We start from the raw sequence: 49,724 nt of genomic DNA on the forward strand, positions 1-49,724 counted from the left end.
GAAGACGAACGCCGCCAGCAGCACGACCGAGCCGAGCGCCATCCCGATGATGGTCGGCGAGCCCCACGCGTATTGCGTGCCGCCCCAGCTCGTCACCAGGGTCAGGCCGGTCGCGGCGAGGCCGATGAGCAGGATGCCGAGGTAGTCGATGACCGGTTTGACCGCCGCGCGCGCGTTCGGCATCGCCGAGGACGCCACCACCAGCACCACGACGACCAGCGGGATGTTGACGTAGAACGCCCACCGCCACGAGAGGTGGTCGACGAAGAAGCCGCCGAGCATCGGGCCGGCCACGGTCACCACGCCGAACACCGAGCCGAGCACGCCCTGGTACTTGCCGCGCTCGCGCAGCGGGACGACGTCGGCGATCAGCGCGGTCGAGGTGACCATCAGCCCGCCGCCGCCCAGGCCCTGCACCGCGCGCCAGACGATCAGCCAGACCATGCTGTCGGCGAACCCGGCGCAGAAGGAGCCGATGCCGAACACGATCACCGACAGCTGGAACATCAGCTTGCGGCCGAACAGGTCGCCGAGCTTGCCGACGACCACCGTCATGATCGTCTCGGCCAGCAGGTAGGACGTCACCACCCAGGACAGGTGCCCGGCGCCGCCGAGGTCGCCGACGATGGTCGGCAGCGCCGTGCCGACGATGGTCTGGTCCAGCGCCGCCAGCAGCATGCCGAGCAGCACCGCGCCGAACACGGCGTTGACCCGGCCGCGGCTGAGCGCCGGCGGCGCCGCGGCGCCCGGGGTGACCTCGGCGGTGGCCGTCATCCCCCCAAGTTAGTGGCCGTTGTCCACTGTGGATAGCCACCCGTTCCGGTGGTCCGGGCCGCTCACAGGGTCCAGCGCTCCCGCGGCGATTCGAGCACGAGCTCGCTTTCGACGGCCGCGGCGATCTCCTCCACCGTCCAGGTTTCCCGGTGCAGGACCGGCCGGATGATCGCGGGCTGGCGGACGGCGTGCAGGTGCCCGTCGGCGAGCCGCAGCACCTGCCCGGTGACACCGGCCGAGAGGTCGCTGAGCAGGTAGGTCACCAGCGGCGCCACCCGTTCGGGCGGCGCGGCGTCGCGGTTGCCGTTCGGGTCGGCGGCCATCAGCCGCGCCCAGGCGATCGGGCTGATGGCGTTGACGCGCACGCCGTGCTGCGCCAGGTCCGAGGCCCAGGAATAGGTCATCGACGCCACCGCGCCCTTCGACGCCGAGTACGCGGCGGCGCCGCGCTGGCCGACCATCGACCCCGACGTCACGTTCACGATGACACCGCGGCCCTGGGCGCACATGACTTTCGCGGCCGCGGTGCCACAGTGGAACGGACCGAGCACGTTGGTCTCGACCAATGCCCGGGTCCGCTCGGCGTCGTCGTCGTCCCACGGCGGCGCGTGGTAGCCGACGGCGGCGTTGTTGACGAGCCCGTCGAGCGCCCCGAACCGGCTGCGGCACAGGCTGATCAGCGACCGGGCGTAGGCCGGATCGGCCACCGAGCCGACGCTCGCTTCCGCGGTCCCGCCGTCGGCGACGATCGCGGCCACGGTCTCGCAGGCCGGTGCGCCGTCCACGTCGTTGACGACGACCGCGGCGCCGCTCGCGGCCGCGTGCCGCGCGAACGCCCGCCCCAGCCCGCGTCCGGCACCGGTGATCACCACGGCCCGCCCGTCCAGGAAGCCCATGGCCTCCAGTGTGCCGCGGGACCGGCTCAGCTGCGCGTCAAGGACACCAGAAACGGGCGGAACCCGTGCGTGCGGTGGAATTCGAGTGCACCGGCGTTCTGCGCGTACGCCTGCACGGTCATTTCGTTCGCGCCCGCGCTCCCGTGCCCAGGCCAACGGCCCGGTTTTCCGGGGTATCACGGCTTCAGCGGGAAAGGTGCGCCAGGCTCTCCAACGCCAGCTGCTCCAGGTGCCCGGCCGCCGTCGCGCTGCCGCCGGCCGCGTGGAACGAGGCCGCCACGACCTCGGCCGCGCGGCGGTACGACGGTTCCGTCAGGACTTCCTCGACCGCCGCTGCGATGCGGGGTGCGTCCGCGCGGCCGAACCGCAGGCGGACGCCCGCACCCGCCGCGACCACCTGGGCCGCCACGACCGGCTGGTCGTCGCGGATCGGCGCGACCACCAGCGGCAGGCCGTGCCACAGCGTTTCGCAGACCGTGTTGTGGCCCGCGTGGCACAGCACGGCGTCGACCCGGGACAGCAGCGGCAGCTGCGGGACGCTCGGGCGCACCAGGACGTTCGGCGGGACGTCGCCGAGCACGCCGCCCGGGTCGGTGATCACCGCGCGCACGCTCGTCCCGGCGAACGCCTCCGCCGTCGCCGCCAGGAACCCGGCGCCCGCGGACGTGTTCGCCGTCCCCAGGGAGACCAGCACGGTCGGCCGCAGCGGGTCGAGCCACTCCCACGGGAAGTCCGTTGTGGACGGCCGGGCGCCGAGGGCGGGCCCGACGAGCCGGACCGCCGCGGGCAGGGTGGCCGCGCCGAGCAGTTCGCGGGTGGTGAAGGCGAGGACGCCGTGCGGGGAGAACCGCGGGTCCGCCCCGCCCCGGCCGCCGGCGATCCGCGCGCGCAGCCCGTCGAGCAGCTCGCCGACCCACGCCCCGACCTTCGGCATCCCGGCCAGCGGGTCGACGAGCTCGGCCGACGTCGTCGCCGACGTGACCCACGGCAGGCCGGCGGCTTCGGCGAGCAGGCCCCCGGCGAGGGCCTGCTGGTCGGCGACCACGACGTGCGGCTCGAAGGCGTCGAGCGCCGCGGCCACGCCGGGGGCCATCGCGTCGGCCAGGGGGACGAGGAAGTCCTGCCACAGGAACCGCAGCGCCGCCGGGCCCTTCAGGCCGGCCGGGCGCACGGGCGGGTCCCCTGCGGCGCAGGAGAACACCAGCGCCTCCGGGCCGGCCAGCTGCCACAGCAGTTCGCCGTGGCCCGCCCAGGCGACCTCGTGGCCGCGCGCGGTGAGCTCGGCCGCCACGCCGACGGCCGGGTTGACGTGCCCCACCAGGGGCGGGACGACGAAGAGGAACCGCGCCACTACCGCACCCGCGCCTGCGTGCGCGCGGTGTCGCGGACCCAGTCCGCGATCAGCTCGATGACCTCCGCGGTCCGCTCGACCAGCACCGAATGCCCCTGCTCGGGCAGCACGACGCAGCGGCCTTCGAGGTGCGTCTCGAAGTGCGGCACCTGCGCCGCCAGTCCCGAGTCGCCGCCGAAGATGGCGAACACCGGGCAGCGGACCGCCGAGAGGTCCGCTGCGATCGTGGCGCTGCGCGGGATGTCCTCGGCGATCGTGGTGGTCTGCAGGATCTTGTTCGCGGCTCTGGACAGCCGGGCGGTGTGCGCTCCGTGGTGGTCGGCGATCCAGCCGATCACCTCGTCGATCGCCAGCCGGGTCTTGGCGTCGGCGAGCCCGTCGGCCATGTGCCGGGTCCACTCCTCGGTCGGCGGTTCGCCTTCGAGCACGACCACGCTGGCCACCCGGTGGGGCCGGGCGGCGGCCAGCCCGAGCGCCACCGAGGCGCCGAAGGAGTTGCCGACGACGTGGACGGGCCGGGTGACGTCGCAGGCGTCGAGGACCGCGACGAGGTCGTCGACGAACCGCTCCAGCCGGTACCCGGACGCCGGGCGGGTTGTCCGGCCGTGCCCGCGCAGGTCGTACATCAGCACGTCGAGGCCGCGCTCGGCGAAGGCCGGGCCGAGCGTGAAGTAGTAGCTGGCCAGGCTGTCGGTCAGCAGGCCGTGGACGCACACCACGATCGGCGCGTCGCCGCCCGCGGGCAGGTCCGGGGTGAGCCGCTGGACGTGCACGTCCAGCTCGCCCGCGCGGATCCGGCTCACGCCGTCGCCCGCAGGGAGGCGACGATGTACCGGACGAGCTCGCCGACGGTCAGCGCGATGATCTCGTCCAGGTCGCGCTCGGCGATGAAGGTGGCGAAGTTGATGCGGTCGCCGTAGTGCTCGCGCAGCTGCCCGGACAGCGCCACCAGGTCGACGCTCTCCAGCTCGAGATCGTCGTGGAACGTCGTCTCCATGGTGATTTCCGCGTCGTCCAGCCCGTACTCCTCGAGCAGCTCGCGCAGCATCCCGCTGAGCTGGGCGAGCACGGTCACCTCGTTCGCGGCCGTGGTCTCGATGCTCATCCGGCAGTCTCCTTCGTCTCTTCGGTCCAGGCGACGACGTAGCGGCGCGGCGGCGCACCGGGCGGGTTCTCGACGTCGGCACAGCACACGCGGTACGCGCGGCCCACGACGCGGACGGTCAGCTCTTCCGGGGTCGCCGCGACGACCTCGAAGTCCCGGGGTTCCCCGCGCAGGCCGGTGCCGCGCAGCTTCGCGACGGCCTCCTTCGCCGTCCAGAACCGGGCGAACCACTGCTCCGGGTCGCCCGGCAGGCTCGCGAACAGCGCCAGCTCGCCCGGGCCGAGCGCGGCCTCCACAGTGGACTCCGCGCGCGGGGCCACCTCTTCGATGTCGATGCCGCACGGCCCGAACCGCGCGATCGACACCCCGGCTTCGGCGCGGTGCGCCACGGAAATCGTCACCGGGGGCAGTTCCCGGCCATAGGCGCCGGTCGCGAACGGCCGGCCGCTCTCGTCGTTGCCGATCCGCAGTTCGGCGGGGAACATCTCGGGTTCGCCGCGGGCCCAGAGGAACTGGCGGACCGCGTCCTTGGCCGCGATCCGGCCGAGCAGCCACTGGCGCCGCCCGCGCGGCGGACGGCGGTCGTAGGCGTCGCGTTCGGGGCCGGCGAGGTAGTTGCGCATGATCAGCTCGCGGGTGGCCAGGTCGGGCCACTGCTCGCGCACCAGGGCCCAGCCGCCCGGCTGCTCGTGCGACAGCGTCGACCGCTCCGGCGTCCGGTCGGCCTGCCGGATGTGCGCCGTGCTGTCGAACCGCCGGTCGCGCCAGCCGGTGAATTCGGCCCAGACCCGGCCGTCGTGGACGAGCTGCATGTCCGCGTCGAGAAACTCGTCGGTCAGCCCGGTGATCCGGACCAGGCACTCCAGGCGCTCGCCCGGGGCCGGGTGCGGGCCGTGGAACCGGATTTCGCGCATGGCGACCGGGAAGACGGTGGTCCGTTCGGGCAGCCGGGACATGATCCAGTAGCCGAGCACCTGGCCGACGTTGTCGAGCAGCGCGCCGGGCGCGGCCGGGGTGGTCAGCACGGCCCGCACGTGCCGGTCGCCGACGGCGGTCAGTTCGGTGACGCCCTGGAAGCGCGGGCCGTGGAACAGCCAGCGCTCGTCGTACAGCTGCGCTGCCGTGGTCTCGGGCACGTGCTCGGCCGACACCGGGAACCGCCACGGCGCCGGTGCGGCGGCCGGGTACTGCGGGGCGAGCTCGACGACGGCCTGGGAGTAGCCGGTGATGGCCGCGTGCACCCGGTCCGGGCCCTGGGGCCGGACGCGCACCGGCACGGTGACCGCCGGGACCGCGGTGATCCACTGGCTGAGCCGCACGTCGTGCACGGCGACCGCCTGCCGTCCGGGGGCGGCCTGCTCGGCGAACCGCATGAGGTGGTCGATCACCGTGGTCGCCGGGACGACCGGCCAGCGATCGCCGGGGTCGGCTCGGGGTGGCTGCTTGAAGAAGCAGTGGTCGAGCAGGTACGGCATCGTTGCGAGTGACACGGTGAGGGTGGTGTCGAGCGCCCGCGGTGCCGGGAGCCGGCGCGCCGGGCCGGCGAGCACGGTCGACGCCAGCTCGGCCGTGTCGGCCAGCAGGGCAGCGAACTCCGCGGCGAGCGGGCCCTTCGCGGCCAGATCGTCCACAGTAGACGACCGGGCGGCCGGCAGCGCGATCCGCGCGCGGACCCGGTCGTCCAGGGAGATCAGGCGGCCGCCGAGATCGAGCTTGACCGCCTTGGGCGCGGCCGGGCGTTCGCCGGGCAGGCGCGAGAAGTCGACGTCCAGACCGTCGGCCCACAGCGCGGTCGCGACCCGCCGCAGCTGCGCGAGCCCGGGTCGGTGCGCCGAGTGCGCGGCCACGACCAGGTGTTCCTCGCCGTGCAGGGTGTCGCCGACCAGCGAGCCGAGCTGCCCGGCGCCCACCTGGACGAACGCGCGGAACCCGGCGCCGTGCAGGGCCCGCACGAGCGGGCGGAACCGGACCGGCTGCAGCAGGTGGCGCACGAACAGCTCGCGGACCTCGGCCTCGCCCGCCGGGTATTCCGACACCGTGGTCGCCGACCAGAGCGGCAGAGCGGGCGGGTGCAGCGTGAAGCGCTCGGCCGCCGCCCGGATCGGGTCCAGGTACGGCCGCAGCATCGGGGTGTGGAAGCCGGAGCGGAACGGCAGCACCTGCGCCACGATCCCGGCGTCGCGGAACCGCCGCACGAGCGCGCCGACGGCCGCTTCCGGCCCGCAGATCATCGCCTGGTTCGGGGAGTTGTCGTGGGAGAGCACGACATCCGCCCGCCCGGCCAGCTCGTCGGTCACCCGCGGCGCGGGCGCGCCGATCGCGGCGAAGGCGAGGCCGGGGACGACGAGCGCGTCCGGGTCGAAGCCGGCGAGGAAGGTGTCGACCTCTTCTTCGGCGTAGACGCCGGCGACGGCCATCGCCGTCCATTCGCCCAGGCTGTGCCCGGCGACGGCGTCCGGCGTGACGCCGAGCCGGCCGAGGGCGCCGTGCAGCAGCCGGCCCAGCTCGAACACCGCCGCCCCCTGCCGCCCGACGTCGCCGACCTCGACGTCCGCGTGTTTCCAGGGCAGGCCGAAGTGGCGGGCGACGTCGCCGCAGTTCAGCGTGAGTTCCGACTCCAAACCGGGGAAGAGGAACGCGATCTTGCCGCCGCCCGGCCCGAGCAGGGGGCGGTCGGCGAACCAGACGTCGTTGCGGCCGCGCCAGGCCCGGCCGCGCGTCAGGACCTTCCGGGCCAGGGCCAGCCGTTTCTCCGTCGGGTCGACGATGCCGAGCCGGACCGGACCTTCGCCGGGTTCCCGGGTACCGGGCCGGTCGAACGCCTCGCGCAGCGCGTCGAGGGTCGGCGCGGCGAGCCGCAGCACGCGTTCGGGCTCGCGCACCACGACCGGCTTCGCGCGACCCGGGGCCTGTTCGAGGACGACGTGGGCGTTGATCCCGCCGAAGCCGAACGCGTTGACCCCGGCGCGGCGCACCGGCGCGTCCCACGGCGCGGCGGCGGCCAGCGTGGAAAAGCGGGTCCTGGCCAGTTCCGGGTGCGGGTCGTCGCAGTGCAGCGTGGGCAGCAGGACGCCGTAGTGCACGGCCAGGGCCGCCTTGACCAGCCCGGCGATCCCGGCCGCGGGCATCGTGTGGCCGATCATCGACTTGACCGAGCCCAGAACGGCAGCGCCCGCGCTTCCGAAGACCTCTCTCAGCGTGGTGAGTTCCGCGGCGTCGCCGGCCGGGGTCGCGGTGCCGTGCGCCTCCAGCAGGCCGATGGAGTCCGGGGCGGCCGGATCGAGGCCGGCCGCGGCCCACGCCTGGCGGACGGCCCGGACCTGGCCGCCGGAGTCGGGGCTGGCCAGGCTCGCGGTCCGGCCGTCGGAGGCGACCCCGGTCCCGGTGATCACGGCGTAGACGCGGTCGCCGTCGCGCTGGGCGTCTTCGAGGCGCTTGAGGACGACGACGCCGGTGCCTTCGCCGATCAGCACCCCGTCGGCGTCGCGGTGGAACGGCCGGATCCGCTCCGACGGCGACAGCGCGCCGAGCTGGGTGAACACGCTCCAGAAGGTGATGTCGTGGCAGTGGTGCACCCCGCCGGCGAGGACGACGTCGCACCGGCCGGTGGCGAGCTCCCGCACGGCGTGGTCGACGGCGATCAGCGAGGACGCGCACGCGGCGTCCACCGTGTAGGCCGGGCCGCGCAGGTCGAGGCGGTTGGCCAGCCGGGACGCGGCCAGGTTCGGCACCAGCCCGATCGCGGACTCGGGTGCCTCTGGGCCGAGCTGGTCGGTGAAGGCCTGGCGGACGGCGTCGAGCCGGTCGGCGTCCAGGTCGGGCAGGAGCTCGCCGAGGGTGCGGACGAGCTGGCTCGCGGTGCGGACCCGCTGGTCGAGCCGGACCAGCCCCGGCGTCAGGTACCCGCCGCGGCCGAGCACGACCCCGACCTTGGCGCGGTCGGCGGGCAGCCGGTCCGGGCCACCGGCGTCGGCGACGGCCTGCGCCGCCACCCGCAGCGCGATCAGCTGGTCGGGCTCGGTGGCGGGCACGGAGTTCGGCATGATCCCGAAGCCGGTGACGTCCACTTCGGCCAGTTCGTCGACGAAGCCTCCGCGCCGGCAGTAGACCCGGTCGGCCCGGCGCTGCTCGTCCGGCGCGTAGTGCGCGTGGTCCCACTTGCCGGGCGGCACCTCGGTGATCGCGTCGACGCCGCCCGCGAGGTTGCGCCAGTAGCTCGCCAGGTCGGGGGCGCCGGGGAGCAGGACCGACATCCCGACGATGGCCACGCGCACGCCGGTCACCAGCCCGAGGCGGTGTGGACGACGGCGCCGGTGTCCGGACGGCCCCAGGCCAGCTCGCGCAGCAGCCCGAGGGTGCCCTCCTCCGGGTCGATCAGCGCGATGCCGCGGCGGGCGTAGTCGCGCATGAGTGCGGGCGTCACCATGCCGTCGTGCTCACCGGTCGGGGCCCACGGTCCCCAGTGGACGGTCACCGCCCGCCCGGCCGGCCACTGGCGGCCGAGCGCCTCGAGGGCGTCGTTCGCGGCGGCGTAGTCGGACTGGCCGCGGTTGCCGAGGGCGGCGGCGATGCTGCCGAACAGGACGACGAAAGCGGGCTCTTCGGGCAGGTCGGCGGTCGCTTCGAGGAGGGTGCGGGCGCCGTCGGCCTTGGTGCTGTAGACGCGCTCGAACGACTCGGGCGTCTTCTCGGCGACGAGCTTGTCCTCGATGACGCCGGCCGCGTAGACGATGCCGTCGAGCCGGCCGTGCTCGGCGTGGATCTCCTTGACCGCGCGGTGCACGGCTTCGGCGTCGAGCATGTCGACCGACTGGTAGCGCGCCGGGCTGCCGAGGGCTTCGAGCTTGGCCAGGGTCTGCCGGACCTCGCGTTCGCCCTGGATCCGGCGGACGGCCCGTTCGATCTCGGCGGGGCTCTTCAGGCCGGTGCCGATGAGCGCGGCGCGGAGGTCTTGGGCCGTCGTGGCCTGCGGGTGTTCGTCGTGGTGGGCGGGCACGGGGGTCCGGCCGAGCAGTTCGATCCGGCACCCGGCGGCCGCGGCGAGGGTGGTGGCGAACCGGGCGGTGATGCCCTTGGCGCCCCCGACGAGCAGGACGACCGAGTCCCGCGTCAGGCCGATGGCGGCGGCTTCGGCGGCGCCGTCGCCGGCCGGACCCGCGCCATTGGTGGCGAGCGGGCCGAGGTCCCGCTCGGTCATCCGGAAGCCCTTGCGAGCGTTGTCTTCCCGGACGACGACCGGTTCACGGTCTGCTGTGGACAGTTCCTGGACCAGTGCGGTGGCTTGGTTGCCGGGGGTTTCGTCCGGGGACAGCTCGACCACGCGGGTGAGAGTGCCCGGGTATTCGCGGGCGAGGCTGCGGTGGAAGCCGCGCAGGCCTTCGCCCGGCCCGGCGGTGAGCAGCCAGGCCGGGTTCGTCGCGAGGGCGGCCTGGTACTGCGGGAAGGCGGCGGGCAGCGCGGTGCCGGGGAGGAAGAGGACCCCGTCGAACCCGGCGCGGACCTCGTCGGCGACCTCGGCGGTCGCGCCGAGCCCGGTGAGGTGGGTCCGGACGGCTTCGGCGAGCGGCCCCCGCCCGAGGAGCAGGAATTTCCGCCCGGTGACGTCGGGCGTCTCGGCGGGTGGCAGGGCGGCTTCGGCCATGACCAGGCGTTTCGGTGCCACGATGAGCGGCGCGGGTTCGCCCGGCTCCCAGCGTCCCGAGGTGGCGTCCGATGCCGCTGGGGGACGTTCGCCGTCGATGAGGTCGGCGATCGCCGCGGCGGTGCGGGCCTTGGCCAGTTCCTCGACGTCGCCACCCAGGTCGAGCCCCAGGCGCGTCGCCAGTTCCCCGGCGATTTCGGCGCGTTTGATGGAGTCGACGCTCAGGTCGGCTTCCAGATCGAGGTCCGGCTCGATCATCTCCACCGGGTAGCCCGTCCGCTCGCCGATCACCGCCACCACGGTCGCCAGCGCCGGCACCGCAGCCGCCGGGGCCGGCGCGGGGCCGATCAGCGACGCGATCGCCGCCGCTGTGCGGGCCTTCGCGAACTCCTCCACGTCGCCGCCGGCCAGCCCCAGCCGGGACGCCAGCTCGCCCGCGATCTCCGCCCGCTTGATCGAATCCACGCTCAGGTCGGCTTCCAGATCGAGGTCCGGCTCGATCATCTCCACCGGGTAGCCCGTCCGCTCCCCGATCACCTCGACGACGGTCTGCAGCACCGAGGCGGGCTTCGGCAGCGCGACCGGCACCACCACCGCGGGCTGCTCGACGACCGGGACCGGGACCGGGGTAGGCAACGGAGCGTCCGAGCCGAGGAAGCCCAACAGGACGTCGCGCTGGGCGGCGATCATCTCGCGGCTCGTGCGCAGGAAGTCCGCGACCATCGCCTCCGACGTCGCCGCCGGTGCCGCGGCCGCCACCCCGAACGAGACCCGCTCCGCCGGGCGGAGGGCGCCCGCCGGGATCGTGCCGTCCGCCGTGCGGAGGAGGTGGCCGTCGACCGTCCACCCGGGACGCTTCGGCCGCGGCACCACGAACGCGTCGACGGCGTCACGCCCGCGGAACAGCCAGCCCGTCTCGAGCGGCACCCCGGACACCGCGAGCTGCGCCAGCGCGCCGAGGAAGCCCGGCAGGCCACGACGGCCCGGCTGCTCGAACCCGACCGTCCGGTGCGGCCGGTCGCCGAGGATGGCGGCGACCTGCCTGGCCAGCACGACCCCGGGCCCGGCCTCGACGAACACCCGCGCCCCGGCCGCGTACATCGCCTCGACCTGCTCCACGAACCGGACCGGTGAGCCCAGCTGCGCGGCCAGCTCGCCGCGGATCGCGTCCGGCGCCTCCGGGTAGGGCCCGGCCGTCCGGTTGCCGTACACCGCAACCGCGGGCCGCACGACGCCGATCGCCTCCAGGGCCCGGCCGAACGTCTCCCCCGCCGGCGCCACCAGCGAGCTGTGGAACGCGCACGCCACCTGGATCCGCTTGGCGCCCAGCCCGGCGGCCCGCAGCTGCCCGACCGCCGCCTCGACGTCGGCCGTCGGCCCGGAAATCACCGTCTGCTCGGGCGAGTTGTGGTTCGCCAGGACGACCGGCGATTCCCCCAGGACAGCGAGGACTTCGCTGGCGGACGCCGACACCGCGGCCATCGCGCCCGGGTCGTCGGCGGGAACCGCGTCGAGGATCGCCGCCGCCCGGACGTGGCTCGCGTGCACCAGCCCTTCCGGCGTGAAGGCGCCCGCCGCGGCCAGAGCCGTCAGCTCGCCGTAGCTGTGCCCGCCGAGCATCGCGGGCCGCACACCGGCGCGAGTCAGCAGCCGGAACGCGGCCAGGCCGGCCATCCCGAGCGCGGGCTGGGCGACGCGCGTGTCGGTGACCCGCTCGACGGAGTCCCGCCGCGCCGGCTCCCCGAACACCGCCGGGCCGAAGACGACCTCGGCCGTCGCCGGGTCGAGCCGCAGGTACCGCTGCAGCTCGGGGAAGGTGACGAACAGCTCGGCGAACATGCCCGGCCGCTGGCTGCCCTGCCCGGGGAACAGCACCGCGACTTCGCCCGCCACGGTGTCGTCCGCGCGGAACACCCCGGGGGCGTCGTGCCCGTCCAGTGCCTGCCGCAGCAGTCCGGCCAGTTCGTCCACAGTGGACGCCACGACGGCGAGGCGGGCGGGACGTCCCTGTGCCCGCTGGGCCGCCGCCAGGGCGAGGTCCCGCAACCGCCACGGAGAAGGGACTTCCGAAGCCAGGTCGAGCAGATCCCGCGCCGCCGGCTCCGTCGCGAAGGTGAACAGCTCGGCCGGCCACTCGTCGGCGGCCTGCGCGGGCGGGACGCCGTCGTGGGCGGCGAGCACGACGTGGAAGTTGGTGCCGCCGAAGCCGAACGCGCTGACCCCGGCCAGCCGCTCCGCCGGTGGCGCGGTCCACGGCTGCGCGGCCGACTGGAAGACGAACGGGCTCGTCGCCGGGTCCCAGGCCGGGTTCGGCGCCGTGAGGTGCAGCGTCGGCGGTTTGACGCCGGTGTGCACGGAGAGGGCGGCCTTGATCAGCCCGGCCAGGCCCGCGGCGCACTTGGTGTGCCCGATCTGGGACTTCACCGAGCCGATCGTGCACGCGCCCGGAGCGGCGCCGGCCTCGGTGAACACCTGGGTCAGCGTGCCCAGCTCGGTCCGGTCGCCGACGACGGTGCCGGTCCCGTGCGCCTCGACCAGCCCGACGCGCGCGGGCGAGACACCGGCGTTGCGGTAGGCGCGGGTCAGCGCGGTGTGCTGCCCCTCGGGCCGCGGCGCCGTCAACCCCAGCGCGCGGCCGTCCGAAGCCGCGCCGACGCCCTTGATCACGGCGTACACGCGGTCGCCGTCGCGTTCGGCGTCGGCGAGGCGCTTCAGGGCGAGGCAGGCGACGCCTTCGCCGAGCGCGATGCCGTCGGCCGCGCTGTCGAACGTCGCCGACCGGCCGGTCGGCGAGAGCGCGTGCGCCGAGGCGAACAGGAGGTAGTCGTTGATGCCGTTGTGCAGGTCCGCGCCGCCGCACAGGACGAGGTCGCTGGTGCCGGCGGTCAGTTCCTTGCAGGCGACGTCGACCGCGGTCAGCGAGGACGCGCACGCGGCGTCGACGGTGTAGTTGGCGCCGCCCAGGTCGAGCCGGTTGGCGATGCGCCCGGCGATGACGTTGGCGAGCACGCCCGGGAAGGAGTCCTCGGTGATCTTCGGCAGCCGTTCGTCCAGTTCGGACGGGAGTTCGCCGAGGTAGGACGGCAGCACGGACCGCAGGGTCATCGCGTTCGACAGGTCGCTGCCCGCTTCGGCGCCGAACACGACCGACGTCCGGGCCCGGTCGAACGCGCGGTCGGCGTAGCCCGCGTCGGCCAGCGCGCGATGTGCGGCCTCCAGGGCGAGCAGCTGCACCGGTTCGATGCTGGCCAGCGACGACGGCGGAATGCCGTACTTCAGCGGGTCGAAGCCGATCTCGGGCAGGAACCCGCCCCAGCGCGACGGCGTCCGTTCCCCCTGGCCCTCGGGGTCGTAGTACAGGGAGGTGTCCCAGCGCTGCGGGGGCACCTCGGTGACCGCGTCGGTGCCGGCCAGCACGTTCGCCCAGAACGCGGCCAGGTCCGGGGCCTGCGGGAACATGCACGCCATGCCGACGATCGCGATGTCCAGCGGCGCCGGCGCGCTCGGTTCGGCCTCGGTGGCGCCGAATTGGGCTGCCCGTGCCCGGAGGAACGCGTTGGCGCCTTCGCCGACCGAGTGGTGCAGGTCGGCGATCGTGGTGACGGCCGAGCGCAGCACGGCGACTTCGCCGGCCATGAACATGCCTTCGGCGTGCTGACGATCTTCGCCGACGTCCCGCAGTTCGGCGCCGACGCGCTCGATGCCCTTGCTCGCCAGGCGGAGCCGCCCGACGTTCAGCGTTTCCAGCTTTTCCCAGGCGTCGCGGCTCGGGACGCCGCGCTCGGCGAGGTCCGCCTTGATCGCCGCGTACTCCTCGGTGAACGGGCTGCGCACGCAGCGGGTGGCGTGGCCCGGCGCGGTCTCGAGGAGGTCGGTGTGCCCGGCTTCGAGGAGGCTGCGCTGGAACAACGGGAGCACGGCACCCGCGTCGACGGCCTCGCGCGTGAAGAGGTAGGCGGTGCCCATCAGCACGCCGATCGCCGCGCCGCGCGCGGCCACCGGGGCGGCGAGGGCGGCCACCATCGCGGCCGAGCGTTCGTCGTGGATGCCGCCGGCGAACAGCAGCTGCAGGTCCGCGGCCGCGTCCGGGCCGGCCGCGAGGAAGTCGGCGAGCACGCCGAGCTGGGCCTCCCACAACGGGAAGCTGGTGCGCGGGCCGACGTGACCGCCGCACTCGGAGCCTTCGAAGACGAACTTGCGGGCGCCCGCTTCGAGGAACTGCTTCAGCAGGCCCGGCGAGGGCACGTGCAGGAAGGTGGCGATGCCGGCCTCTTCCAGCGCCACGGCCTGCGCGGGCCGGCCGCCGGCGATGATCGCGTGCGTCGGCCGGAGTTCGCGGATCACCGCCAGCTGCGCGGCCTTGACGTCGTCGGCGGCGAACCCGAGGACGCCGACGCCCCAGGGGGCGCCGCCCACCGCCGCGCGGGTCCGTTCCAGCACGTCGCGGGTCTGTTCCGGGCCGGACAGGGCTAGCGCGATGAACGGCAGCGCGCCGCCCGCGGCGACCTCGGCCGCGAAGGCGGGCTGGTCGCTGACCCGGGTCATCGGCCCCTGGGCGACCGGGAGGGCCGTGCCGAGCGCGTGGCTGCCCGCGCTGCCGGGGCCCAGCACCGCGTCCGGCAGGCGGAGGGCCTGGCCGACGGCGTCGGCCAGGCCGCGCACCGCCGCGGTCACCGTGCCCCAGCGGTCGCGGAACCGGGTGGCGAGGAAGACGTCCTGGCCGGCTTCCAGGGGTGCGATGCCGCGGCGGGCCAGCACGCGGACGCCGTCGGTGACGGTCGTTTCCGAGCCGTCGAGCCCGGTGACGGCGGTGGTCAGGGCCGACGGCAGTTCGGCTTCCGGGAGCAGGGCGAGCTGGGTGTCGACGACGACGCCGGCCGCGCCACCGGCGATGGCGGCCGCGGCGGTGTGCGGCCCGATGCCGCCCGCGGCCCACACCGGGACGTCCAGGGTGCCGTCGGCGAGCAGGGCCTGCAGCAGCACGAAGGTGCTCAGTTCCCCGACCCGGCCGCCGCTTTCGTGGCCGCGGGCGATCAGGCCGTGGGCGCCGGCGGCGACGGCCCGGCCGGCCGCGGCGCGGGAGGTGACCTCGGCCAGCACTCGCCGTCCGGGGAAGTCCCGCGGCGTGCCCTCGGCGTCTTCGGTCAGCAGCACGGTGGTCACGGCGTCGGGCAGGTCCGCCGGGCCGGCCAGCCGGACCCCGAACGCCGGGACGCCCCATTCGCCGAGCAGCGCGAGCTCGTCCGCGGCCGCGGTGCCTCCGGCCGTGAGGTCGAGCACGCCGAGCCCGCCCCCGCGTGCGGCGGCGGCGACCCCGCGCGCCGACGGCCACCGCAGCGGCGACACGGCGACGACCAGCCCGGCCGGCACGGAGTCGTCTTTCGAGAGACGCATGGGAACTCCCGCTACGCACGAAAGGGTGAAGGGTAACGGGGAGTACTTAAGCGGGTTCCTTCCGCGCCGTCAACAAGCCGCAGCGATTTCATCGCCGGGGTTCAGAAAATTCCGGAGCGACCAGGCCGGCGGCGCAAGAATTTAACGTCGCCGTCACGTTCCCGCCCCGGCACAGGCCACGACCATTGCCCGGTCCGGCCGGGAGTGGACCGGTTCGGGACGTGGTCCACCCGCCACGCACCGCCGGACGGCGCAAGCCATCCCGCCTGGTGGACCTGCGTGCACTGGCCGATCCGGACCACGCCGTCCGTCGGGTCCGACGTTTCCCGGGGACCCCCGGCGCTTATCCCGCCGGTAAAGCAGAGGGCCCGAGACGGTCGCTTCGCCGATCCGAACAAGCCGCAGCCGAATGCCTGCCGCCGACGATTTACCCGGAATTCTCACAGGCCGCGGAAGAATCGGCATAGGAATTGACGACACAGCTCCCCGCAACGCGGTGAGTCCACAGTGGATTCGCCGCCCTCCGGGATTTTCGGTGCTCACGAGACCACGAACAGGGACGTCGGAGGCCACATCCATCCCAGCCGGGGCGACCGCCGGTATTCGGGCGACCACCGGCGGTGCGCCGGGCAGGCGCGCGTGATCGAGATTTCCCGCCGCCGCGTTACAGGCTTTTCCTGAGAAGAAGCTGAAGACATTTCGCGTACTCCGGAGTAGTACTAGACAGTACGTCTAAGCTTGGACTGTTCGTCCAGACCTGGAGGTGGCGGTGGAGTACTGGTACACCGACGAGCGATCGGGGACGCGCTACCCCGGCGACCCGTTGCGCTGGCGCGGCGACGACGGTGCCCCGCTGACCGTGGCACCCCGGCCCGGCCTGCGCCCGGAGGACGTCGACACCGGCGTGCGCTCGCTCTGGCGCTACCGGGCCGCGCTGCCCGGCGACCTGCGCCCGGTGTCGCTCGGGGAAGGCTGCACCCCGCTCGTCCCCCGGGACTGGGCCGGTGCCGACGTCCGGTTCAAGCTCGAGTGGTTCAGCCCGACCGGCAGCTTCAAGGACCGCGGCTCCAGCGTCATAGTCTCCGCGCTGGCCGGCGCCGGGGTCCGGGCGCTCCTGGAGGACAGCTCCGGCAACGGCGGCTCGTCGGTGGCGGCCTACAGCGCCGCCGCCGGGATCGCGGCGACCGTGCTGGCCCCGGAGGGGACGTCACCGGCGAAGGTGCTCCAGGCTCGCGCGTACGGCGCGGCCGTCGAGCTGGTGCCGGGCACCCGCGACGACACCGCCGCCGAAGCCGTCCGCCGGTCGGGCCGCACGACCTACGCGAGCCACAACTGGCACCCGTTCTTCCTGCAGGGCACCAAGACCCTGGCCTACGAGCTGTGGGAAGACCTCGGCTTCCGCGCCCCGGACGCCGTCGTCACCGTGGCCGGCGCGGGCAGCATCGTGCTGGGCTGCGACCTCGGGTTCGGGGAGCTCCTCGAAGCCGGGTCGATCACGCGGCGCCCGCGGCTGCTGGTCGCGCAGCCGCGCAATTGCTCCCCCCTCGACGCGGCCTTCCACGACCGCCAGCCGCCGGAGTTCGCCCCGACCGTCGCCGAAGGCACGGCGATCCGCCGTCCGGTGCGGCTGCCGGAGGTCCTCGCGGCGATCCGGCGCTCGGGCGGGGACACCGCGGCGATCGGCGAGGACGCCATCGCGGCGGCCGCCCGGCGCCTGGCGGCCGTCGGCCTGTACGCGGAACCGACCAGCGCCACGGCCGCGGCGGCGATCGACGTCTTCCGCGCGCGGGGCGCCATCCGGGACGGCGAAACCACGGTCGTCGTGCTCACCGGCTCCGGCCTCAAGGCGGCCGACAAGCTGCGGGAGCTGATCGGATGACCGAGGACGAGCTGCTGCTGCGCGAGGCGGAGAAGATCGCCCACGCCGTCGGCCGGATGTTCCCGGGCCTGTGCGAGGTGGTGCTGCACGACCTGCGCGACCCGGCTCACGCGGTGCGCGCGATCGAAGGCGGCCTCTCCGGCCGCGCGGCCGGCGACCCGGCGACCGAGCTGGGCCTGGCCCGGATCGCCGACCCCGGGTTCCCGGACGTGCTGCAGAACTACCCGAACCGCTTCCCGGACGGCCGGCCCGCGAAGAGCACGTCGATCGGCCTCCGCAACTCGGACGGCGAGTACGTCGCGGCGCTGTGCCTCAACCTCGACGTCTCGCTGCTCGGCTCGGCGGCCCACGCCCTGACCCGGCTGGCCGCCACCGACGGACCGGCCCCGGTCACCGAGTCCCTGCGGGCCCGGACGAGCGAGGAGCTGCGCGCCCTGGTCGAGGACTACGCGACCGAGCGCGGCCACACGCCGCGCAGTCTCCCGGCGGCCGCCAAGAAGGACCTGGTGCGGTCACTGAAGGAGCGAGGGTTCCTGGAGCTGAAGAACGCGGTGCCGTCGCTGACCGACCTGTTGGGGATCTCGCGCGCCAGCGTCTACAACTACTTGCGCTGACGTCAGAAAATCGACCAGCCGGTCAGCGTCGTGAAGCGGTCGAGGGCGGCGACGCCGGCGACGGAGTTGCCGCGCGTGTCCAGGCCCGGGCTCCAGACGCAGACCGCGCAGCGGCCCGGCACGATCGCGACGATGCCGCCGCCCACGCCGCTCTTGCCCGGCAGGCCGACGCGGTAGGCGAATTCGCCCGCCGCGTCGTACGTGCCGCAGGTCAGCATCACCGCGTTGATCCGCTTCGCCGCGCTGAGCCCGAGCAGGCGGGAGCCGTCGTTGCGGAGGCCGTGGCGGGCCAGGAACAACGCCGAGCGGGCGACGTCCGCGCAGCTCATCGCGATCGAGCACTGGCGGACGTACTGGTCCAGCACCGACGGCACCGGGTGGCGCATGTTGCCGTAGGAGGCCATGAAGTAGGCGAGCGCACGGTTGCGGTCGGCGTGCCCCGCCTCCGAGGCCGCCACTTCGGGGTCCACGGCGATCCCGGGACGGCCGCTCTCCTGCCGGAGGAAGGCCAGCAAGGCGTCCGCCGCGTCGCCGTGGCGGGCGAGTTCGTCGGTCACCACCAGCGCGCCCGCGTTGATGAACGGATTGCGCGGAATGCCGTCCTCGTGTTCCAGCTGCACCAGCGAATTGAACGGGTCGCCGGACGGTTCCCGGCCGACGCGCGCCCACACGCCGTCGCCGTGCGAAAGCGTCAGCGCGAGGGTGAACACTTTGGACATGCTCTGCACGGAGAACGGGTGCTCCCAGTCGCCGACGCCGTGCACCGCACCGTCCACTTCGGCCACCGCCATGCCGAACCGCCCCGGCTCCACCCTGGCCAGCGCGGGAATGTAGGCCGCGACGGCGCCGCGGCCGACGTCGGTCGCGACGTCGTCGGCTATCCGGTCCAGCAGCGCCGCGAGATCCACGGGCCCGAGCGTAGAAGGCGCTCCGGAACCGGCCGCGGGCACCCCGGGTGGAACCGGGTCCGCGATCCGCGGACCGATCTTCGCGTGATGTCCGGCACACCTTAAGTCTTCCTTAGCCTGCTTGGTGAGCTGCCGCACACGGCTCTAGCGTCCGGTAACCATGGATTCCTCGCTGCTCACCGAAAAAGGTGAAAGCTACTCGAAAGCACTGGGCAACCGCCAAGTGCAGATGATCGCCATCGGCGGCGCGATCGGCGTCGGGCTCTTCCTCGGCGCCGGTGGCAAGCTCCACCAGGTCGGCCCGTCGCTGGTCTTCTCCTACGCGATCTGCGGGATCGCCGCGTACTTCGTGATGCGCGCGCTCGGCGAACTCGTCCTGCATGAGCCCAGCTCCGGCAGTTTCGTCACCTACGCGCGCAAGTTCATCGGGCCGTGGGCCGGCTTCGCCTCCGGCTGGATGTACTGGGTGAACTGGGCGATGACCGGGATCGCCGAGATCACCGCGGTCGCGATCTACGTGCACAAGTGGCTGCCGGGCGTGCCGCAGTGGATCACCGCGCTGATCGCGCTGGGCGTTCTGCTCATGGTGAACCTGCTGTCGGTCAAGGTGTTCGGCGAGCTGGAGTTCTGGTTCTCGGTGGTCAAGGTGCTGGCCATCGTCGTCTTCCTGGTCGTCGGCGCGGGCCTGGTGGTGACGAGCGCGGACATCGGCGGCACCCCGGCCGGCGCGCACAACCTGACCGGCCACAGTGGACTCTTCCCGGCCGGCATCGGCATCGCGCTGATGACGCTGCAGGCGGTCATCTTCGCCTACTCGGCGATCGAGGTCGTCGGCATCGCGGCCGGCGAGACGAAGGACGCCCGCAAGGTCCTGCCGAAGGCGATCAACGGCGTGGTCTGGCGGATCGGCGTGTTCTACGTCGGCTCGGTGCTGCTGCTGGCGATGCTGCTGCCGTGGCCGTTCTACAGCGGCGACGAGAGCCCGTTCGTGACGGTGTTCAGCCGCCTCGGCATCCCGGGCATCGGCGACGTGATGAACGCGGTGGTCCTGACCGCGGCCCTGTCCAGCGTCAACTCGGGCCTGTATTCGACGGGCCGGATCCTGCGCTCGCTGGCCGAGAAGGGCGAGGCGCCGTCGTTCGTCAGCCGGATGAGCCGCCGCCAGGTGCCCTACGGCGGGATCCTGTTCACGTCGGTCGCGTACGTGCTGGGCGTGGTGCTGAACTACCTGGTCCCGAAGGAGGCGTTCGACATCGCCATCGCGATCGCGTCCTTGGGTGTGATCAGCACCTGGGCGACGTTGATCTTCTGCCAGTTGCGCCTGCGCCAGGCCGCCCTGCGCGGCGAGCTGGAGCGCCCGGCGTACCGGATGCCGTGGGCCCCGTACAGCGGCTGGGCGACGCTGGGGTTCCTGGCCCTGGTGGTGGCCTTGATGGGCTTCTCGGACGGCGCCGAGAAGATCGCGTTTTACTCGATCCCGGTGCTCGCGGTGGTCTTGGCGGTGGGCTGGCGGTTCGTCAAGCGCCGCGAACGGACCCCGGCCGAGTGACGGAAGGGGCCGGCACGCGTGTCGACGTCCCAGACCCGCGTGCCGGCCCTTCCGAACGCGAACGCGGTGGCCGCACCTGGGCGGTCAGCCCACCGATCCGGACCTGCCGGCCGAGGCCACCCCGCGCTCGATCGCTCCCGCGAGAGCACGGAGCTGCCCCGCTCCGGCCGATGCGTCGCCGAGGACGTAGGTGGCGAATTTCGGGTCGTCGGCCACATCCACCAGCCGCAGCGCTCCGATCTGCGCCTGCAGCAGTGCGTCGATGGCCACCACCACCTCGTCGACGCTGGGAGCCAGGTCGGTCCGACGACCATCCCGGGAAATGTCGCGCGCCGAAATCGCTTCTCCGGATTCGCTCGCCTCTTCCGCCAGCTTGGCCAGCAGGAACGAAGCCACATCCAGCTCCCTCTGGCGATCGGCGATCAAGTCCTCCAAGTCCGAGAGCCCGTTCGGAACCTGGAACATCCGGCCCACCTCGCACGGCCGAAGCCCCAGCTCGACGGACACCTCGGCAAGGGTCCCCAGCCGCTCGGCATCCAGCAGGGCCCAGCTCTTCTGCGCCGCCATGTTCTTGATCGTGTCCCCGTTGAAACCCGGGCCGACGATCGCGACCAGGCTCGCACGGTGCCGGTTCTTGTGCGTCTCGATCGCCACGTCGCTGACATCGGTGTGCGTGACACTGCCGCTCGCCCGGGATTTCGCCTCGATGATCGCCGTGGACGGCGCGCCGTCCTCGTCGCGCCATCGGACGAGCACGTCGGTGTCGCCGGCGCCGCTCACCGCGCGGGCCTCGAATCCCAGCGCGAGGAAGGTGTCCCGGACCGCCTTCTCGAAGGCCCGGCCCGAACCCTCACCCCCGGCGTGCGGTTCGCGGGACAACCTGACCAAGGTTTCCCGCAGATTCGGCGACGTCCCCTCTTCGACGACCCGGCTGACTGCGACTTCCCCACCGGGTGCACCCTGCGTTGCCGGTACCTCCGCGAGAGGCAGCTCGGCAGCCAGGGCCGACCCGCGCGGCGTGGCCCGGAGACTGCCGTACCGAGATTCTTCGACGAGCCCGGTATTGAGCAGAAAGCCGGCGATCCATCTGCTCTTGTCGACGTTCAGTCCGAACAGTGCGGCTTCGGCGTACACCGCATTGCGTGTGGCGTCGTTTTCGACCGCACGGATCATCTCGCCGACGAACCGCATGTTCGCGTGGAGGATGCGGATGAAGTTCAGGTCGTCGCCGGAATCGACCCATGCCTTCGCCGCAGGCGTGGCCTCGAACACCCCACGACCGACCTCGACGAGAATTCCCGACGCGCGCATGAACGGCAACATCGATGCCACACTGCTGCGCTTCAGCTCGAACGTCTGGCAGATGAACGTGAAGAGCTCATCGCGCTCGATCCTTTCGAACGCGGCGTTGATGATGATCCTGAGGTTCTCGACCTTGTTGGGCTTCGACGGCGGACTCGGCACCCAGATGTTGTAGGTGCTCCGGGACTCGTGCGGGCGGTTCGATGCGGCGAGGTCGGCGAGCAGGGCAGCAACCTCCGCGGGAGGATCCGCGACCTCCACGACGCGTTCGGGTTCGTCGCCGAAGGCTTCCGGCGTGACGATCGTCCGTCCCTCGAGCAGAGTGCGCCCGGCCGGAGTCAGCTGCCAGCGCCGGTTGCCGCCGGCTTCGATCAAGCCGAGAACCTCTTGCCAGTCCATCCGGCTGCGCGTGTTCCCCCTGCTGCGCCAGGACTGCCCGTAGCGCGCTTGGAGCAGGTCATCGACCTCGTCCACGGTCAGCGCCCCCTCCGCGATGATGGCCAGCACCTCGGCGAAGAACCTCGTGCGGTCGGCCAGGATCACCGAAAGACGTTCCGGCGTCGGATTCGACTGCAATTCCAATCCGGTGGCGGTGAGATGGATTTTGCCCGCCGTGCTCTCCGCCAGCCGAAGGCCTCGCAAAAAGGAGTAGTACTCGCGCCAGGTGGCCGGCGTCAGTTTCGGTGCGGCACCACCTTGACGGGGCTCGATCCGACCGATGTCGAACGACAACTCCGCGTTCGTGTCGAGCTCCACCACGCGCCCGTCGCCCACTTGTTTGACGAGCTCGAGGGCAAGCGGAAGCCAAACCGCCTTGCCACCGGGAAGGGTGGGTATCGAGCTGGCCTGACCACGATAAAGGGCTCTCTGCGCCGCGAGTTGCGGAACCGCGGTGTGCGAATCGACGGACGTCATGGAAGTACTTTAGAGGTGACCGGATTCTGCCGGACGACAACGGACTTGCCGGGGACGAAGGCGTCCAACACGGGGGTCGGCCCGTCCTTCACCGCCGGGTCGGAGCGGGCATACTCGACCCCGTGTCCTCGAGCAGCACGGAACCGCGGCGGGTGACGATCCACGACGTCGCCCGCTCGGCCGGGGTCTCCCGGCAGACCGTCTCGCGCGCGCTGAACGACAAGGCCGAGATCGACGGCAGCACCAAGCAGCGGGTCCTCGACGCCGCCCGGGAGCTCGGGTACCGGCCCAGCCGGTTCGCGCGGGGGCTGGTGCGGCCGGACACCACCACCATCGGCCTCGTCGTGCCGGATCTGCTCAACCCCTTCTTCACCGAGGTGGCGAAGGGCGCCCTGGAGGCCGCGCGGGCGCGCGGCTGGCACGTCGTCGTGCACGACACCGGCGACGACCCCGACCAGGAACTCGCCACGCTGCGGGTGATCGGCACCCAGGTCGACGCCGTCACCGGTTACTTCGGCCGGGCCGACGAGGACCTCGACCGGCTCACCGCCGGGATCCCGGTTGTCCTCATCGACCGCGAGCCGCGGACGCCGCGGTTCAGCGGGGTCGTGGTCGACGGCGAGGACGGCGTCCGGGAGGCCGTTGCCCACCTCGTCTCGCGCGGGCACCGGCGGATCGGCATGCTCGACGGGCACCCCGCCCCGAGCGTCCGCCGCCGGTGGTTCCTGCGGGCCGCCGCCGGGTGCGGGGTCTCGGTGCAGCCCGGCGGGATCGCCGCCGGTGCCCAGAGCGTCGACGGCGGCGGCGCGGCGCTGGCCACCCTGCTCGCCGCGCACCCCGACGTCACCGCCCTGTTCGCCTTCAACGACGTGATGGCCATCGGCGCCCTGCGCGAGGCCCGCCGGTTCGGGCTGCGCGTGCCCGCCGACCTCGCCGTGATCGGGTTCGACGGCCTCACTCTCGGCACCTTGGTCGAGCCGGAGCTGTCGAGCGTCGCGATCGACACGCGCGCGGTCGGCGCGCTGGCCGTCGAGCAGGCGGCCCGCCTGGTCACCGGCGCGGTTCCCCTCGACCCCGCCGAACTGATCGTCCGCGCCGGCCTCCACCTGCGCGAATCCGCCTGATCCCTTGACACCCGGTGCCGTCGCGCCGCACACTGCGGGGCGGTCCGTGAACGTTCACGGGAACGTTCTCGGGCGCCTGCCGAGTGCGGAAAGGACCCCATGTCGTACCTCGAAGACCCCGGCCCGGGCCGCGGTTCCCTTCCGCCGCGCGCGGCTTTCACCTCCGACGCGCCATCGTTGTCATTGAACGGCACCTGGCGGTTCCGGCTGTCGCCGAGCCTCGCGGCCGCGCCGGCGGGGGTCGAAAGCGGGGACTTCGACGACTCGGCGTGGGACGAGCTGCCGGTCCCGTCGTTGTGGCAGCTGCACGGCCACGGGCGCCCGGCCTACACGAACGTGCCCTACCCCTTCCCGGTCGACCCGCCGCACGTGCCGTCGGACAACCCGACCGGCGACCACCGGCTGCGGTTCGACCTACCCGCGGGCTGGCCGGCCGGGTCCGCGGTGCTGCGCTTCGACGGCATCGACTCCTGCGGCCGGATCTGGCTCAACGGCACCGAACTCGGCGTCACGCAGGGCAGCAGGCTCCCCTCGGAGTTCGAGGTCGGGTCGCTGCTGCGGCCGTCCGGGAACGTCCTCGTCGTGCGCGTGCACCAGTGGTCGGCGGGCAGCTACCTCGAAGACCAGGACATGTGGTGGCTCTCGGGCATCTTCCGCGCCGTCACCCTGCTCGCCCGCCCGGCCGGCGGCATCGGCGACTACTGGGTCCGCGCGGACTACGACCACACCACCGGCCTGGGCACGGTCCGGGTCGAGACCGGCCCGGACGTCCTGCTGGACCTGCCCGAGCTGGACGTCGCCGGGCACCCGGCCGGGGACGCGCTGGAGCTGCCGGTCGAGCCGTGGAGCGCCGAGACCCCGCGGCTGTACGAAGGCACGCTGACCACCGCGGCCGAGCGGGTGCCGGTGCGCATCGGGTTCCGGACCGTCACCGTCGAGGGCGGGCAGCTCAAGGTCAACGGCCGGCCGCTGATGCTGCGCGGGGTCAACCGGCACGAGCACGACCCGCGCACCGGGCGCGTGGTCTCGCCGGAGACGGCGCTGGCCGACGTGCTGCTGATGAAGCGGCACAACGTCAACGCGGTCCGGACCAGCCACTACCCGCCCGACCCGGCGTTCCTCGAGCTGTGCGACGCGTTCGGCCTCTGGGTGATCGACGAGTGCGACCTGGAGACCCACGGCTTCGAGCTGCTCGGCTGGGCCGGCAACCCCAGCGGCGAGCCGAGGTGGGCCGAGGCGTACCTCGACCGGATGCGGCGCACGGTCGAGCGGGACAAGAACCGGCCCAGCGTGATCCTCTGGTCGCTGGGCAACGAAAGCCACACCGGCGAGAACCTCGCGCGGATGGCCGAGTGGGTCCGCCGGCGCGACCCGAGCCGGCCGATCCACTACGAAGGCGACCACGACTGCGCCTACGTCGACGTGCACAGCCGGATGTACGCCACGCACGAGGAAGTCGAGCGGATCGGCCGCCGGGACGACGACAACGCGCGCCGGCGGGACCTGCCGTTCCTGCAGTGCGAGTACGGGCACGCGATGGGCAACGGCCCGGGCGGCCTGCTGGAGTACCGCGAGCTGTTCGAGCGGTACCCGAACTGCCAGGGCGGGTTCCTCTGGGAGTGGATCGACCACGGGCTCGCCGCCGACGGGCACTTCGCCTACGGCGGGGACTTCGGCGAGCCGATCCACGACGGCAACTTCGTCATCGACGGCCTGCTCTTCCCCGACCGGACGCCGTCGCCCGGGCTGGTCGAGTTCGCGAAGGTGATCGAACCGGTGCGGATCTCGGCCGGCGATGACGGCATCGCGGTGAGCAACCACTACGACTTCGCCGACACCGGGCACCTCACGTTCACCTGGGTGCTGGAGGACGAGGGAACCGCGGTCGCCGAAGGTGTTCTCGACGTTCCGTCCGTCCGATCAGGACAGAGCACAGTGGTCCCGTTGCCCGCTCTGCCCGCGACGGGCGGTGAGGCGTGGTTGACGGTGTCCGCGTCGCTGGCCTCGGCGACGGCGTGGGCGCCGGCCGGGCACGTCGTCGGCTGGGGGCAGTTGCCGGTGTCGGCGGCCCCGGTCGCGGCGCCGCTGCCCGCGCGCGGGCCGGTGTTCCGCACCGGCGGGCGGCTGGTGCTGGGTGCCGGCGAGTTCGACCCGGCGACGGGCATCCTGTCGGCCCTCGGCGGGCACGCGGTGGCCGGCCCGCGCCTGGACGTCTGGCGCGCGACGACCGACAACGACCGCGGCACGTTCGCCGGGCGGCCCGCTGCCGACCAGTGGCGTGAGGCCGGGCTGCACCGCATGCAGCACCGCGTGATCACGGTCGACGCCGACGGCGAGGAACTGGTGGTACGCACCCGGGTCGCGCCGCCGGCCCAGCCGTTCGGGCTGTTCGCCGACTACACGTGGACGGCGTTCGACGACCGCCTCCGGCTGCGGGTCGAGGTGACCCCGGACGGGGAGTTCCCCGGCACGCTCCCCCGGCTCGGCCTGGCGATGGCCATCCCGGGCGAGTGGGGCACGGCGGAGTGGTTCGGCGGCGGCCCGGGCGAGGCGTACCCGGACAGCCGCCTGGCGGCGCGGATCGGCTGGTTTTCCAGCAGCGTCGACGGTTTGCAGACGCCGTACGTGTACCCGCAGGAGAACGGCAACCGCACGGCGGTCCGCTGGGCTCGGCTGACCACCCCGGACGGCGCGGGGCTCCGCGTGGACGGCGACCCGCTCTTCGAATTCACGGCCCGCCGCTGGACCGCGGCGGCGCTGGAGGAGGCGCGCCACACCGACGACCTGGTGCCGGACGACGTCGTGCACCTGACGCTGGACGTCGCCCAGCACGGCCTCGGGACGGCGTCGTGCGGGCCGGGGGTGCTGCCGCAGTACCGGCTGTCGCCGCAGAAGACGGAGTTCACGCTGTGGTTCCGGGCGGTGCCGGGCCGGTAGGGCTCAGCTCCGCAGCATCGGCGGGTACAGGACCTCCGCCGCACCCCGCCGGTACAGCCGAGCCGGGCGGCCACCGTCACGCGTGGTCGTCCGGCCCGTCGGCTCCAGCAACCCCTCCGCCCCGGTCACCTTCCGGTGGAAGTTGCGCGGGTCCAGCCGCGTGTCCCACACCAGTTCGTACACCCTCCGCAGCTCCGCGACCGTGAACTCCGGCGCGCAGAACGCCGTCCCCAGCGGGGAATACTCCAGTTTCGCCCGGGCCCGTTCGACGCCGTCGGCCAGGATGCGGTCGTGGTCGAACGCCAGCCGCTCGGCCCGCAGCTCCCGCACCGGTGCCCAGCGGGCCTCCGCCGCGTCCGTGCCCGCGCGCGGCACCGGCAGGTCCGGCGCCAGCGCCAGGTACGCCACCGTCACCACCCGCATCCGCGGGTCGCGGTCCGGGGCGCCGTAGCCCGCCAGCTGTTCGATGTGGACGGTCCCCGGCGCCAGCCCGGTCTCCTCCGCGAGCTCGCGGAGCGCCGCGTCCGCCAGGTCCTCGTCCTCCCGGACGAACCCGCCGGGCAGCGCCCACTCGCCGACATACGGCTCGACGCCCCGGCGTACCAGCAGGGCGCACAGCTCCTCCCCGGTCAGGGTGAGCACGACCAGATCCACGGTGACGGCGAACGGTGGGTGACCCATGCCACCCACCCTAATCGTCAGCTTGACGATTAGCCACCCGAGCCCATATCGTCACCTCGACGATAAGAGGAGGGCTTCATGGCCGACATCGACCGCCGGTTCGGGTTCCGGCACCTGCGCGGTGCCCCCACCGTGCACATCCGCCACTACCGCCGCGGCAAGCTCGCGCACGACGGCGTCGGGCTGTCGTTCTGGTACCGGCCGCTGACCGCGGTCGTCTCGGAGGTTCCGGTCGACGACCGCGAGCTGCCGCTGCTGTTCCACGCCCGCACGGCCGACTTCCAGGACGTCACCGTCCAGCTCGCCCTCACCTTCCGGATCCAGGACCCGGCACTGGCCGCCCAGCGCATCGACTTCTCCATCGACCCGGACACCGGCCGCTGGCGAAGCGATCCCCTGGCGCAGATCAGCGGGCTGCTCACGGAGAACGTGCAGCAGTACGCCGTCGAGGTGCTGACCCGCATCGACCTGGCCACCGCGCTGGTCGACGGCGTCAGCGCGGTCCGCGACCGGATCCGCGCCGGCCTGGCCGAGGAGGACACGCGGCTCGCGCAGACCGGTTCGGCGGTGATCGACGTCCGGGTCGTCGCGATCCGGGCCGAGCCGGAAGTCGAGAAGGCGCTCCAGACGACCGCGCGGGAGAAGGTGCAGCAGGAGGCCGACCGCGCGACCTTCGAACGCCGCGCCCTCGCCGTCGAACGTGAGCGCGCGATCAGCGAAAACGAGCTGCAGAACCAGATCGAGCTGGCCCGCCGCGAGGAGCAGCTGCTCGCCCAGCGCGGCGCGAACGCCCGGCGGCAGGCCGAGGAAGCCGCGGCGGCGAACCGGATCGAGACGGAGGCGCAGGCGTCGCGTGAAGAACGGCTGACGCAGGTGAAGGCCGACGGCAAGCGAGCGCTCGGCGAAGCGGAAGCGGCGGGCGAGGCGGCGCGGCTGGCGGCGTACCGCGACCTGCCCGAGGGCGTGCTGACCGGGCTGGCGCTGAAGGAGCTGGCCGGCAACCTGCCGCAGATCGAAAGCCTGGTGCTCACGCCGGACCTGCTCGCGCCGCTGCTGACGAAGCTGGGCATCCGCTCGTGAGCCTCGCCCCGCGGGTCGTGCTCGTCCACCGCCGCACCGAACTGGACGAGCTCGTCGCCCGGCACGGCACGCGCGGCCAGGCCGAGTTCTTCCTGCGCACCCGCGGCCGCGACCTCGCCGAGGTGCTCGAAGCCGACACGACCCTGCGTGCCGCGCTCGCCGCGGCCAGTGCCGCCATCCCGCTGGACTGGCGCCGCGGCGAGGTCGAACGTGCGGATCTCGACCGGTTCCTCTTCACACCCGAGGACGTCGTCGTGGTGGTCGGGCAGGACGGCCTGATCGCGAACGTGGCCAAGTACCTCGACGGCCAGCCGGTGATCGGCGTCGCGCCCGGTGCCCCCGGCGTCCTGGTCAAGCACCCGGTCGAGGCGGTCGCGGACCTGGTGCGGTCCACGGCCGACGTCGAGCACCGGACGATGGCCGAGCTCACCGCGGACGACGGCCAGCGGCTGCTCGCCCTCAACGAGATCTACCTCGGGCACGCCGGGCACCAGACGGCCCGCTACCGGCTGGGGGTCGGTGGCGGGCCGGCGGAACGCCAGGCGTCGTCGGGGATTCTGGTCGGGACGGGCACCGGGGCGACCGGCTGGTGCGGGTCGGTGTGGCGGGAACGCCGCAGCGGCCTGCCCCTGCCGGCGCCCGGCGAGGCCCGGCTGGTCTGGTTCGTGCGGGAGGCGTGGCCGTCACCGACGACCGGGACCACCCGCACCGAAGGGGAACTGACCCGGGCGCCGCTGACGGTCGAGGTCGAATCGGACCGGCTGGTCGCGTTCGGCGACGGCCTCGAAGCCGACACCGTCGCCCTCACCCGCGGCCAGACGGCGACCTTCGCCCCGGCAGCGAAGACCGTCCGCCTGGTGCGGTGACGGAACGGACGACACGCGTGCCTGGAGGGACGACACGGCGAGGGGGCGTGTCGTCCCTCCGGCGGGTCAGGTGCCGTAGCGGGCCTTGACGATCGACGGGGTGTCGAGGTTGTGGCCGGCGTCCATGCTCTGGGCCAGGCGCAGGTACTGGCCCTCGGCCCACATCAGCGGGCCCGCGCTGCCGGTCGGGCGGCCGAGGCCGAAGCAGGCGACGTCCGCGCGGTCCCAGACCTGCTCGGGCACGAAGTAGCCCTCGTTGACCGAGTCCGCCATCGACTTCAGGTACACCGCGGCCGAGCGGCCGTTGGCCAGTTCGTACTGGCCGCGCTCCCCCGACAGCACCGGCCACAGCCGGCCGAACCGCCGGCTTCCGTTCGCCGGCCAGCCGCTGCAGTTCGCGGTGCTCTCGCCGTAGTTGTCGTGCGGGTAGCGGTGGAAGTAGATGTCACCGTTGGGCAGCGTGACCTGCACCGAGGAATTGCCGTCGGAGGCGGCGGCCGTCGGGGCCACCGAGTTCGCGATCGTGGCGTCCCCGGCCGGGCGGATGCCGAGGCGGACCAGGTCGAGGAAGCCGAAGTCGGTGACGTCGTGCTCGTAGAAGCAGCCTTCGTCGAAGCAGATCGTCGCCGTGTCGTTCGGGTTTCCGGCCCGGTCGAGGCGCTCGTAGTACGTGTGGCCGCCCCAGTAGCCGGAGGTCGTCACCGTCCAGCCCGCCAGGGAATTGCGCCAGGTGTCCGCGGTGGACTCCCAGGACGTGGCGCTCGCCGGGTCGCCGTTGGCCCGGGCGATCGCGCCGGCCGCGATCAGGCCGGCGATCTCCGCGGCCACCGACGACGGCGACTTGCCGTACTGCTCCTCCCAGCGCTCGGTCGTGTCCGGGCCTGTCGCGAGGATGTGGTTGGCCGTGGTCTTGACCTTGGCGTACGTGGCGGAGTCGGTGAGTCCGGTCAGCCAGGCCAGGAGGATCGCGTCGGCGTCCTGGTCCAGTTGTTCGCAGCAGCCGAGTTGCTGGGCACTGGCGCCGCTCACCCCGGAAACCGGGCTGTAGCGTGGGAACGAGCCGGCCGGGTAGGTCGTGCCGTCGCCTGCGGTGGCGGTTCCGATCCACTGGGAGTTCCAGAGGAACTGGGCCATGCGCTTGGCCTGGGCGGTGTCGCCGGCGGCCAGCAGGCCGGTGGCCTGCTGGTAGAGGTCCCGGCCCCACACCCGGTGGTAGCCGTCGTTGAGGTGGTCCCCGTTCGTGGAGTCACCCCACGGGGTGGCCAGGCCGGCGACGCTCGCTCCCGGGTGCTGCTTGTCTTCCGCCGTCTTGAGCGCCATGGCGGCCACGTAGTAGGCGCGACGTCGTTGGGTGTCTCCCGAGACGCTCGCCGGGGCCGGTTTGAGGCCGTTGACGTACGTGTTCCAGCCGCTTCGGTAGGACGCCGAGACCGCGGTGAACCCGCTGCTCAGGGAGCCGGTGGCGTTCGACGTCGCCGCTGCCGCGGTGCTGCCGTAGCCGAGGGCGACGGTGAACGTGGTGTCCGTGCCGACCGGGAGCTGGCCGCACTGGACGACGTTGCCGTTGCCCGCGATGGTGTCGAACTGGTTGTTCAGGGTCTTGTCGGCGCGCAGGTCGGCCAGGCAGTCGCTGCCCGCTCCGGTGTAGCCGTTGTCGTGTGCCGTGAAGCCGGTGGAGGCGCGCAGGGCCGAGACGACCGTGGTGGATGTGCCGCCGAACAGGGTTTCGGTGCCGCCGGCGACCAGGCCGGTGCCGTCCCACCAGGCGTTGTCGTTCGCTCCGCCGCCCGCCATCGACGGATTGGCCAGGAGGTACAGGCGGTAGGTTCCGCCGTCGAGGGACTGGAAGCGGGTGTTCGTCAGCAGGGTGGCGCGGGCGGGGTCGGTGACGTAGTTCGTCGTGATCCGGTACTTGCCGCTCTTGGCCGTGTTGGTGATCGTGTACTGGAGGGACTTCTCGTCCGGCATGGTCACGGCGTGGTTCGTGGCGTCTCGCTCGAGGTCCACGAACGTGCTGCCGTCGGTGACGATGTACTGCATGTCCTGCATGTCGGGGACGTCCGCCCGGGGGTAGAAGACTTCCGAGGTGACGCCGTTGGCGACGGTGAACCAGACCGGGCTGGCGCTTGTCGTCGCCGTTCCGAGGGCCGACTTGTTGCCCGTGGCCCAGGAGGCTCCTCCTCCGCAGCAGTCCGTTGCCGTTCCGGCCGCCTGGGCCGGTGCCGGGAGGGCCGCGGTGAGCAGGATTGCTGCTCCTGTGCAGGCCAGGACGGCTTTCCACCTGATCATTGCGGGCCTCCGACGGCGTTGTCGATGCATATGTTGTTGGCTGCAACATATTGAGGTCTGGGGTGATGACAGGCAATGTCCGGTCGTTCTGTATCGATCCAGGATTAGGTCATACGGAGTAGGTCCGCAACCCCGAAGCCTGGGTTGGCGGGTGGTTGCTCTATGCGTCTGCGATGCGGTCCAGCCACTCGGCCAGGAGGGTTCGCTCGGCTTCCGTCAGTGCCGTTGTGCCCTCCAGCCCTGCCCTCAGCGCGATCGCTCGCTCGGGGAGGTTCGAGTCCTTGGGCTGCTCGGTTCCGGTCAGGATTCGGGTCAAGACCGTCTCACGTGCCGTTGTCGAGAGCTCTGGGTCTCGCTGATCTTCCGGCGTGGCGATCTGGGTCAGGACCACGCCCATTCCTGCCGCGTGGGTCAGGCGGGCCGCCCTCTCCACGCTCACCCTGAGCCTCCCTGCCTCCGCTACGCGCTCGACGATGCTTCGCAACATCGCCTCCGCTTCGCGCGCCGCCGGGGACGTTCGGCCCGGGCGTGCGTCGCCGTACATCAGGACGTAGAACTCCGGGCGGGACAAGCCGAACTCGATGTGCAAGTCCCAGCCTCGCCTCAGGTCCTCCACCGGGTCGCCCGTCGAACCCAGCTTGCGCTTGCTCTTGAGGTACTCGTCGAAGCCGTACGCCGCCACCGCGTCCAGCAGGCCGTCCTTGTCGCCGAACAGGCGGTACAGCGCCGGGGGCTGGACGCCCGCCGCCGCGCTCACCGCCCGGGTCGACAACCCGTCGCGCCCCTCGGCCGCGAGCAGTGCCGCCGCCGCCTGGAGGATTCGCTCGCGGGTGTCCAGCGCCGTCTTCGTTGCCATGGTTTCGATGGTAACAAATCTTCGGTAGCACCTGTTCGGTGTCGCGGGCGATCACCTCGACAGCGAGAAGTAGCCGGCCGCCACCCGGTGGGCCAGACGGCGCAGCAGCGGGGCCGCCTCCGCCATGCAGCGCGCCGGGTCCGGCTCCAGGTCCGTCAACGCGTACGCGGCCGAGATACCCGCCTCCTTCAGCTGCACCGAAGACAGCCGACAGCGGCCGGAGACCGCGACGCACGGGATGCCCCTGGCCGCCGCGGCTGCCGCCACTCCGGCCGGGGCCTTGCCGGACAACGTCTGCTCGTCCAGGGATCCCTCGCCGGTGATGACCAGGGAAGCTCCGGTCAGGGCCGCGTCGAAGCCGAGCAGGTCCAGGAGCAGCTCGATGCCGGGCCGCACGCGGGCGCCCAGGACCGCCATGGCCGCGAAGCCCACTCCGCCGGCCGCTCCGGCTCCCGGGCGCTCGGCGAACTCGGGTCCGGCGATCGAGGCCCAGTGCCGCAAGGCGGCATCGAGGGTCTCGACGTCGTCGGGGGACGCTCCCTTCTGGGGTCCGTAGACGGCCGCGGCCCCGCGTGGCCCGCAGAGCGGGTTGTCCACGTCGCTCGCCAGCTCGATGTCCACTTCGGACATTCCCGTCACGTCCAGTGAGGCGAGCCGGGACAGGGCCGCACCACCGGAGGGGAGTTCGCGCCCGGCCGCGTCCAGGAGCCGGGCGCCCAGTGCGGTCAGCAGGCCCGCGCCGCCGTCGGTGCCCGCGCTGCCGCCGACGCCGAGGACGATCCGGCGGCAGCCCGCCCGGACCGCCGCCGCGATCACGTCGCCGGTTCCCGCGCTGGTCGCGGTGAGCGGGGCCGGGGCGCCCGGCAGCCGGTGCAGCCCGGACGCCTCGGCCAGCTCGACGATCGCCGTGTCGCCGCGGACGGCGTAGGACGCGGTCACCGGAAGGCCGGTGGGGCCGCGGGCGGGGACCCGCACGCGCCGGTACCCGGCGGCGACGGCCGCGTCGACCGTGCCCTCGCCGCCGTCGGCCACCGGGAGGGTGGTGACCGCCGCCGTGGGGTCGACGTCGGCGAGACCGGCCGCCACCGCCGACGCCACCTCCCCCGCGGTCAGCGACCCCTTGAACTTGTCCGGCGCGATCAGGACCTTCACGCGCTCGCCTTGAACGCCCGCCAGTCGCCGATCTCGGTGATGTCGCGCAGGGCGACGTGCGAGGTGTACGGCCGCCGCAGCAGCATCGCGAACGCCGAACTCCCGTCCGCCAGCTCCACCACCCCCAGCTCCAACTCGTGCGGCTCGGACGGCAGCACCCGGTCCCGCAGGTCGTCCAGCGAGACGTCGTAGACCTCGCCGGTCACCTCGGCGCCGCCGTGGGAAACCGGGTACAGCGCCGGGCACTGGTCGCCGACCGCGTAGAACCGGTACTTGGCCGCGGTCCGCGCGCCGCCCACGAACGGCGATCCTTCGAGCAGGTGGTGCAGTGGCTCGCCGCGCATGGCGCCGCCGTTGAAGAACATCAGGGCCACGAGGGAACTCCTTTACCGGAAGAGGGCTTCGACGCCGTCGACGGCGAAGTACACCGCGAACACCAGGGCCAGCAGGGTGAGCAGCCAGCCGGCTTCGCGCCACTTGCCCCGGCCGATCTTGATCAGCACGAAGGCGATCAGGCCGGCGCCGACGCCGTTGGTGATCGAGTAGGTGAACGGGATCAGGGCCGCGGTCAGGAACACCGGGATCGTGTAGTCCGGGTCGTGCCACGGGATGGTCCGGCACTGCGCGACCATCATGCCGCCGATGACCACCAGCGCGGGCGCCGCGGCCTGGGCCGGGACGACCCCGGCCAGCGGCGTGAACAGCAGGGTGCCGGCGAACAGCAGGCCGGTGACGACGCTGGCCAGCCCGGTCCGCGCGCCCTCGCCGACGCCGGCCGCCGATTCGAGGAACACCGTGTTCGGCGACGAGCCGGTGACGCCGCCCGCGATCGCGCCCGCGCCGTCGACCAGCAGGATGCGGCCCATCCGCGGGACTTTCCCGTTCTTCGACAGCCCGGCTTCGTCGGAGACGCTGGTGATCGTGCCCATGGCGTCGAAGAAGCCCGACAGCACCAGGGTGAACAGGAAGACCGTCGCCGCGAGCGCGCCTGCCGAGGCGAAGCCGCCGAAGAGGTCGATGTGGCCGAAGAGCCCGAAGTCCGGGGCGGCGAGGACGTGGTCGGGCAGTTCCGGGGTCGTGAGCCCCCAGCCGCCGACGCCGAAGCCCTGGTGCAGCACGACGGCGAGCACGGTGGCCACCCCGATGCTGATCAGCACCGCGCCCGGGACCTTCCGGGCCATCAGCACGATCATCAGCAGCAGGCCGAAGCAGAAGACGACGATCGGCCAGCCGTGCAGGTGCCCGCTCGCCCCGAGCCGCACCGGGACCGTGGTCTGCGCCGAGTCCGGGACCCGGGTCACGAACCCGGCGCTGACCAGGCCGACCAGGGCGATGTAGAGCCCGATCCCGACGGTGATCGCCATCTTGAGCGGCCGCGGGATGGCGTTCATGATCCGTTCGCGGACCCCGCTGACGGCCATCAGCACGATGCAGACGCCTTCGAGCACGACCAGGCCGAACGCCTGCGCCCAGGTCATCTCCGGGGCCATCTGGAAGGCGACGATGCCGTTGATGCCCAGGCCGGCGGCCAGCGCGAGGGGCGCGTTGCCGACGAGTCCCATGAGGACGGTCATCACGGCGGCGGCCAGCGCGGTCGCCGTGGTCACCTGCGCGGCCGAGAGCCGGGCGCCGGTGATGTCGGCGGAGGCGCCGAGGATGAGCGGGTTGAGCAGCACGATGTAGGCCATCGCGACGAACGTGGTGACGCCGCCGCGGACTTCGCGGCCGATGGTGCTCTGCCGGGCCCGCAATTCGAAGAGCTTGTCGAGCAGCGAGCGGCGTTGCGGAGGTACTTCGTCGACCACGGGGGTGGGGACTTCAAGCTGGGTCATGCGTCCTGCCCTTGCCGGTGGGGGGTGCTCGGCCAGGCCAAGGCACAGCGCCGTGCCTGGGCGAGCGGGACGTTCGATTCGGTGGTGCTCCGGTCAGCTGCTGACTTCGTGGGTCAGTAGTCGGTGCGGTCGGCCTTGTCGAGCCAGGCCGCGAAGGGGGCGAAGCCGTCCTTTGCGGACAGCCGGGTCACGGGGACCGTCCACGTCTCGCGCGGGCGGTCGAAGAGTTCGTAGAAGGCGCGGTCGTCGAAGCCGGCCTTGGCCGCGTCGTCGCGGTCGGCGGCGAAGAGGACCTTGTCCACCCGCGCCCACAGCGCCGAGGACAGGCACATCGGGCACGGCTCGCAGCTGGAGACGAGTACGCAGCCGTCGAGCTTGAACGTGCCGAGTGCCTGGCAGGCCGCGCGGATCGCGACGACTTCGGCGTGCGCGGTCGGGTCCAGGTTCGCCGTGACGCGGTTGACGCCGGTCGCGACGACCTCGCCGTCCTTGACGATCAGCGCGCCGAAGGGGCCGCCGCCGTTCGCGACGTTGGTCTCCGCGATGCGGACGGCTTCGTCGAGCCATTCGGTTTCGACGGAAAAGGACACGGTCATCTCAGACTCCGGTGATGTGTTCGGGGCGGATCGGGACGCGCGGCAGCTCGAGGCCGGTGGCCGCGCGGATGGCGTTGGCGATCGCCGGCGTGGCCGAGATCGTGGGGGGTTCGCCGACGCCGCGGACGCCGTAGGGCGCGTGCGGGTCGGGGCGCTCGAGGACGTCGACGCGCATCGGCGGCATGTCGAGGATGGTCGGGATGAGGTAGTCGGTGAACGATGGGTTCCGCACTTTGCCGTCCTTGACCAGGATCTCCTCCATCACGGCGAGGCCGAGGCCCTGGGCCGAGCCGCCCTGGATCTGCGCGACGACGGCGTCGGGGTTCATCGCCTTGCCGACGTCCTGGGCGCAGTCGAGCTGGACGACCTTGACCAGGCCGAGGTCCAGGTCGACGTCGACCACCGCGCGGTGGGCGGAGAAGCCGTACTGGACGTGGGCGTCGCCCTGGCCCGTCTCGGGATCCAGGGGGTAGGTCGGCCGGTGGTGGAACTCGCGGGTCTCCTCGATCGCGCTGTCCCCCAGTAGCTCGGCCAGATCCGCGACGACCTCGCCGTCGGCCGCGACGACCTTCCCGCCGGTCAGCGACATGCCTTCGGCCGGCACCCCGAGCCGCTCGCAGACGGCTTCGGCGACGGCGCGGCAGGCGTTGCGGACCGCGCCACCGGTGACGTAGGTCTGCCGCGACGCCGAGCTGGAGCCGGCGTCGCCGACGCTCGTGTCGGCCGGGTGCACGCTCACCCGCGTCACGCCCAGCTCGGTGCGGGCGATCTGCTGCTGCAGCGTCACCAGCCCCTGCCCGACTTCCGCGGCGGCGGTGTGCACCATGGCCACCGCCTCCCCGCCGAGCACCTCGAGCCGGACGCGGGCGGTCGAGTAGTCGTCGAGGCCTTCGGCGTAGGAGATGTTCTTGATCGTCACGCCGTAGCCGACCCCGCGGACCACGCCTTCGCCGTGGGTGGTGTTCGACGCCCCGCCCGGGAGGTCGCGGATGTCCCGGGCGCCGGTGGGCACGGGCGGCAGCGGCAGGTCGCGGACCCGCTGGACGAGTTCCGCCACCGGCGCCGGGAAGTCGACCACCTGTCCGGTGACCACAGTGGACCCTTCGCTCAGCGCGTTGCGGATCCGCAGTTCCGCCGGGTCCAGGCCCAGAGCGGCCGCCAGTTTGTCCATTTGGGACTCGTAGGCGTACGTCGGCTGCACCGCGCCGAGGCCGCGCATCGCCCCGCAGGTCGGGTTGTTCGTGTAGACGCCCCAGCCCTCGATGTGCGCGTTCGGGACGTCGTAGGGGCCGACGCTGAGCGTGGTGCCGTTGCCGACCACGACCGGCGTCTTGGACGCGTACGCGCCGCCGTCGAAGTACAGCTTCGCCCGGACGTAGACGAGCTTCCCGTCGCGGGTGGCGCCGTGCTCGTAGTACATCTTCGCCGGGTGGCGGTGGACGTGCCCGAAGAACGACTCCAGCCGGTTGTAGCTCATCTTGACCGGACGGCCGGTGCGCAGGGCCAGCATGCAGGAATGGATCTGCATCGACAGGTCCTCACGGCCGCCGAAGGCGCCACCGACCCCGGACAGCGTCAGCCGCACCTTCTCCAGGGGCAGGCCGAGGGCCTTCGCCGTCTGGCGCTGGTCGACGTGCAGCCACTGGGTGGCCAGGTAGAGGTCGACGCCACCGTCCTCGGCGGGCACCGCGAGGCCGGACTCCGGGCCGAGGAACGCCTGGTCCTGCATCCCGATCTCGTAGACGCCGGACACCACGACGTCCGCGGTCGCGGCCGGGTCGCCCTTGACGATCCGCTGGTGGCGGACCAGGTTCCCGCCCGGGTGCAGCTTCGGCAGGGTGTCGTCGTGCGCGGCCCGCTCGGGGTCGGTGACCGGTTCGAGGACGTCGTACTCGACGACGATCTCCTTGAGCGCCTGCCGCGCGATCTCCGGGTGGTCGGCCGCCAGGATCGCGACCGGCTCGCCCTGGTAGCGCACCAGGTCGGCGGCCAGCGCCGGGGTGTCCTGGAACTTGAGGCCGTAGACGTTCTCCCCCGGGACGTCCTCGTGCGTCAGCACCGCGTGCACCCCCGGCTGGGCGAGCGCGCGGGAGACGTCGAGGCGGACGATCCGGGCGTGCGGGTGCGGGCTGCGCAGGGTCGCGCCCCACAGCATGTCCTCGTGCCACAGGTCCGAGGAGTAGGCGAACTCGCCGCGCACCTTGAGCGTGCCGTCCGGGCGCAGCGGGCTCTCGCCGATGCCGCCGGCGATCGTGTCGTGCAGCTCCTGCGGGGAGCGGACCGGCGCGCTCATCGGACGGCCTTGCGCGCGGCGGCGTCGCGGACGGCGTCGAGGATCTTCTCGTAGCCCGTACAGCGGCAGAGGTTGCCCGCCAGGGCCTCGCGGATCTCGACGTCGGACGGCTCGGGGTTCCGCTCGATCAGGTCGTGGGCGGCCACCAGCAGGCCGGGCGTGCAGAAGCCGCACTGGACCGCGCCGCGCTCGACGAACGCCTCCTGCACCGGGTCCAGGGCTTCCCCGTCGGCCAGGCCTTCGACCGTGACCACCTCGCGGCCCTCGGCCTGCCCGGCCGCGACCAGGCAGGCACACGCCGGGACGCCGTCGAGGTAGACCGTGCACGAACCGCATTCGCCCTGCTCGCAGGCGTTCTTCGAGCCGGGCAGCCCGAGCCGCTCGCGCAGCAGGTAAAGCAGGCTCTCGCCCTCCCAGACGTTGTCCGCCCGGCGGGGTTCGCCGTTGACGGTGACGTTCACGCGCACTTCGCGCTCCCTCCGCAGTATTCGGTCCAGGCCCAGGTCAGCGTCCTTCGCGCCATGACGCTCAGCGCGTGGCGCCGGTAGGCCGCGCTCCCCCGGACGTCGTCGATCGGCGACGCGGCCGCCGCGACCAGGTCGCCGAAGCGGCGTTTCACCGAGTCGGCGATCGGCTTCGGCGCGTCCCAGTCCAGCTCGGCGGCCAGGAAATCCTCGGCGTCGAAGGCCCGCCGCGGGGTCGGCGCGGCCGAGCCGACGCCGGTGCCGACCCGGCGTTGTTCCGGGTGCAACGCCAGGCCGAAGGCGGCGACGGCGATGACCATGGCGTTGCGGGTGCCGATCTTGCTGAACTGCTGCGGCCCGGTGGCCGGTGCGAGCAGCACCGCGGTGATCAGCTCGTCCGGCTCCAGCACGTTCTTCTTGACCCCGACGTAGAAGTCCTTCGCCGCGACGATCCGCGTTCCGCGGACGGAGGCGATCTCGACCTCGGCGTCCGCGGCCAGCAGGGCCGGGTGCGCGTCGCCCGCGGGCGAGGCCGCGCCGAGGTTGCCGCCCACCGAACCGCGGTTGCGGATCTGCGGCGAGCCGACCGTCCGCGCGGCCATGGCCAGGCCGGGCAGCCGCGGGCCGAGCTCGGTGATGACCCGGGTGTAGGGCACGGCCGCGCCGATCCGGATCCGGCCGCCGTCGGTGCCGTGCTCGTGCAGTTCGGGCACGCGCCCGAGGTCGAGGAGCGACTCCGGACGGCGGTGGTCGAAGTTCAGTTCGACCAGCACGTCCGTGCCGCCGGCGAGCGGGACCGCACCGGGGTTCGCGGCCTTCGCGGCGAGCGCGGCGGCCAGCGAGTCGGGTCGGAGGAATTCCACTGTGGACGTCCTTTCGGAGCTGCTTCGGCAAGAAGTACACACGCTCCCGCGTGGCCCCGACCACGGCAAAACCCCTGAAAGACGGGTGAATTTCCGGCCCGCGTTTGTACTTTCCTCCAACGGCCTGATCGCGGGCACGCCAAGGCCGCCGCACGAGGTCGGGACTCGTGCGGCGGCCGTGGTCACGCGGGTGTTACGCGGGCTCGAACTCCTTCACCGCGTCGAGGGCGGCGCCCATCGCGGCGTTGCCCTCGCGCTCGATCATGATCTCCACCAGGACCGGGCGGCTGGTCCGCTCGGCTTCCTTGCGCGCCCATTCCAGGGACGTCCGGATCTCCCCCGGCTCGTGCACGCGGGTGCCGGAGCAGCCGTAGGCCTCCATGATCTTCACGTTGTCCGTGCCGATCGAGTCGTAGTGGATGTCGACCTCGAAGTTCATCTCGTAGCCGGTCTCGGCCTGGCGGATGAGCCCGAGGTACTCGTTGTTCAGCATGATCAGCACGAACCCGACGTCGTACTGGGCGGCCACCGCCAGCTCCTCGACCAGGAACTGGAACGAGTAGTCGCCGACCACGCCGACGACCTCCGCCTCCGGCTTGGCCTTCTTGACGCCGATCGCCGCCGGGATCTCCCAGCCGAGCGGGCCGGCCTGGCCGCACACCTGGTAGTGGCGCGGCTGGTGCGCCTTCTGGAACTGGCCCGACCAGATCTGGTACAGCCCGATCGCGGTGACGAAATAGGTGTCTTCGCCGAAGGTCTCGTTGATCTCCTTGAACACGCGCGGCGCCTTGATCGGCAGGCTGTCGAAGTCGTCGCGCCGGGGCAGGGCCTCCTTCAGCTCGCCGATCCGGGCGACCCACTCGCGCCGCGGCGGCGTTTCCCGCTTGTCCAGGGCCGCCAGCAGCGCGTCGAGGAACTCCCGCGTGTCCGAGACGATCCCGAGGTCGGGGCCGAACACCTTGCCCAGCTGGGTGGGTTCGATGTCGACGTGGATGAACTTCCGGTCGCCGCGGTAGACCGACAGCTCGCCGGTGTGCCGATCGCCGAACCGCGCGCCCAGCGCGAGCACCAGGTCCGACTCCAGGAAGGCCGCGTTGGCCCAGCGCTGCGACGTCTGGATGCCCGCCATCCCGGCGAACAGCTCGTGGTCCTCGGGGAAGCTGCCCTTGCCCATCAACGTCACCTGCACCGGGACGTCGAGCCGCTCGGCCGCGGCCCGCAGCCGCTCGCTCGCCTCCCCGAGGACGACCCCGCCACCGGCCAGGATCAGCGGGCGCTCGGCGGCCAGCAGCAGGTCCAGCGCCCGTTCCACCCGGGCGGGCGCCGGCGTCACCCGGGTCACCGGCAGCGGCGAGTCGATCGAGGAGTCCCATTCGATGTCCTGCTTCTGGACGTCGATGGGCAGGTCGATGAGCACCGGGCCGGGGCGGCCCGAACGGGCGATCCGGAACGCCTCGCGGAAGATCCACGGCAGCTGCGCGGCCTCCTTGACCTGCACCGCCCACTTCGTCACCGGCTTGGCGATCTCGACGATGTCGACGGCCTGGAACGCCTCCTGGTGCAGCTTGGCCGTGGCGGCCTGGCCGGTGATGCAGATGATCGGGATCGAGTCCGCGTGCGCGGTGTAGAGCCCGGTGATCATGTTCGTCCCGGCCGGGCCGGACGTGCCGATCGCGACGCCGACGTTGCCGTTCGTCCTGGCCCAGCCGTCGGCCATGTGCGTCGCGCCCTCTTCGTGGCGGACGATCAGGTGCTCGATCGGCCGGCCTTGCAGGGCGTTATACAGCGGGAGGATGGCTGCGCCGGGGCAGCCGAAGACGGTGTCGACGCCTTCGCTCTCCAGGACGTCGACGACCGCCTGCATCGCGGGGATCCGGGGCATGTCACACCTCCGCCGGGACGCGGCCCGACAACTGTTCGGCGACCTTCAGCAAGGCCGAGTGGTCTTCGGCGCCGTACCCCATGGCACGGCCGGCGGCGACGAGCTGGGCGACCAGCCCGGTGAGCGGGAGCGCGACGTCGGCCTGCCGGGCGGCGGCCAGCGCGATCCCCATGTCCTTGTGGTGCAGGTCGATCCGGAACCCGGGCGCGAATTCCCGCGCCACCATGGACTTGCGCTTGAGCTCGAGGATCCGGCTGCCGGCCAGCCCGCCCGCGAGGACGTCGAGGCCCGTGGCGGCGTCCACACCGGACGCTTCCAGCAGCACGATCGCCTCGGCGACCAGGCCGTAGATCCCGCCCACGACGAGCTGGTTCGCGGCCTTGACGACCTGGCCGGCGCCGTGCGGCCCGACGTGCACGATGGTCTTGCCGACCACGTCCAGGACCGGCTTCGCGGCCTCGAAGTCGTCCGCGTCGCCACCGACCATGATGGACAGTGAGGCCTGCTCGGCGCCGGCCTGCCCGCCGGAGACGGGCGCGTCGAGGACGCGGATCTTCTTGTCCCGGGCGGCTTCCGCGATCGCGATCGACGTCTCGGGCCGGATGGTGCTCATGTCGATCAGCAGCGTGCCGGGCCCGGCGGTGTCCAGGACGCCGCCCGCGGCCAGCACCACCTCCTCGACGTGCGGGTGGTTCGGCAGCATCGTGATGACCACGTCCGCCCCGGCGACCGCGTCGGCGACGCTCGTCGCGGCGCGCCCGCCGGCGGCCTCGAGCTTCTCGCCCGCGGCCGGGGTGACGTCGTAGCCGCCGACGTCGTGGCCGGCCGCGACCAGGTGCGCGGCCATCGGGGCGCCCATCACGCCCAGTCCGATGAATCCCAGTTTCATGCTCGTCCCCTTCGGGTTTTCGGCAGCCAGGCCAGCGACGTGACGGTGTCGGGGTCCGGGACGTACTCGATCCCGACGAACCCGGCGTAGCCCGCGTTCTGCAGGTTCGCCAGGTGTCCCTCGATGTCCAGCTCGCCGGTGCCGGGCTGGTGGCGGCCGGGCGCGTCGGCGATCTGCACGTGCCCGATCCGGGAAAGGTGCGTCGTCGCCAGGGCGTCCAGGTCGTCGCCGTTGACGGCCAGGTGGTACAGGTCGGCCAGCAGCCGCACGTTTTCGCGCCCGAGGTCGTCGAGCACGGCCACGGCGTCCGCGGCGGTCTTGAGCGGGTAGCGGTCCGCGCCGGAGAGCGGTTCGAGCACCAGCTGCGCACCGATCCGCGCGGCGGCGTCGGCGGCCTTGTCCAGGTGCGCGCGGGCCAGGTCGTCCTGCTCGGCCGGGTCTTCGCCGTCGAGCCGGTTGCCGTAGAGCGCGTTGAAGCTGCGGCACCCGGTGCGTTCGGCGATGCCGAGGGCGACGACCAGGCTGTCGGCGAACTCGGCCTCCCGCCCGAGCCAGCTCACCAGGCCTCGCTCCCCCGCGGCCATGTCCCCGGCGTAGAAGTTCAGCCCCCGCAGCCGGACGCCGTCCAGGCTCCGCACGAAGGCGTCGACCTCGTCGCGCGCGGGAACCGCGGTGTCGAACGGCCACCAGTACTCGACGTCGGTGAACCCGGCCTCCCGCGCGGCGGCCGCGCGCTCGAGCAGCGGTACCTCCTTGAACAGGATCGACAGGTTGGCGACGTACGGCAGGGAGTGGCCCTCTTCAGGCATCGCGACCTCGAATTTCGCTATCCGGAATTTTTCTTTCGCATATCGAGAATAGCCGCTGACCTGCGCCGGGGTCAACGCCCGGACGGCGAAGGCGCCGCGACTCGTCGAGTCACGGCGCCTTCGGGCGAACGGGGTACCTGCTACCGGTTCTGGACGTGCTGCCAGCCGAACCGGCCCTTGATGCACAGGTTCCCGTGCGTCACCGAGCTGTCGTGCGGCGAAGTCACCTTCACGATCTCGTTGTCCTGGACGTGCAGCGTCAGGTTGCAGCCGACCCCGCAGAACGTGCAGACCGTCGTCGTCGCGGTCTGGCGGGACTCGTCCCACGAGCCGTCCGAACGCTTGTCGTACTCGCGCTTGAAACTCAGCGCCCCGGTCGGGCACACCTCGACGCAGTTGCCGCAGTACACGCAGGCGCTGTCCGGCAACGGGTTCGCGAATTCCGTCGAGATCCGGGCGTCGAAGCCGCGGCCGGCGACGGTGATCGCGAACGAGTTCTGCCACTGCTCGCCGCACGCGTCGACGCACTTGTAGCAGAGGATGCACTTGCCGTAGTCCCGGACGTACAGCTCGTTGTCCACCAGGGCCGGCTGGGCCACCGTGGCCGCGTCGGGGCCGAAGCGGTCCGGATCGGCTCCCGTGGCGGCCATCCACTCCGCGACACCCGGCGTCGTCGAGAGGTCCGTGGCCGAGGCCAGGAGTTCGAGGACCACCTTGCGGCTCGTGCGCGTCCGCTCCGAATCCGTGCGGACGACCATGCCCGGCTCGGCCTGGCGCGAGCAGGACGGCACCAGCGTCCGGGAGCCTTCGACCTCGACCATGCAGACGCGGCAGGCGTTCGCCGGTTCCAGGGTGTCGCCGAAGCAGAGCGTCGGGATGTCCTTGCCCGCCGCCGTGCACGCGTCGAGGATCGTCGAGCCTTCCGGCACCCGGACCGGCTCACCGTCCACAGTGAACTCGACCAGCCGCTTCGGGATTCCGATGTCCACAATGGTCACTTCAGGGCCCCCAGCCGGTCGATGGCGGATTCGATGGCGTTCCAGGCGGTCTGGCCGAGGCCGCAGATCGACGAGTCGCGCAGCACGCCGCCGACCTCGCGCAAAAGCGGCCGCTCCTCCGAACCGGAGGCGAGGACACGCCGGATCGCCTCCTCCTGCCGCACCGTCCCGATCCGGCACGGGACGCACTGGCCGCACGACTCGTCGCGGAAGAACTCGGCGATCCGCAGCAGGAACCCGCCGAGATCGGCGAGGTCGTCGAGGACCAGGACGACACCCGAGCCGAGCGTCGTCTTCGCCGCCCGCGCGTCCTCGAACGTCAGCGGCAGGTCCAGCTCGTCCGGCCGGACGAACCCGCCGGCCGCGCCGCCCAGCAGGATCGCGCGCAACGACCGGCCCGAAGCCACTCCCCCGGCCAGCGCGAGCAGTTCCCGCAGGGTCGTCCCGAACGGCACTTCGTAGACACCGGGACGTTCGACGTTCCCGGAGAGGCAGAACAGCTTCGGCCCGGCCGACGCGTCGGTGCCGAGCGACCGGTAGGCCGCCGCGCCTTCGGTGAGGATCAGCGGGACGTTGACGAGGGTCTCGACGTTGTTCACCACGGTCGGCTTGCCGAACAGCCCCCGCTCGACCGGGAACGGCGGCTTCGTGCGGGGTTCGCCGCGGAAGCCCTCGATCGAGTTGAAGATCGCGGTCTCCTCGCCGCAGATGTAGGCACCCGCGCCACGCCGGATCTCGATGTCGAACGAGAACCCCTGGTGGCCCATGATGTCCGTGCCGAGGAACCCGCGTTCGCGGCACACCTCCAGTGCGTTGCGCAGCAGCCGCAACGCACGCGGGTACTCGCCGCGCAGGTAGACGAACCCCCGGGTGGCGCCGATCGCGTACGCCGCGATCGTCATGGCCTCCACCAGCGCGAACGGGTCGCCCTCCAGGAGCACCCGGTCCTTGAACGTGCCGGGCTCGCTCTCGTCGGCGTTGCACACCAGGTAGTGCGGCCCGGCGGGCTGGGCGGCGGTGGCCGCCCACTTGCGCCCGGTCGGGAACGCGGCCCCGCCGCGGCCGAGCAGGCCGGAGTCCGTGACCTCGCGGATCACCGCGGCCTGGCCCATGTGCAGGGCGTTGCGCAGGGCCGCGTAGCCGCCGGACGCGCGGTAGCCGTCCAGACTGACCGGGTCGACCACGCCCACCCGGCGGAGCAGGCGGAGCCCGTCCTCCTGGTGGATCACCGGCGGCGCACCCTCCGAACGGGACGGTGGCCGCCCGGCGGCGAGCACGGCCGACGCGCCGGTCGCCGGGGCGAGCAGCTCGGTGGTCGCCGGGTCGCCGGCCTGGAACGTCAGCGCCGCGGGGGCCCGTTCGCAGACGCCGAGGCACGGGCTGCGCAGCCACGTGACCCGGCCGCGTGCCTTCCCCGCGGCGCCGACGTGCTCGGTGAGGACGTCGCAGACCGTGTCCGCGCCCCGGATCCGGCAGGCCAGGTCGGTGCACACGTGCACCACCCGCTCCGGGCGCTCCTCCAGCGCGAACAGCGAGTAGAAACTGGCCACGCCGTACGCGTCGGCGGGCGGCACGTGCAGCGTCTCGCAGATCAGGTTCAGCGCGCCCTGGCTGATCCAGCCGACCCGGTCGTTGACCGCGTGCAGGGCGGGCAGCAGCTGGTCCCGGCCACCGCCGGCGAACCCGGCGACCGCCTCCCGTTCTTCGCGCGACGCGACGGCGTCCAGCAGTTTGAGGTCCATGTCAGACCTCGGCCGGGAGCTTGTCGACGCGGATGGCCGCCGCCTTGTACTCGGCGGTCCCGGCGATCGGGCAGGTGGCTTCGATGGTGATGACGTTGACGTCGACCTCGTCCGGGAAGTGGAAGGTCATGAACGCCAGCCCGGGTTTCAGCCCCGTGTCCAGCCGGACCGGGGCGACGATCTCCCCGCGTCGCGACGAGATCCGGACCAGTTCGTCGGGCTGGACGCCCAGCGCCCGCGCGTCCTCCGGGCACAGGTCCAGGGTCTCCCCCTGCCGCAGCGGGGACGGGAACCCGCCGGACTGGACGCCGGTGTTGTAGGAATCCAGCCGCCGGCCGGTGGTGAGCCGGATCGGGAACTCCTCGGTGAGCAGGTCGACCGGCGGGCTGTGCTCGAGCACCGTGAACGGTGCCGGGCGGCCGCGTTCGGCCGGGTCCCCGGCCCAGAGCCGGCCGTGCAGGAACGTCGGTTCGAGGGTGTCCTCGGAGAAGCACGGCCACTGGATCCCGCCGAGCTCTTCCAGGCGCGCGTACGACATCCCGGCGTGCATCGGCGACAGCGACCGCAGCTCGTCCCAGACCTCTTCGCCGCCGGTGTAGTGCCAGTCGTGGCCGAGCCGGCGGGCGAGCTCCGACAGCAGCTCGATGTCGTCGCGCGCGCCGTCCGGCGGTTCGAGGGCCTTGCGGACGCGCTGGACCCGCCGTTCGGAGTTGGTGAAGGTGCCGTCGCTCTCGCACCAGGCCGCCGACGCCGGGAGCACCACGTCGGCCAGCTGCGCGGTCTTGGTCAGGAAGATGTCCTGCACGACCAGGTGGTCGACGTTGGCCAGCCGCTTGATCGTGTGCTCGCAGTCCGCTTCGGACTGCACGGGGTTCTCGCCGATGATGTACACGCACGTCAGGTCGCCGCGTTCCATCGCGTCGAGCATCTGGGTGAGGTTCAGGCCCCGGTGCGGCGGGATCGCCGAGCCCCACGCGGTGTCGAACTTGGCTCGGACGTCGGCGTCGAGGACGTCCTGGAAGCCGGGCAGGCGGTCCGGGATGGCGCCCATGTCGCCGCCGCCCTGGACGTTGTTCTGCCCGCGTAGGGGGTTCAGCCCGGCGCCGTAGCGGCCGACCTGCCCGGCCAGCAGCGCCAGGTTGATCAGCGACAGGACGTTGTCGGTGCCGTTGTGGTGTTCGGTGATGCCGAGGGTCCAGGACAGCTGGGCGCGATCGGCCCGGGCGTAGGTATGCGCCAGTTCGCGGATCAGCTCGGCCGGCACACCGGTGGTCTTCTCCGCGACCTCCAGGGTCCACGGTTCGACCGACGCGGCGAACTCGGCGAACCCCTCGGTGGCCCGTTCGATGAACGTCGTGTTCGCGAGTCCGGAGTGGATGATCTCCCGGGCGATCGCGTGCGCCAGCGGGATGTCGGTGCCGACCTCGAGCTGCAGCTGCCGGTGCGCCCAACTCGCCGTGCTGGTCCGGCGCGGGTCGACGACGAAGAGCTTCGCTCCCTTGTGGACGGCCTTGAGCACGTGGTGGAAGAAGATCGGGTGCGCCTCGCGGGGGTTGCCGCCCCAGATCACGATGACGTCGGCGTCCTCGATCTCCTGGTAGGAGGAGGTGCCGCCGCCGCTGCCGAACACCCGCGCCAGCCCGGCGACACTGGGCGCGTGGCAGGTGCGGTTGCACGAGTCGACGTTGTTCGTGCCGATCACCGCGCGGGTGAACTTCTGGGCGACGAAGTTCATCTCGTTGGTGGCGCGGGCGCACGAGAACATCCCGAACGCCTCGGGCCCCTTGCCGTCCAGGGTGCGGCGGAAACCGGCGGCCGCCCGATCGAGGGCTTCCTCCCAGGTCGCCGGCCGCAGCACGCCGGAATCGCGCACGAGGGGCCGGGTGAGCCGGACGTACGGCTCGGTGTTCCTGCGCTTCACGGGGACCTCCGGTCAGTGCGACCCGACGGGGACTTTGCTGGTGTGGTCGAGCAGGGAAATCGCGGCGTGGACGTACCGCAGCGCGGGCGCGGGCACGCCGGTGAGGCCGGCCAGCTCGACGACCGCGCCGATGATCGCGTCGATCTCGAGGGGCTTGCCGGCTTCCAGGTCCTGGAGCATCGACGTCTTGTGGTGGCCGACGCGCCAAGCGCCGTCGATGCGTTTCTCGACGGAGATCCGCGGGTCGGCCCCGGCCGCGCGGGCGATGGCCAGGGTCTCGGTCATCATCGTGGCGACGAGCTCGCGGGTGTCCTCGTGCTCGCACATCTGGGCCATGGTCGCCCGGGTCAGCGCCGACAGCGGGTTGAACGCGACGTTGCCCATCAGCTTGATCCAGATGTCGTTGCGCAGGTCGGCTTCGACCGGGGCCTTGAGGCCGCCGGCGATCATCGACGCGCTGAGCACCTTGCAGCGCGCGGAGATCTCGCCGCCGGGCTCGCCGAGGGAGAACCGGGTGCCTTCCAGGTGCCGGATGACCCCGGGCTCCTCGATGACCGTCGAGCAGTAGACGACGCAGCCGATCGCCCGCCGCAGCCCGAGCGCCGCGGTGACCGAGCCGCCGGGGTCGACGGTCTCGACCCGCTGCCCTTCGAGCGGGTGTCCCCGCAGGCCGTGGAAGTACCACCACGGGATGCCGTTCTGCGCGGCCACGATCGCCGTTTCGGGTCCGAGCAGCGGGGCGAGCAGCTCGCCGCACGAGGCGTAGGAGTTGGCCTTGAGGCCGAGGAACACGAAGTCGGCCTCGCCCACTTCGGCGGGGTCGTCCGTGACGTGGGGATGGGCGGTGAAGTCGCCGCGCGGGCTGAGCACGCGGACGCCGTGCTCGCGCATCGCCGCGAGGTGGGCCCGGCGGGCGATCAGGTGCACCTCCGTCCCGCCGCGGTGCAGCGCGGCCCCGACGTAGGCGCCGATCGCCCCGGCCCCGAGAACAGCCACCTTCATGACGCGCCTCCAAGGTCCAGCGGTATTGCATACAGTATCCTGGATCCATGATCGAAGCCAGCCTTCGCGATGCGGCCACTCGGGCGGCGCAGCGAAGAGCGACAAATAAGACACCGTGGGTCACAACGCCCCGGCGTCGTTGATCCACATCGACCCGAACCCGCCCACTACGGGTGAGATCTGGGATTTTGCATACCAAAACCTGTATTCTGAGCGTGGATCAGTCCTTCCCTGCCGACTCGAGGTGTCCCGTGAGCCAGCCCGCTTCCCCGTTGCCCGACCGCGGCCCGACCGGCCGCCGCACGGCCAAGGGCTCGCTCAGCTCGACGGCCGCCAAGCGCGTCGAGCGGCCAGCACCACTGCGCCAGGTCGTCTACGAAGCACTCGCCGAACTGATCATCAACCGCACCCTCGAACCCGGGCAGCACCTGGTCGAGGCCGACCTCGCCGAGTACCTCGGCGTGAGCCGGCAGCCGGTCCGGGAGGCCCTGCAGCGGCTGCAGAGCGAAGGCTGGGTCGACCTCCGCCCCGCCCAGGGCGCCTTCGTGCACCTGCCCACCGACGAGGAGGCCGACCAGCTGCTCAGCGTCCGCAGCGTGCTGGAGACGCACTCCGCGAAGCTCGCCGCCGGCCGGGCCACCCCCGCCGACGTCGCCCGCCTGCAGGAACTGCAGCAGGCCGGTGTCAGCGCGCTCGCCGAGGACGACACCGAAGGCCTGGTCGCGGCCAATGCCGCCCTTCACGCGTGCATCACCGAACTGTCCGGGAACAAGGTGCTGGCGGAGCTGATCGGCCTGGTCGACCGCCGGGTCCGCTGGTACTACACGCCCATCGCCCGGCCCCGCGGCCAGGACGCCTGGCACGAGCACGAAGAGCTGATCGACGCCATCGCCGCCCAGGACGCCGGCCAGGCCGAGCAGATCATGGCCAAGCACACCGAACGCACCCGCCAGGCCTACCACGAACGTCCGGAAGCTCCCCGATCCTGAGTCCGGCAGGACCGGGGAGCGAACACCGGATCAGCCGCCGGCCGACGCCGACGGCCGGCGCGGGACCACACGTCTTTACGCGAGTCTGTGGAGGGTGCCGAGAGGGGTGGGGGGGGTTTATGTTATTTGAG

At 72.5% G+C, this 49,724-nt stretch carries 34 protein-coding genes; 8 read left to right on the top strand and 26 right to left on the bottom strand.

Annotation, left to right across the window (positions count from 1 at the left end):
• The 7 genes from ACWEVN_RS12495 to ACWEVN_RS12525 form a co-directional block, all read right to left on the bottom strand.
• Positions 1 to 774, bottom strand: a 774-nt coding sequence (locus ACWEVN_RS12495) for an MFS transporter (protein ID WP_452051284.1), incomplete at its 3' end; no start/stop codon positions are given.
• Between the two features lie 62 nt (positions 775 to 836).
• The gene (locus ACWEVN_RS12500) at positions 837 to 1,670 is read right to left on the bottom strand and encodes an SDR family NAD(P)-dependent oxidoreductase (RefSeq protein ID WP_452051285.1); all 834 of its coding nucleotides are present in this window, start codon (positions 1,668 to 1,670) and stop codon (positions 837 to 839) included.
• Between the two features lie 184 nt (positions 1,671 to 1,854).
• Positions 1,855 to 3,021, bottom strand: a complete 1,167-nt coding sequence (locus tag ACWEVN_RS12505) for a glycosyltransferase (RefSeq protein WP_452051286.1) — start codon at positions 3,019 to 3,021, stop codon at positions 1,855 to 1,857.
• Positions 3,021 to 3,824: an alpha/beta fold hydrolase gene (locus ACWEVN_RS12510; RefSeq protein WP_452051287.1), complete on the bottom strand. Its 804-nt coding sequence runs from the start codon at positions 3,822 to 3,824 to the stop codon at positions 3,021 to 3,023. The genes ACWEVN_RS12505 and ACWEVN_RS12510 overlap by 1 nt, the downstream gene beginning before the upstream one ends.
• Entirely contained in the window at positions 3,821 to 4,126 is a 306-nt protein-coding gene (locus ACWEVN_RS12515; RefSeq protein ID WP_452051288.1) for an acyl carrier protein, read from the bottom strand. The genes ACWEVN_RS12510 and ACWEVN_RS12515 overlap by 4 nt, the downstream gene beginning before the upstream one ends.
• A complete protein-coding gene (locus ACWEVN_RS12520; RefSeq protein ID WP_452051289.1) occupies positions 4,123 to 8,409 on the bottom strand; it encodes a beta-ketoacyl synthase N-terminal-like domain-containing protein in 4,287 nt (1,428 codons plus the stop codon). The genes ACWEVN_RS12515 and ACWEVN_RS12520 overlap by 4 nt, the downstream gene beginning before the upstream one ends.
• On the bottom strand, positions 8,406 to 15,161 hold the full coding sequence (locus tag ACWEVN_RS12525) for an SDR family NAD(P)-dependent oxidoreductase (RefSeq protein ID WP_452051290.1): 6,756 nt from the start codon (positions 15,159 to 15,161) through the stop codon (positions 8,406 to 8,408). The genes ACWEVN_RS12520 and ACWEVN_RS12525 overlap by 4 nt, the downstream gene beginning before the upstream one ends.
• A 769-nt stretch (positions 15,162 to 15,930) precedes the next feature.
• On the opposite strand from ACWEVN_RS12525, the gene ACWEVN_RS12530 reads away from it, so the two are divergent.
• The gene (locus ACWEVN_RS12530; RefSeq protein ID WP_452051291.1) at positions 15,931 to 17,040 is read left to right on the top strand and encodes a threonine synthase; all 1,110 of its coding nucleotides are present in this window, start codon (positions 15,931 to 15,933) and stop codon (positions 17,038 to 17,040) included.
• The gene (locus ACWEVN_RS12535) at positions 17,037 to 17,654 is read left to right on the top strand and encodes a helix-turn-helix transcriptional regulator (protein ID WP_449682492.1); all 618 of its coding nucleotides are present in this window, start codon (positions 17,037 to 17,039) and stop codon (positions 17,652 to 17,654) included. Before ACWEVN_RS12530 ends, ACWEVN_RS12535 begins: the two co-directional genes overlap by 4 nt.
• 2 nt (positions 17,655 to 17,656) lie before the next feature.
• Here the strand turns inward: ACWEVN_RS12535 and ACWEVN_RS12540 are convergent, their stop codons facing one another.
• Complete coding sequence (locus ACWEVN_RS12540) at positions 17,657 to 18,562, bottom strand: glutaminase (protein WP_452051292.1); 906 nt, start codon at positions 18,560 to 18,562, stop codon at positions 17,657 to 17,659.
• Positions 18,563 to 18,722: 160 nt separating this feature from the next.
• Between ACWEVN_RS12540 and ACWEVN_RS12545 the strand changes: the two genes are divergently transcribed.
• Positions 18,723 to 20,111, top strand: a complete 1,389-nt coding sequence (locus ACWEVN_RS12545) for an amino acid permease (protein ID WP_449682494.1) — start codon at positions 18,723 to 18,725, stop codon at positions 20,109 to 20,111.
• A gap of 84 nt (positions 20,112 to 20,195) precedes the next feature.
• Here ACWEVN_RS12545 and ACWEVN_RS12550 read toward each other — a convergent pair whose 3' ends face one another.
• Positions 20,196 to 22,328 (bottom strand): restriction endonuclease, encoded by a 2,133-nt coding sequence (locus ACWEVN_RS12550; RefSeq protein WP_452051293.1) that lies wholly within the window; start codon positions 22,326 to 22,328, stop codon positions 20,196 to 20,198.
• A gap of 122 nt (positions 22,329 to 22,450) precedes the next feature.
• Between ACWEVN_RS12550 and ACWEVN_RS12555 the strand changes: the two genes are divergently transcribed.
• Both ACWEVN_RS12555 and ACWEVN_RS12560 read left to right on the top strand, forming a co-directional pair.
• Positions 22,451 to 23,452 carry a LacI family DNA-binding transcriptional regulator gene (locus ACWEVN_RS12555; RefSeq protein WP_452051294.1) on the top strand — a complete coding sequence of 334 codons (1,002 nt, stop codon included), beginning with the start codon at positions 22,451 to 22,453 and terminating at the stop codon, positions 23,450 to 23,452.
• A gap of 99 nt (positions 23,453 to 23,551) precedes the next feature.
• Positions 23,552 to 26,389, top strand: a complete 2,838-nt coding sequence (locus ACWEVN_RS12560) for a glycoside hydrolase family 2 TIM barrel-domain containing protein (protein ID WP_452051295.1) — start codon at positions 23,552 to 23,554, stop codon at positions 26,387 to 26,389.
• A 3-nt stretch (positions 26,390 to 26,392) separates the two neighbouring features.
• Here ACWEVN_RS12560 and ACWEVN_RS12565 read toward each other — a convergent pair whose 3' ends face one another.
• Positions 26,393 to 27,070: an NUDIX hydrolase gene (locus tag ACWEVN_RS12565; RefSeq protein WP_452051296.1), complete on the bottom strand. Its 678-nt coding sequence runs from the start codon at positions 27,068 to 27,070 to the stop codon at positions 26,393 to 26,395.
• A 78-nt stretch (positions 27,071 to 27,148) separates the two neighbouring features.
• Between ACWEVN_RS12565 and ACWEVN_RS12570 the strand changes: the two genes are divergently transcribed.
• Together ACWEVN_RS12570 and ACWEVN_RS12575 are read left to right on the top strand one after the other, a co-directional pair.
• On the top strand, positions 27,149 to 28,150 hold the full coding sequence (locus tag ACWEVN_RS12570) for an SPFH domain-containing protein (protein WP_449682499.1): 1,002 nt from the start codon (positions 27,149 to 27,151) through the stop codon (positions 28,148 to 28,150).
• Positions 28,147 to 29,016, top strand: coding sequence for a hypothetical protein (locus tag ACWEVN_RS12575; protein ID WP_452051297.1), 870 nt, complete (start codon positions 28,147 to 28,149; stop codon positions 29,014 to 29,016). The genes ACWEVN_RS12570 and ACWEVN_RS12575 overlap by 4 nt, the downstream gene beginning before the upstream one ends.
• Before the next feature lie 66 nt (positions 29,017 to 29,082).
• Here the strand turns inward: ACWEVN_RS12575 and ACWEVN_RS12580 are convergent, their stop codons facing one another.
• From ACWEVN_RS12580 to ACWEVN_RS12655, 16 genes are all read right to left on the bottom strand, one after another.
• Positions 29,083 to 31,305, bottom strand: coding sequence for a glycoside hydrolase family 15 protein (locus tag ACWEVN_RS12580; protein ID WP_452051298.1), 2,223 nt, complete (start codon positions 31,303 to 31,305; stop codon positions 29,083 to 29,085).
• Between the two features lie 160 nt (positions 31,306 to 31,465).
• Positions 31,466 to 32,161: a TetR/AcrR family transcriptional regulator gene (locus ACWEVN_RS12585; RefSeq protein ID WP_452051299.1), complete on the bottom strand. Its 696-nt coding sequence runs from the start codon at positions 32,159 to 32,161 to the stop codon at positions 31,466 to 31,468.
• A 51-nt stretch (positions 32,162 to 32,212) separates the two neighbouring features.
• A complete protein-coding gene (locus ACWEVN_RS12590) occupies positions 32,213 to 33,313 on the bottom strand; it encodes a glycerate kinase (protein ID WP_452051300.1) in 1,101 nt (366 codons plus the stop codon).
• On the bottom strand, positions 33,310 to 33,687 hold the full coding sequence (locus ACWEVN_RS12595; protein WP_449682504.1) for an allophanate hydrolase-related protein: 378 nt from the start codon (positions 33,685 to 33,687) through the stop codon (positions 33,310 to 33,312). Before ACWEVN_RS12595 ends, ACWEVN_RS12590 begins: the two co-directional genes overlap by 4 nt.
• Before the next feature lie 12 nt (positions 33,688 to 33,699).
• Complete coding sequence (locus ACWEVN_RS12600) at positions 33,700 to 35,145, bottom strand: NCS2 family permease (RefSeq protein WP_452051301.1); 1,446 nt, start codon at positions 35,143 to 35,145, stop codon at positions 33,700 to 33,702.
• Between the two features lie 113 nt (positions 35,146 to 35,258).
• Positions 35,259 to 35,741: a nucleoside deaminase gene (locus ACWEVN_RS12605; RefSeq protein WP_452051302.1), complete on the bottom strand. Its 483-nt coding sequence runs from the start codon at positions 35,739 to 35,741 to the stop codon at positions 35,259 to 35,261.
• Between the two features lies 1 nt (position 35,742).
• A complete protein-coding gene (gene pucD / locus ACWEVN_RS12610; protein WP_452051303.1) occupies positions 35,743 to 38,034 on the bottom strand; it encodes a xanthine dehydrogenase subunit D in 2,292 nt (763 codons plus the stop codon).
• Positions 38,031 to 38,501, bottom strand: a complete 471-nt coding sequence (locus tag ACWEVN_RS12615) for a (2Fe-2S)-binding protein (RefSeq protein ID WP_449682508.1) — start codon at positions 38,499 to 38,501, stop codon at positions 38,031 to 38,033. The genes pucD and ACWEVN_RS12615 overlap by 4 nt, the downstream gene beginning before the upstream one ends.
• Complete coding sequence (locus ACWEVN_RS12620; RefSeq protein ID WP_452051304.1) at positions 38,492 to 39,361, bottom strand: FAD binding domain-containing protein; 870 nt, start codon at positions 39,359 to 39,361, stop codon at positions 38,492 to 38,494. The genes ACWEVN_RS12615 and ACWEVN_RS12620 overlap by 10 nt, the downstream gene beginning before the upstream one ends.
• 193 nt (positions 39,362 to 39,554) lie before the next feature.
• Positions 39,555 to 41,243 carry a glyoxylate carboligase gene (gene gcl / locus ACWEVN_RS12625; protein ID WP_449682510.1) on the bottom strand — a complete coding sequence of 563 codons (1,689 nt, stop codon included), beginning with the start codon at positions 41,241 to 41,243 and terminating at the stop codon, positions 39,555 to 39,557.
• Between the two features lies 1 nt (position 41,244).
• Complete coding sequence (locus ACWEVN_RS12630; protein WP_452051305.1) at positions 41,245 to 42,132, bottom strand: NAD(P)-dependent oxidoreductase; 888 nt, start codon at positions 42,130 to 42,132, stop codon at positions 41,245 to 41,247.
• Positions 42,129 to 42,941, bottom strand: a complete 813-nt coding sequence (locus ACWEVN_RS12635) for a hydroxypyruvate isomerase family protein (protein WP_452051306.1) — start codon at positions 42,939 to 42,941, stop codon at positions 42,129 to 42,131. The genes ACWEVN_RS12630 and ACWEVN_RS12635 overlap by 4 nt, the downstream gene beginning before the upstream one ends.
• 140 nt (positions 42,942 to 43,081) lie before the next feature.
• A complete protein-coding gene (locus tag ACWEVN_RS12640; RefSeq protein WP_452051307.1) occupies positions 43,082 to 43,939 on the bottom strand; it encodes a 2Fe-2S iron-sulfur cluster-binding protein in 858 nt (285 codons plus the stop codon).
• Positions 43,936 to 45,681, bottom strand: a complete 1,746-nt coding sequence (locus ACWEVN_RS12645; RefSeq protein ID WP_452051308.1) for an NAD(P)H-dependent oxidoreductase subunit E — start codon at positions 45,679 to 45,681, stop codon at positions 43,936 to 43,938. The genes ACWEVN_RS12640 and ACWEVN_RS12645 overlap by 4 nt, the downstream gene beginning before the upstream one ends.
• A 1-nt stretch (position 45,682) precedes the next feature.
• Complete coding sequence (locus ACWEVN_RS12650; RefSeq protein ID WP_452051309.1) at positions 45,683 to 47,602, bottom strand: molybdopterin oxidoreductase family protein; 1,920 nt, start codon at positions 47,600 to 47,602, stop codon at positions 45,683 to 45,685.
• Positions 47,603 to 47,614: 12 nt separating this feature from the next.
• On the bottom strand, positions 47,615 to 48,604 hold the full coding sequence (locus tag ACWEVN_RS12655) for a 2-dehydropantoate 2-reductase (protein ID WP_452051310.1): 990 nt from the start codon (positions 48,602 to 48,604) through the stop codon (positions 47,615 to 47,617).
• Between the two features lie 251 nt (positions 48,605 to 48,855).
• On the opposite strand from ACWEVN_RS12655, the gene ACWEVN_RS12660 reads away from it, so the two are divergent.
• The gene (locus ACWEVN_RS12660) at positions 48,856 to 49,593 is read left to right on the top strand and encodes a GntR family transcriptional regulator (RefSeq protein ID WP_449682517.1); all 738 of its coding nucleotides are present in this window, start codon (positions 48,856 to 48,858) and stop codon (positions 49,591 to 49,593) included.
• Positions 49,594 to 49,724 lie beyond the last annotated feature (131 nt).

This window comes from Amycolatopsis sp. NPDC003861 (genome assembly GCF_053605405.1).

What these genes read in the sequence shown, in the direction of transcription:
- ACWEVN_RS12630 (WP_452051305.1), bottom strand. Translation starts at nt 42,132, where the DNA reads ATGAAACTGGGATTCATCGGACTGGGCGTGATGGGCGCCCCGATGGCC.
- ACWEVN_RS12525 (WP_452051290.1), bottom strand. Translation starts at nt 15,161, where the DNA reads ATGCGTCTCTCGAAAGACGACTCCGTGCCGGCCGGGCTGGTCGTCGCC.
- ACWEVN_RS12535 (WP_449682492.1), top strand. Translation starts at nt 17,037, where the DNA reads ATGACCGAGGACGAGCTGCTGCTGCGCGAGGCGGAGAAGATCGCCCAC.
- ACWEVN_RS12565 (WP_452051296.1), bottom strand. Translation starts at nt 27,070, where the DNA reads ATGGGTCACCCACCGTTCGCCGTCACCGTGGATCTGGTCGTGCTCACC.
- ACWEVN_RS12570 (WP_449682499.1), top strand. Translation starts at nt 27,149, where the DNA reads ATGGCCGACATCGACCGCCGGTTCGGGTTCCGGCACCTGCGCGGTGCC.
- pucD (WP_452051303.1), bottom strand. Translation starts at nt 38,034, where the DNA reads ATGAGCGCGCCGGTCCGCTCCCCGCAGGAGCTGCACGACACGATCGCC.
- ACWEVN_RS12545 (WP_449682494.1), top strand. Translation starts at nt 18,723, where the DNA reads ATGGATTCCTCGCTGCTCACCGAAAAAGGTGAAAGCTACTCGAAAGCA.
- ACWEVN_RS12655 (WP_452051310.1), bottom strand. Translation starts at nt 48,604, where the DNA reads ATGAAGGTGGCTGTTCTCGGGGCCGGGGCGATCGGCGCCTACGTCGGG.
- gcl (WP_449682510.1), bottom strand. Translation starts at nt 41,243, where the DNA reads ATGCCCCGGATCCCCGCGATGCAGGCGGTCGTCGACGTCCTGGAGAGC.
- ACWEVN_RS12645 (WP_452051308.1), bottom strand. Translation starts at nt 45,681, where the DNA reads ATGGACCTCAAACTGCTGGACGCCGTCGCGTCGCGCGAAGAACGGGAG.
- ACWEVN_RS12605 (WP_452051302.1), bottom strand. Translation starts at nt 35,741, where the DNA reads ATGACCGTGTCCTTTTCCGTCGAAACCGAATGGCTCGACGAAGCCGTC.
- ACWEVN_RS12500 (WP_452051285.1), bottom strand. Translation starts at nt 1,670, where the DNA reads ATGGGCTTCCTGGACGGGCGGGCCGTGGTGATCACCGGTGCCGGACGC.
- ACWEVN_RS12585 (WP_452051299.1), bottom strand. Translation starts at nt 32,161, where the DNA reads ATGGCAACGAAGACGGCGCTGGACACCCGCGAGCGAATCCTCCAGGCG.
- ACWEVN_RS12515 (WP_452051288.1), bottom strand. Translation starts at nt 4,126, where the DNA reads ATGAGCATCGAGACCACGGCCGCGAACGAGGTGACCGTGCTCGCCCAG.
- ACWEVN_RS12635 (WP_452051306.1), bottom strand. Translation starts at nt 42,941, where the DNA reads ATGCCTGAAGAGGGCCACTCCCTGCCGTACGTCGCCAACCTGTCGATC.
- ACWEVN_RS12550 (WP_452051293.1), bottom strand. Translation starts at nt 22,328, where the DNA reads ATGACGTCCGTCGATTCGCACACCGCGGTTCCGCAACTCGCGGCGCAG.
- ACWEVN_RS12600 (WP_452051301.1), bottom strand. Translation starts at nt 35,145, where the DNA reads ATGACCCAGCTTGAAGTCCCCACCCCCGTGGTCGACGAAGTACCTCCG.
- ACWEVN_RS12560 (WP_452051295.1), top strand. Translation starts at nt 23,552, where the DNA reads ATGTCGTACCTCGAAGACCCCGGCCCGGGCCGCGGTTCCCTTCCGCCG.
- ACWEVN_RS12580 (WP_452051298.1), bottom strand. Translation starts at nt 31,305, where the DNA reads ATGATCAGGTGGAAAGCCGTCCTGGCCTGCACAGGAGCAGCAATCCTG.